At 36.2% G+C, this 57,671-nt stretch carries 59 protein-coding genes (2 of these 59 running past the window's edge); 36 read left to right on the top strand and 23 right to left on the bottom strand.

The features are described from left to right. Positions 1 to 265, bottom strand: the 5' portion of a protein-coding gene (gatC, locus tag EW15_RS01470; RefSeq protein ID WP_038651086.1) for an Asp-tRNA(Asn)/Glu-tRNA(Gln) amidotransferase subunit GatC. Its footprint begins 23 nt before the window's first position; only the first 265 of its 288 coding nucleotides appear in the window; it begins with the start codon at positions 263 to 265; the stop codon falls past the left edge of the window. A 254-nt stretch (positions 266 to 519) separates the two neighbouring features. Between gatC and EW15_RS01465 the strand changes: the two genes are divergently transcribed. After that, entirely contained in the window at positions 520 to 1,089 is a 570-nt protein-coding gene (locus EW15_RS01465; protein ID WP_038651083.1) for a DNA-3-methyladenine glycosylase, read from the top strand. Beyond that, positions 1,086 to 2,105 (top strand): aspartate carbamoyltransferase catalytic subunit, encoded by a 1,020-nt coding sequence (locus EW15_RS01460; RefSeq protein ID WP_038651081.1) that lies wholly within the window; start codon positions 1,086 to 1,088, stop codon positions 2,103 to 2,105. The genes EW15_RS01465 and EW15_RS01460 overlap by 4 nt, the downstream gene beginning before the upstream one ends. Before the next feature lie 6 nt (positions 2,106 to 2,111). Here the strand turns inward: EW15_RS01460 and EW15_RS01455 are convergent, their stop codons facing one another. Next, the gene (locus EW15_RS01455) at positions 2,112 to 2,441 is read right to left on the bottom strand and encodes a DUF565 domain-containing protein (RefSeq protein ID WP_369793866.1); all 330 of its coding nucleotides are present in this window, start codon (positions 2,439 to 2,441) and stop codon (positions 2,112 to 2,114) included. 221 nt (positions 2,442 to 2,662) lie between these two features. Here EW15_RS01455 and coaBC point away from each other — a divergent pair, with 221 nt between their 5' ends. From coaBC to EW15_RS01430, 5 genes are all read left to right on the top strand, one after another. After that, positions 2,663 to 3,919 carry a bifunctional phosphopantothenoylcysteine decarboxylase/phosphopantothenate--cysteine ligase CoaBC gene (gene coaBC, locus EW15_RS01450; RefSeq protein WP_038651075.1) on the top strand — a complete coding sequence of 419 codons (1,257 nt, stop codon included), beginning with the start codon at positions 2,663 to 2,665 and terminating at the stop codon, positions 3,917 to 3,919. 229 nt (positions 3,920 to 4,148) lie between these two features. Beyond that, positions 4,149 to 4,952: a photosystem II manganese-stabilizing polypeptide gene (locus EW15_RS01445; protein WP_038651072.1), complete on the top strand. Its 804-nt coding sequence runs from the start codon at positions 4,149 to 4,151 to the stop codon at positions 4,950 to 4,952. A 129-nt stretch (positions 4,953 to 5,081) separates the two neighbouring features. After that, positions 5,082 to 6,254: a sulfate adenylyltransferase gene (gene sat / locus EW15_RS01440; RefSeq protein ID WP_038651069.1), complete on the top strand. Its 1,173-nt coding sequence runs from the start codon at positions 5,082 to 5,084 to the stop codon at positions 6,252 to 6,254. A 43-nt stretch (positions 6,255 to 6,297) separates the two neighbouring features. Beyond that, positions 6,298 to 8,148: an ATP-dependent zinc metalloprotease FtsH gene (gene ftsH, locus EW15_RS01435; protein ID WP_038651066.1), complete on the top strand. Its 1,851-nt coding sequence runs from the start codon at positions 6,298 to 6,300 to the stop codon at positions 8,146 to 8,148. 16 nt (positions 8,149 to 8,164) lie between these two features. Then, on the top strand, positions 8,165 to 8,800 hold the full coding sequence (locus tag EW15_RS01430; protein ID WP_038651063.1) for a bifunctional 4-hydroxy-2-oxoglutarate aldolase/2-dehydro-3-deoxy-phosphogluconate aldolase: 636 nt from the start codon (positions 8,165 to 8,167) through the stop codon (positions 8,798 to 8,800). 38 nt (positions 8,801 to 8,838) lie between these two features. On the opposite strand, the gene aroC is transcribed toward EW15_RS01430, so the two are convergent. Together aroC and psbA are read right to left on the bottom strand one after the other, a co-directional pair. Next, on the bottom strand, positions 8,839 to 9,924 hold the full coding sequence (aroC, locus tag EW15_RS01425; protein ID WP_038651060.1) for a chorismate synthase: 1,086 nt from the start codon (positions 9,922 to 9,924) through the stop codon (positions 8,839 to 8,841). Positions 9,925 to 10,049: 125 nt separating this feature from the next. Continuing rightward, complete coding sequence (gene psbA, locus EW15_RS01420; RefSeq protein ID WP_011294225.1) at positions 10,050 to 11,132, bottom strand: photosystem II q(b) protein; 1,083 nt, start codon at positions 11,130 to 11,132, stop codon at positions 10,050 to 10,052. Positions 11,133 to 11,330: 198 nt separating this feature from the next. Between psbA and EW15_RS11520 the strand changes: the two genes are divergently transcribed. Continuing rightward, entirely contained in the window at positions 11,331 to 11,465 is a 135-nt protein-coding gene (locus EW15_RS11520; RefSeq protein ID WP_011823078.1) for a hypothetical protein, read from the top strand. Here the strand turns inward: EW15_RS11520 and EW15_RS01415 are convergent. Then, positions 11,456 to 12,373, bottom strand: coding sequence for an aspartoacylase (locus tag EW15_RS01415; RefSeq protein WP_038651056.1), 918 nt, complete (start codon positions 12,371 to 12,373; stop codon positions 11,456 to 11,458). The two genes, EW15_RS11520 and EW15_RS01415, sit on opposite strands and share 10 nt — an antisense overlap. 43 nt (positions 12,374 to 12,416) lie before the next feature. Here EW15_RS01415 and EW15_RS01410 point away from each other — a divergent pair, with 43 nt between their 5' ends. The 3 genes from EW15_RS01410 (at position 12,417) to EW15_RS01400 (ending at position 14,450) form a co-directional block, all read left to right on the top strand. Then, entirely contained in the window at positions 12,417 to 13,391 is a 975-nt protein-coding gene (locus EW15_RS01410; RefSeq protein WP_038651054.1) for a glutathione S-transferase family protein, read from the top strand. Between the two features lie 9 nt (positions 13,392 to 13,400). Further along, the gene (locus tag EW15_RS01405; RefSeq protein ID WP_038651050.1) at positions 13,401 to 14,063 is read left to right on the top strand and encodes a DUF2301 domain-containing membrane protein; all 663 of its coding nucleotides are present in this window, start codon (positions 13,401 to 13,403) and stop codon (positions 14,061 to 14,063) included. A 168-nt stretch (positions 14,064 to 14,231) separates the two neighbouring features. Next, positions 14,232 to 14,450 (top strand): CP12 domain-containing protein, encoded by a 219-nt coding sequence (locus EW15_RS01400; RefSeq protein ID WP_011294221.1) that lies wholly within the window; start codon positions 14,232 to 14,234, stop codon positions 14,448 to 14,450. A 69-nt stretch (positions 14,451 to 14,519) separates the two neighbouring features. Here the strand turns inward: EW15_RS01400 and EW15_RS01395 are convergent, their stop codons facing one another. The 6 genes from EW15_RS01395 to EW15_RS01370 all read right to left on the bottom strand — a co-directional run bounded on the left by EW15_RS01395 (position 14,520) and on the right by EW15_RS01370 (position 20,721). Continuing rightward, entirely contained in the window at positions 14,520 to 14,702 is a 183-nt protein-coding gene (locus EW15_RS01395) for a hypothetical protein (protein ID WP_011294220.1), read from the bottom strand. Positions 14,703 to 14,779: 77 nt separating this feature from the next. Next, positions 14,780 to 15,769 carry an Obg family GTPase CgtA gene (cgtA, locus tag EW15_RS01390; RefSeq protein ID WP_038651046.1) on the bottom strand — a complete coding sequence of 330 codons (990 nt, stop codon included), beginning with the start codon at positions 15,767 to 15,769 and terminating at the stop codon, positions 14,780 to 14,782. A gap of 99 nt (positions 15,770 to 15,868) precedes the next feature. Beyond that, complete coding sequence (locus EW15_RS01385; protein WP_038651043.1) at positions 15,869 to 18,283, bottom strand: endonuclease MutS2; 2,415 nt, start codon at positions 18,281 to 18,283, stop codon at positions 15,869 to 15,871. A 15-nt stretch (positions 18,284 to 18,298) separates the two neighbouring features. Next, a complete protein-coding gene (locus EW15_RS01380; RefSeq protein WP_038651040.1) occupies positions 18,299 to 18,703 on the bottom strand; it encodes a VOC family protein in 405 nt (134 codons plus the stop codon). Between the two features lie 49 nt (positions 18,704 to 18,752). Then, on the bottom strand, positions 18,753 to 19,751 hold the full coding sequence (gene hemB / locus EW15_RS01375; RefSeq protein WP_038651037.1) for a porphobilinogen synthase: 999 nt from the start codon (positions 19,749 to 19,751) through the stop codon (positions 18,753 to 18,755). A 34-nt stretch (positions 19,752 to 19,785) separates the two neighbouring features. After that, positions 19,786 to 20,721 carry a DnaJ C-terminal domain-containing protein gene (locus EW15_RS01370; protein WP_038651035.1) on the bottom strand — a complete coding sequence of 312 codons (936 nt, stop codon included), beginning with the start codon at positions 20,719 to 20,721 and terminating at the stop codon, positions 19,786 to 19,788. A gap of 142 nt (positions 20,722 to 20,863) precedes the next feature. Between EW15_RS01370 and EW15_RS01365 the strand changes: the two genes are divergently transcribed. Genes EW15_RS01365 through EW15_RS01355 form a run of 3 tightly spaced genes read left to right on the top strand, consistent with a single transcriptional unit; the run spans position 20,864 to position 23,863 of the window. Further along, positions 20,864 to 22,531: a SulP family inorganic anion transporter gene (locus tag EW15_RS01365; protein WP_038651032.1), complete on the top strand. Its 1,668-nt coding sequence runs from the start codon at positions 20,864 to 20,866 to the stop codon at positions 22,529 to 22,531. A gap of 46 nt (positions 22,532 to 22,577) precedes the next feature. Further along, entirely contained in the window at positions 22,578 to 23,570 is a 993-nt protein-coding gene (locus EW15_RS01360; protein WP_038651029.1) for a sodium-dependent bicarbonate transport family permease, read from the top strand. A gap of 11 nt (positions 23,571 to 23,581) precedes the next feature. Beyond that, positions 23,582 to 23,863 (top strand): P-II family nitrogen regulator, encoded by a 282-nt coding sequence (locus EW15_RS01355; protein WP_038651026.1) that lies wholly within the window; start codon positions 23,582 to 23,584, stop codon positions 23,861 to 23,863. Positions 23,864 to 23,886: 23 nt separating this feature from the next. Here EW15_RS01355 and EW15_RS01350 read toward each other — a convergent pair whose 3' ends face one another. Further along, positions 23,887 to 24,843: an NAD(P)/FAD-dependent oxidoreductase gene (locus tag EW15_RS01350; RefSeq protein WP_038651023.1), complete on the bottom strand. Its 957-nt coding sequence runs from the start codon at positions 24,841 to 24,843 to the stop codon at positions 23,887 to 23,889. Positions 24,844 to 25,110: 267 nt separating this feature from the next. On the opposite strand from EW15_RS01350, the gene EW15_RS01345 reads away from it, so the two are divergent. Then, complete coding sequence (locus EW15_RS01345; protein WP_038651021.1) at positions 25,111 to 25,422, top strand: hypothetical protein; 312 nt, start codon at positions 25,111 to 25,113, stop codon at positions 25,420 to 25,422. Then, a complete protein-coding gene (locus tag EW15_RS01340; RefSeq protein ID WP_038651018.1) occupies positions 25,419 to 27,098 on the top strand; it encodes an AarF/ABC1/UbiB kinase family protein in 1,680 nt (559 codons plus the stop codon). Before EW15_RS01345 ends, EW15_RS01340 begins: the two co-directional genes overlap by 4 nt. 18 nt (positions 27,099 to 27,116) lie before the next feature. Here the strand turns inward: EW15_RS01340 and eno are convergent, their stop codons facing one another. Further along, positions 27,117 to 28,418: a phosphopyruvate hydratase gene (gene eno / locus EW15_RS01335; RefSeq protein WP_038651015.1), complete on the bottom strand. Its 1,302-nt coding sequence runs from the start codon at positions 28,416 to 28,418 to the stop codon at positions 27,117 to 27,119. Between the two features lie 157 nt (positions 28,419 to 28,575). Between eno and EW15_RS01330 the strand changes: the two genes are divergently transcribed. The 10 genes from EW15_RS01330 (at position 28,576) to EW15_RS01285 (ending at position 37,751) form a co-directional block, all read left to right on the top strand. Beyond that, positions 28,576 to 31,371: an ATP-dependent Clp protease ATP-binding subunit gene (locus EW15_RS01330; RefSeq protein WP_038651012.1), complete on the top strand. Its 2,796-nt coding sequence runs from the start codon at positions 28,576 to 28,578 to the stop codon at positions 31,369 to 31,371. Between the two features lie 72 nt (positions 31,372 to 31,443). Beyond that, positions 31,444 to 31,686 carry a preprotein translocase subunit SecE gene (gene secE, locus EW15_RS01325; protein ID WP_011294206.1) on the top strand — a complete coding sequence of 81 codons (243 nt, stop codon included), beginning with the start codon at positions 31,444 to 31,446 and terminating at the stop codon, positions 31,684 to 31,686. Positions 31,687 to 31,788: 102 nt separating this feature from the next. Beyond that, positions 31,789 to 32,397 carry a transcription termination/antitermination protein NusG gene (nusG, locus tag EW15_RS01320; RefSeq protein WP_225866610.1) on the top strand — a complete coding sequence of 203 codons (609 nt, stop codon included), beginning with the start codon at positions 31,789 to 31,791 and terminating at the stop codon, positions 32,395 to 32,397. Positions 32,398 to 32,500: 103 nt separating this feature from the next. Then, a complete protein-coding gene (gene rplK, locus EW15_RS01315) occupies positions 32,501 to 32,926 on the top strand; it encodes a 50S ribosomal protein L11 (RefSeq protein WP_038651005.1) in 426 nt (141 codons plus the stop codon). Positions 32,927 to 32,996: 70 nt separating this feature from the next. Then, positions 32,997 to 33,704: a 50S ribosomal protein L1 gene (gene rplA / locus EW15_RS01310; RefSeq protein ID WP_038651002.1), complete on the top strand. Its 708-nt coding sequence runs from the start codon at positions 32,997 to 32,999 to the stop codon at positions 33,702 to 33,704. A 222-nt stretch (positions 33,705 to 33,926) separates the two neighbouring features. Next, on the top strand, positions 33,927 to 34,454 hold the full coding sequence (gene rplJ, locus EW15_RS01305; protein ID WP_038650999.1) for a 50S ribosomal protein L10: 528 nt from the start codon (positions 33,927 to 33,929) through the stop codon (positions 34,452 to 34,454). A gap of 52 nt (positions 34,455 to 34,506) precedes the next feature. Beyond that, positions 34,507 to 34,902, top strand: coding sequence for a 50S ribosomal protein L7/L12 (gene rplL, locus EW15_RS01300; protein WP_011823058.1), 396 nt, complete (start codon positions 34,507 to 34,509; stop codon positions 34,900 to 34,902). A 67-nt stretch (positions 34,903 to 34,969) separates the two neighbouring features. Further along, positions 34,970 to 35,455: a ribonuclease HI gene (gene rnhA / locus EW15_RS01295; protein ID WP_038650996.1), complete on the top strand. Its 486-nt coding sequence runs from the start codon at positions 34,970 to 34,972 to the stop codon at positions 35,453 to 35,455. Further along, on the top strand, positions 35,442 to 36,599 hold the full coding sequence (locus tag EW15_RS01290) for a quinone-dependent dihydroorotate dehydrogenase (protein WP_038650993.1): 1,158 nt from the start codon (positions 35,442 to 35,444) through the stop codon (positions 36,597 to 36,599). Before rnhA ends, EW15_RS01290 begins: the two co-directional genes overlap by 14 nt. Before the next feature lie 69 nt (positions 36,600 to 36,668). Then, positions 36,669 to 37,751, top strand: coding sequence for a histidinol-phosphate transaminase (locus EW15_RS01285; protein ID WP_038650990.1), 1,083 nt, complete (start codon positions 36,669 to 36,671; stop codon positions 37,749 to 37,751). On the opposite strand, the gene EW15_RS01280 is transcribed toward EW15_RS01285, so the two are convergent. Next, positions 37,744 to 38,802: a glycosyltransferase gene (locus EW15_RS01280; protein WP_038650987.1), complete on the bottom strand. Its 1,059-nt coding sequence runs from the start codon at positions 38,800 to 38,802 to the stop codon at positions 37,744 to 37,746. The two genes, EW15_RS01285 and EW15_RS01280, sit on opposite strands and share 8 nt — an antisense overlap. Before the next feature lie 295 nt (positions 38,803 to 39,097). On the opposite strand from EW15_RS01280, the gene EW15_RS01275 reads away from it, so the two are divergent. Further along, positions 39,098 to 39,577: a hypothetical protein gene (locus EW15_RS01275; RefSeq protein WP_225866580.1), complete on the top strand. Its 480-nt coding sequence runs from the start codon at positions 39,098 to 39,100 to the stop codon at positions 39,575 to 39,577. A 35-nt stretch (positions 39,578 to 39,612) separates the two neighbouring features. Here the strand turns inward: EW15_RS01275 and pgk are convergent, their stop codons facing one another. Then, entirely contained in the window at positions 39,613 to 40,821 is a 1,209-nt protein-coding gene (gene pgk, locus EW15_RS01270; protein ID WP_038650981.1) for a phosphoglycerate kinase, read from the bottom strand. A 480-nt stretch (positions 40,822 to 41,301) separates the two neighbouring features. Between pgk and ylqF the strand changes: the two genes are divergently transcribed. Together ylqF and EW15_RS01260 are read left to right on the top strand one after the other, a co-directional pair. After that, complete coding sequence (gene ylqF, locus EW15_RS01265; protein ID WP_038650978.1) at positions 41,302 to 42,165, top strand: ribosome biogenesis GTPase YlqF; 864 nt, start codon at positions 41,302 to 41,304, stop codon at positions 42,163 to 42,165. Then, positions 42,165 to 43,145, top strand: coding sequence for an RluA family pseudouridine synthase (locus EW15_RS01260; protein WP_038650975.1), 981 nt, complete (start codon positions 42,165 to 42,167; stop codon positions 43,143 to 43,145). Before ylqF ends, EW15_RS01260 begins: the two co-directional genes overlap by 1 nt. Here EW15_RS01260 and EW15_RS01255 read toward each other — a convergent pair. After that, a complete protein-coding gene (locus EW15_RS01255) occupies positions 43,129 to 44,733 on the bottom strand; it encodes an ABC transporter ATP-binding protein (RefSeq protein WP_038650973.1) in 1,605 nt (534 codons plus the stop codon). The genes EW15_RS01260 and EW15_RS01255 overlap by 17 nt on opposite strands. Before the next feature lie 55 nt (positions 44,734 to 44,788). Here EW15_RS01255 and EW15_RS01250 point away from each other — a divergent pair, with 55 nt between their 5' ends. Continuing rightward, positions 44,789 to 47,116 carry a bifunctional (p)ppGpp synthetase/guanosine-3',5'-bis(diphosphate) 3'-pyrophosphohydrolase gene (locus tag EW15_RS01250; RefSeq protein WP_038650970.1) on the top strand — a complete coding sequence of 776 codons (2,328 nt, stop codon included), beginning with the start codon at positions 44,789 to 44,791 and terminating at the stop codon, positions 47,114 to 47,116. 57 nt (positions 47,117 to 47,173) lie between these two features. Here EW15_RS01250 and EW15_RS01245 read toward each other — a convergent pair whose 3' ends face one another. Then, on the bottom strand, positions 47,174 to 47,629 hold the full coding sequence (locus EW15_RS01245) for a DUF2062 domain-containing protein (protein ID WP_038654967.1): 456 nt from the start codon (positions 47,627 to 47,629) through the stop codon (positions 47,174 to 47,176). 70 nt (positions 47,630 to 47,699) lie between these two features. Here EW15_RS01245 and mnmE point away from each other — a divergent pair, with 70 nt between their 5' ends. The 4 genes from mnmE (at position 47,700) to EW15_RS01225 (ending at position 53,268) form a co-directional block, all read left to right on the top strand. Further along, a complete protein-coding gene (gene mnmE, locus EW15_RS01240; RefSeq protein ID WP_038650967.1) occupies positions 47,700 to 49,094 on the top strand; it encodes a tRNA uridine-5-carboxymethylaminomethyl(34) synthesis GTPase MnmE in 1,395 nt (464 codons plus the stop codon). 304 nt (positions 49,095 to 49,398) lie between these two features. Continuing rightward, positions 49,399 to 50,262 carry a carboxylating nicotinate-nucleotide diphosphorylase gene (gene nadC, locus EW15_RS01235; RefSeq protein ID WP_038650964.1) on the top strand — a complete coding sequence of 288 codons (864 nt, stop codon included), beginning with the start codon at positions 49,399 to 49,401 and terminating at the stop codon, positions 50,260 to 50,262. Between the two features lie 67 nt (positions 50,263 to 50,329). Next, positions 50,330 to 52,153 carry an arginine--tRNA ligase gene (gene argS, locus EW15_RS01230; RefSeq protein ID WP_038650962.1) on the top strand — a complete coding sequence of 608 codons (1,824 nt, stop codon included), beginning with the start codon at positions 50,330 to 50,332 and terminating at the stop codon, positions 52,151 to 52,153. After that, positions 52,153 to 53,268 carry a histidinol-phosphate transaminase gene (locus EW15_RS01225; RefSeq protein ID WP_038650959.1) on the top strand — a complete coding sequence of 372 codons (1,116 nt, stop codon included), beginning with the start codon at positions 52,153 to 52,155 and terminating at the stop codon, positions 53,266 to 53,268. The genes argS and EW15_RS01225 overlap by 1 nt, the downstream gene beginning before the upstream one ends. 39 nt (positions 53,269 to 53,307) lie before the next feature. Here the strand turns inward: EW15_RS01225 and EW15_RS01220 are convergent, their stop codons facing one another. The 5 genes from EW15_RS01220 to prfB form a co-directional block, all read right to left on the bottom strand. Next, positions 53,308 to 53,904, bottom strand: a complete 597-nt coding sequence (locus EW15_RS01220; RefSeq protein ID WP_011823042.1) for an aminodeoxychorismate/anthranilate synthase component II — start codon at positions 53,902 to 53,904, stop codon at positions 53,308 to 53,310. Between the two features lie 13 nt (positions 53,905 to 53,917). Next, on the bottom strand, positions 53,918 to 54,376 hold the full coding sequence (locus EW15_RS01215) for a diacylglycerol kinase family protein (RefSeq protein ID WP_038650956.1): 459 nt from the start codon (positions 54,374 to 54,376) through the stop codon (positions 53,918 to 53,920). Between the two features lie 25 nt (positions 54,377 to 54,401). Continuing rightward, positions 54,402 to 54,956 carry an rRNA maturation RNase YbeY gene (ybeY, locus tag EW15_RS01210; RefSeq protein WP_038650953.1) on the bottom strand — a complete coding sequence of 185 codons (555 nt, stop codon included), beginning with the start codon at positions 54,954 to 54,956 and terminating at the stop codon, positions 54,402 to 54,404. A gap of 4 nt (positions 54,957 to 54,960) precedes the next feature. Next, entirely contained in the window at positions 54,961 to 55,152 is a 192-nt protein-coding gene (locus EW15_RS01205; RefSeq protein ID WP_011294182.1) for a DUF3285 domain-containing protein, read from the bottom strand. Positions 55,153 to 55,163: 11 nt separating this feature from the next. Further along, positions 55,164 to 56,313, bottom strand: a protein-coding gene (gene prfB, locus EW15_RS01200) for a peptide chain release factor 2 (protein WP_156095783.1) whose coding sequence is annotated in 2 segments (ribosomal slippage) — positions 55,164 to 56,198 and positions 56,200 to 56,313 — 1,149 coding nt in all. Because the reading frame shifts where the segments join, the coding sequence is not laid out codon by codon here. Between the two features lie 19 nt (positions 56,314 to 56,332). On the opposite strand from prfB, the gene grxC reads away from it, so the two are divergent. Both grxC and gshB read left to right on the top strand, forming a co-directional pair. Beyond that, entirely contained in the window at positions 56,333 to 56,623 is a 291-nt protein-coding gene (gene grxC / locus EW15_RS01195; RefSeq protein ID WP_011294180.1) for a glutaredoxin 3, read from the top strand. 3 nt (positions 56,624 to 56,626) lie between these two features. Continuing rightward, entirely contained in the window at positions 56,627 to 57,556 is a 930-nt protein-coding gene (gene gshB / locus EW15_RS01190) for a glutathione synthase (protein ID WP_038650947.1), read from the top strand. On the opposite strand, the gene EW15_RS01185 is transcribed toward gshB, so the two are convergent. Beyond that, on the bottom strand, positions 57,534 to 57,671 hold the 3' portion of the coding sequence (locus tag EW15_RS01185) for an isochorismate synthase MenF (RefSeq protein ID WP_038650944.1). 1,263 nt of this gene lie beyond the right edge of the window; 138 of the gene's 1,401 nt are visible here — the last part of the coding sequence; its start codon lies off the right edge, out of view — the gene reads right to left on this strand; its stop codon occupies positions 57,534 to 57,536. The two genes, gshB and EW15_RS01185, sit on opposite strands and share 23 nt — an antisense overlap.

Here is a 57,671-nt window from a genome sequence, read left to right as displayed (position 1 = left end):
AAAAATCACCTTCCCTATGAGGTGCTTGATTAAGAAGATCTTCTCTTGAGCAATTAACTTCAACTAAATCATCCCTCATTGCATTAACTACCTCTACAGCTCTAGTAGTTGGAGCAATATTTTCAGTATCTATTTCTTGCAGTTGATCAACATAAGAAAGTATTTCTTCGAGTTGCTCTGTATAGGTATCTATTTGATCTTCTGGAAGTTCTAAACGAGCCAACTTTGCAACCTTACGAACATCAGATGAAGAAATTTTAGTCATGGCTATGTTAGAAAATTTTTAAGGTCTTTAGATAATGAGATGGCTACCTGATTAAAAAAAGATCCTAGTGCTTTCGTTTAGACAAATATGTTCATGTACCATTTTGCCATTTGAATGCCTTTTAAAAATTTTAAGTGTTGGTAGATTAATCAGCAAGATAAAAAAATCTGTTATTTAATAAGTAATATTGATTAGAAAGAAATAATAAGCAAATCTCACTTCTTACAAAAGAATTCTTTTCAAGGCCATCTCATTTGGTCGCACCGAACTTAATTGGCTGTTTTTTAATTAGGCGCTTATCAAAAAACAGCCTCCTTACTGGCGTAATTGTTGAAACGGAGGCTTATTCTCAAGAAGAAGCTTCATGCCATGGATTCTCAGGGAGAACTCAAAGAAACGAAACCCTTTTTGGTGAACCGGGTAACTTTTATATATACCTTTCTTATGGAATTAATAGTTGTGTAAATATCGTTACTGGGAAGAAAAACTGGGCAAATGGTGTACTTCTTCGATCAATAGCAATAAAAGGAGAAAATGAGAGAATTGCCTCTGGGCCAGGGTTATTGGCAAAAAGATTTGGATTAAATAGGAATTTTAACAATTTACCCTTGTCACCTGCAAATGATTATTGGTTAACAGAGGGAGAAAATCTAACAAGAATGGGAAGTATTGTTCAGACCACAAGAATTGGCATTTCGCAAGCTAAAGATATACCTTGGCGTTGGTACCTTAAAAGTAGTAGAAGTGTTAGCAAAAGGGTTAGAGGTGATCGAATTCCACCTAAAAACAAGTGTTGGCTACCATCCACATTTGAGGGAATATGAATAATTGGAAACATAATCACGTTCTTGATCTATCTACGTTTTCTTTGGAGGATTACAACACAGTTTTAGAACTAACAACAAGATTTAAAGATGTCCATAAATCAAGTGCTAAAAAACTTCCCGCGCTTCAAGGAAGATTAATCGCCAACTTATTTTTCGAGCCAAGTACAAGAACAAGAACTAGCTTCGAACTTGCAGCAAAAAGACTATCTGCTGATGTTCAGAATTTTTCTCTATCTGCAAGTTCTCTAAGCAAAGGAGAGACTCCTTTGGACACTATGCTCACATACATCTCAATGGGGGCCGATATATTAGTAATTAGGCATGAGTCAACAAATGTGCCCGCAGAGTTAGCTAATTATGTAGACATAAATAACATCAATACATCAATTCTCAATGCAGGTGATGGATTTCATAGTCATCCAAGTCAAGGTCTTTTGGATCTATTTACACTTGCTACTTTCTTTAATCCAAACAAACCATCAACTCATAGTCTCTTAAATAAAAAAATCACAATAGTTGGAGATATTCTTCATTCTAGAGTTGCCAGATCAAACCTTTGGGCTCTAACTGCATGTGGAGCAGAGGTAACACTATGTGGACCTCCAAGCCTTCTTCCAGAGGAATTCATTGATTTTGTTACCAATCCTCCGCCTGGGCAAAAATTTGATCCCATTAAGAAGAGAGGTTCTGTTTTCATAAAAAGATCGATAAAAGATGCATTAAAAAATAGTGATGCAGTTATGACACTTCGATTGCAGAAAGAGAGAATGAAACAAGATATGATTACAGATCTTGATAGTTATTATGCACAATATGGCATAACACATGAAATTTTAAAATGGTGTAAAAAAAAGGTTCCTGTTCTTCATCCTGGACCAGTTAATAGAGGAATAGAAATAAGCAGTCGATTAGTTGAAGATAATTCAATAAATCTTATAAGTAAACAAGTAGAAAATGGTATTCCAACAAGAATGGCTTTATTGTATTTACTAGGGTTAAATAAAAATAATTAATTATATTTATAATAGTTTTAAACCTTCCGAAAAAAGTCCATACGCTAACCCTATTCTGAACATATCAAAAACCCTAACGAGTATTATTGGTTTATTAGACTTTAAAAATACAAATCTAGCTTGAATTAGTAACTCCAAAAATATTAATGCAATAAATGCTCCAACAGGATCCATCAAAGCCAGTACACCATTAATCATACCTAGAGAGCTACCTACTAAAAAGCCTATTAAAAAAATTATTGCTAACAATGAATACCTTCTCCAAGGATTTGCAGCCCAATTTGCTAGCCTTTGAATAGTTTTTGTAGATGATTTATATAAAAATGTTTTCTGCATTATTGGAGCCATTAGAGAAAAGATAAAAAAATTACCTTAGATTTTTTTTCATTACTTAACTCTTTAACATAAATATAATAAATGAAAGATCTAATAAAGCAAAAAAAAATTATTTTTATCCAAGAGATAAAAATAATAATTTCCTTTAACATGAAAAATTCAGCTTATTTAAAATTCGAAAAATATCTTTCAAGGTCTATTTGATATAAAATCAAAATATCATGATTAATTCGACTTCTTTATCTGAAAAAAAAATATTAGTTGCTGTTACAGGGAGTATCGCAGCTGTTAAAGCACCTATTTTAGTTAGCCGCCTAATTAAAGCTGGTGCAGAAGTCAAATGCGTAATAACTCAAAGCGCCGCTAATTTAGTTAGTCCTTTATCTTTATCTACTCTAAGTAGAAATAAATGTTACCAAGATAAAGATCAATGGGCTGACTCTCAAGCCAAGCCGTTGCACATTGCTTTAGCTGAATGGGCAGAACTAATTATTGTGGCGCCCATGAGCGCCACATCCTTATCCAGATTTACTAGTGGAAGTGCTGACGGACTTTTAGCAAGCATTCTTTTAGCTAGTCAATCTCAAATAATTATGGCTGCTGCTATGAACACTTCAATGTGGGAACATCAATCAGTAAAAAAGAACTGGAATTACGTTAAAAATATTGACCAAGTTATTACCCTCGAACCCAGTGAAGGAGTTTTAGCTTGCGACAGAGTAGGTGATGGGAAAATGGTCAATTTAGATATTATTGAATTGGCATCTGAAAGTGCATTTATTTTCCACTCAGAAAATAAATTACTCACTAAAGATTTAAAAGACATAAGGTTTCTCATATCAGCCGGACCCACCGTCGAAGCTCTAGATGCAGCAAGACAATTGACGAATCGAAGCAGTGGAAAGATGGGAGTTTTCATAGCTCAAGCCGCAAAGTTAAGAGGTGCAGAGGTTGATTTAGTTCATGGCCCAGTAAGCGTTCAAAAAGATCTTCTTGAGGGACTGAATACTTATCCAGTTAAGAGCGCAAATGAAATGGGAGAAAAAATCGATGATTTACAACCATCTGCTCAGGTCATTGTTATGGCTGCAGCAGTATCAGATTTCAAAAAAAATAGTCCCAGTGAACAAAAAATCTCTAAAGAATCTTTTTTAAAGTCCATTTTTGATGATTTAGAAATGACATCAGACCTAATCAAAAGTCAAACGAGAAAAAAATTAGAAAATCAAATTTTCCTAGGTTTTGCAGCTGAGACAGGAAGTGATAATGAAATTATTGAAAAGGGAGAAAATAAGAGGGTTTTAAAAGGTTGTGACCTGCTCATGGCCAATCCCATTGACAGAGCTGGGCAAGGATTTGATGAAAACTTTAACAGTGGTTTTTTGTTGGGTCCCAAAAAAATGGTCAAAAACTTATCATTCTCGACAAAACTTGCAATATCTCATCAACTTTTAGATGAAATTAGAAATTTAAAATAGAAAATTTACTGATATTGTTCGAATTTGTTTTTTTTCTAAAATCAGAGTCTGAACGCCAAAAAAGATTGCTATAAAAGGGTTTTGGATGAAATTGGGGTAGTAAAATGATCAAACCAAAAGCTACGGGTTGTATAGAGCTGTCAAATGCTTGTGAAAAGAAGTATTTGACACCTGTAATATCCCAACTGAATTAATTGGGCGGTTTCGACCGCAGTCATCTAGCCCTCTCATGCGATTTCGTCCTCTGCTGGCTTTGATGCTGGCTTTTTGTCTCACCTTTACAACTCTCCCATCAAGCGCATCTGCAGCTTTAAAAGGGCGCGAGCAAGGTAATGCTCGTTTTGGCAACGTTGTTAATACTGGCCAAGCTGATGCTTGCACTGTTTTACCAGCGGGTTCATCGGGTTCTATAAATGCTGATGGTCAATTTAAAAGTTTATGCCTTCAGCCAACAGAAGTTTCAGTAAAACTTCCAGGTAACAAGCGAAATAAATCTGATTTTGCAATAGCAAAAATCATCAGTCCTCGCTTCAATACAAGTCTTGATGAAGTTTATGGAGATCTTTCTGGAGGGAAATTCACTGAAAAAGGTGGTATTGACTTCTCTCTAATCACTGTTCTAGCTCCAAATGGAGAAGAATTTCCTTTTGCTTTCTCTGTTAAAGAGATGGTTGCTGAATCCAAAAAAGGAAAATCAATTGAACCAGGAGCTGAATTTTCAGGTCCAACAACAACTCCAAGTTATAGATCTGCAGACTTTCTTGATCCAAAGAGTCGTGCTAAATCAACCGGCGTTGAATATGCTCAAGCTCTCATTGCTCGTGGTGGTGATGATGAAGATCTTGCAAGAGAAAATGTTAAAGATGATCTTGGCGGTAAAGGTGAAATAACACTTACTGTCGATAGTGTCGATGCAGACACTGATGAATTTGGTGGCCAATTTGTTGCTATCCAACCTTCAGACAATGACCTTGGATCCAAAGATCCTGTTGATATCAAAATCAAGGGTATCTTTTATGGTCGCAAAGCCTAAAAAATAATCATCTTAATCAATAAAAAAGGGGGTTAAAACCCTCTTTTTTTTTGGCCTGACTTTAATGAAAACAATTTCTTAAATATGGGCCCTTGATCTGGGAGAATTTTCCGGTTACTTCAAGAGAAAATGACTAGCAAGCAAAGTTCTAATAAAAATCTTGCAGGTTTAATCAAACCGTATGGTGGAGAACTTATAAACCTGATGGCATCTGATGACGAAAAAAAAGAGTTAAACAAAAATTCTTATAAAAATTTAAATTGTTCTGATAGAAATGCTTGTGATATTGAACTTCTTTTAATAGGTGCTTTTTCTCCTTTGAATGGGTTCATGAGTGAGAAAAATTACAACTCAGTTGTTAAAAAAAATCGACTCGAATCAGGTTTGCTTTTTGGTTTGCCAATTGTGATGGATACAGATAGAGAAGATATAAATCCAGGAGATTCAGTTTTACTCAATTACAAAGATCAAGAACTGGCAGTTTTAGAAGTACAAGAAAAATGGACTCCTGACAGAGTTATTGAAGCCCAATTTTGCTACGGAACAACTTCTTTGGAGCATCCAGCAGTAAGAATGATATCTATGGAGAGGAAAAAATATTATTTAGGGGGCTCAATAAAAGGTCTAGAATTACCTAAAAGAGTTTTTACTTGCCAAACTCCTGCTCAAGTAAGAGAGAACCTCCCCCCTGGAGAAGATGTAGTCGCATTCCAGTGCAGAAATCCAATTCATAGAGCCCATTATGAGCTTTTCACAAGAGCCTTAGAAGCAAATAATGTCAGTAAAAAAGGTGTTGTTCTTGTTCACCCAACTTGTGGACCAACTCAAGAAGATGACATCCCTGGATCAGTAAGATTTCAAACCTATGAAAAACTTGCCTCTGAAGTTAATAATCCAAAAATTAGGTGGTCATATCTTCCTTATTCGATGCACATGGCTGGTCCAAGAGAGGCTTTGCAGCACATGATTATCAGAAGGAATTATGGATGTACACATTTTATTATTGGGAGGGATATGGCTGGATGTAAGTCATCTCTCAATGGTGAAGATTTTTATGGTCCATATGATGCTCAAAATTTTGCAAACGAGTGCTGCGAAGAATTAGAAATGCAAACAGTTCCATCTCTAAATCTTGTATTTACAGAGGAGGAAGGCTATGTAACCGCCGATTATGCTAAAGAAAAAGGATTACATATAAAAAAATTGAGCGGCACTCAATTCAGGAAAATGCTCAGAAGTGGAGAAGAAATTCCTGAATGGTTTGCATTTAAAAGCGTAGTTGATGTACTAAGAGCCGCATAGTTGGACCTATTCCTATTAAACTCAAGATAGATATGAAAGAACATTGAACAAACGCTGGAGAAACATTGGTCTTTATGTACTAATTGTTGTAGTTGTTATTTTTGTTGGAAGTGCTTTTTTCGATAAGCCAAGCCCTACAAAAGCATCTAGAACACTTAGATATAGTGACTTCATAGAAGCTGTTCAAGATAAGCAAATAAGTAGAGTTCTTATTTCTCCTGATAAAGGAACTGCTCAAATTGTTGAAAGTGATGGAAACAGAGCTTTTGTTAATTTGGCTCCTGATCAACAATTACTTCAATTATTAACTGATAATGACGTCGATATTGCTGTACAACCAACTACTCAAGCCAATCCCTTACAGCAAGCAGCTACTAGCTTAATTTTCCCAATTCTTTTATTAGGAGGTCTATTTTTTCTATTCAGAAGAGCAGGCAGTGGTGGTGGTGGTGGAAATCCAGCAATGAATTTTGGAAAGAGTAAAGCAAGACTTCAAATGGAGCCTGAGACAAAAGTCACTTTTGGAGATGTCGCAGGAATTGAGGGTGCAAAGCTTGAACTTACTGAAGTAGTTGATTTCTTAAAAAATCCTGATCGTTTCACAGCTGTGGGGGCGAAAATTCCTAAGGGTGTTTTATTAGTTGGACCTCCTGGAACAGGCAAAACTTTGCTTGCAAAGGCAGTTGCAGGTGAGGCTTCAGTTCCCTTCTTTTCCATATCTGGATCTGAGTTTGTAGAGATGTTTGTGGGAGTTGGTGCTAGTAGAGTAAGAGACCTTTTTGAACAAGCTAAGAAAAATGCTCCTTGTATAGTTTTTATTGATGAAATAGATGCTGTTGGTCGTCAGCGTGGAGCTGGACTTGGAGGAGGTAATGACGAAAGAGAGCAGACGCTAAACCAACTATTAACCGAAATGGATGGATTCGAGGGAAATTCAGGAATAATTATTGTTGCAGCTACAAATAGACCTGATGTGCTCGACTCAGCACTTATGAGACCAGGAAGATTTGACAGGCAAGTAACTGTAGATAGACCTGATTACTCAGGGAGATTACAAATACTGAACGTTCATGCAAAAAGTAAAACACTTTCAAAGGCAGTTGACCTTGATCAAGTAGCTAGAAGGACCCCTGGTTTTACTGGGGCAGATTTAGCAAATCTATTAAATGAAGCTGCAATATTGGCTGCTAGAAGAGAATTAACAGAAGTCAGCAACGATGAAGTTAGTGATGCAATCGAGAGAATAATGGTAGGTCCTGAGAAGAAAGACTCCGTCATTAGTGAAAAGCGTAAAAAGTTAGTTGCTTATCATGAAGCTGGCCATGCTGTAGTTGGTGCTGTAATGCCTGATTATGACCCTGTGCAAAAGATCTCAATCATTCCAAGAGGAGGCGCTGGTGGATTAACTTTTTTCACACCAAGTGAAGAAAGAATGGAATCTGGGCTTTATTCAAGGTCTTACCTACAAAATCAAATGGCTGTTGCTCTTGGAGGAAGAGTTGCAGAAGAAATCATCTATGGAGAAGATGAAGTAACCACAGGAGCATCAAATGATCTAAAGCAAGTGGCGTCAGTTGCGAGGCAAATGATTACCAAATTTGGCATGAGTGACAAGTTAGGGCCTGTAGCCTTAGGACGATCTCAAGGTGGGATGTTCCTTGGTAGAGACATCTCTGCAGAAAGAGATTTTTCTGAAGATACAGCAGCAACCATTGATTCAGAAGTTTCAGTTCTTGTTGAAATTGCATATGAAAGAGCTAAAAAGGCTTTAAATGAAAATCGCCAAGTGCTTGAAGAGTTAACAGCAATGCTTATGGAAACTGAAACTGTTGATTCTTTAGAATTCCAGGATTTATTAATTCGACATGAAGTTAAAGTTGCTGAGTATGCTTAGTAAAAAAATATAATTCTTGGAAGTTAAGCAAAATAATTTAATAAAATCTCTGAGTGCCCAGCCCCTTATAGTTGTAATTAGACTCGAACATAATTTTTTCAATCTCTCGCAAAAAAAAGAAGATTTATTTTTTAAAATTGAGAAACTCTCTAATTTCGGTATAAAAAATATTGAAATAGGGTGGGATTCCAATCCAGAATGGGTAAATTTAATACTAGAAATAAAAAATAAATTCAAATCAATTAATTTAGGTGTTGCATCAATTTCTTCCAAGCAATCTTTAGAATCAATTCTCGCATTAGATCTTAATTATTCGATGAGTCCATTCTTTAATAAAGAAATTCATCTCAAAGCCATTAAATATAAGCAATTAGTTATTCCAGGGATATCCAATATTGAAAATTTCAAAGAATCAATCAACCTAGGATATAAAATAATAAAAATCTTTCCTGCCTCAAAATTAGGAACTAACTTTTTAAATCAATTAAAATACTTAAAAGAAAAGGATACTTTTTTTATTGGTGCAGGTGGAATTAAAAGTAAAAGTTTAAAAAAATTACTACGAAGTGGATATGACGCATTAGTTATCGGTAGAGAATTAAGAAATCAATTACCTGATAAAGATCTTGAGATATGGCTAAAAGATTATTGATAATTTATTCTAAAAACCAATAATTAATTATTTAAACATTAAGCAAAACATTGACCTTTTTGCCTAAGTAGATGATCAGCTAAAACTAGCGCAACCATTGCTTCAACCATTGGAACTGCCCTTGGCAATACACAAGGATCATGTCTTCCTGTCGCCTTGAGAGTTATTGCATTACCATCCTCGTCAATTGTTTTTTGACTTTTCCTAATAGTTGCTGTTGGTTTAAAGCCAACTCTCAGGACTATATCCTCACCATTACTGATTCCTCCTTGAATTCCTCCTGAATTGTTAGTGGCAGTCTTCAATTGAGCAGAATCGGATGGCAAAAAAGGATCATTATGTTCGCTGCCTTTCAAATAAGTACCTCCGAAACCTGATCCCACTTCAAAACCTTTAGTGGCAGGCAAAGACATTAATGCCTTTGCTAAATCAGCTTCTAACTTATCAAAAACAGGCATACCAAGACCTACTGGCGGATTTCGAACAATACATTCTATTACTCCTCCACAGGAGTCGCCTTCTTTACCAAAAGCCTCCACTCTTTGAATCATTAAATCTGCAACTGATTGATTTGGACATCGAACAATATTTTTCTCAATCTGATCAAAAGTAACTTCACTAGGAAGAATCTCAGCCTCAATATCATGAATTCTCTTAACCCAAGCAATTATTTCCGTATTAGCAGACTTAGAGAGAAGCTGTTTTGCAACAGAACCCGCGGCAACTCTACCTATCGTTTCTCTTGCTGATGCTCGCCCGCCGCCACTTGAAGCCTGAATTCCATATTTTTTCTGATATGTAGCATCAGCGTGAGATGGTCTAAAAGTTTTTTTAATTTCAGAATAGTCCTTAGGACGATGATCTTTATTTCTTACAACCATGGCAATTGGTGTTCCTAAGGTTTTATTACCTAAAAGACCACTAAGAATTTCAACTTCATCACTTTCGTTTCTTGGAGTAGTTATTTTGCTTTGTCCTGGCCTCCTTCTATTGAGATCATTTTGTATTTCGTTAATATCAAGCTCTAACTTTGGAGGACATCCATCAATAATTACACCAACACCTCCTCCGTGAGATTCGCCAAAGGTGCTAATAGTAAAAAGTTTTCCGAAACTACTTCCCATAAATAAACCTATCTACAAAATATTAATCAATACTTGCTGAAAAATAAACCATTGAAGTAATGCATAAAAAAAAGGCAAAAAAAAAAGCCCTCTAAAAGAGGGCTTTAAAAAATCAAGTTAAAGACTTAACCGATTGCAGGTGCAACAAGAGCTACAGAAGTAGACTCAGCAGCTGCTAGGTCAAGTGGGAAGTTGTGAGCATTACGCTCGTGCATTACTTCCATACCAAGGTTTGCACGGTTAAGTACGTCACCCCAGGTTGGTACAACCTTGCCTGAAGTATCAACTACAGACTGGTTGAAGTTGAAACCGTTCAAGTTGAACGCCATGGTGCAGATGCCCATAGATGTCAACCAAACACAAATCACTGGCCATGAAGCCAAGAAGAAGTGAAGGCTACGGCTGTTGTTGAAGCTTGCATATTGGAAGATCAAACGACCGAAGTAGCCATGAGCTGCAACGATGTTGTATGTCTCTTCTTCTTGTCCAAACTTGTAACCGTAGTTCTGTGAATCAAGTCCTGTGGTCTCACGGATAAGTGATGAAGTAACCAAAGAACCGTGCATTGCAGAGAACAAAGCACCACCGAACATACCTGCTACACCAGCCATATGGAATGGGTGCATCAAGATGTTGTGCTCAGCCTGGAAAACGAACATGAAGTTGAATGTTCCAGAGATTCCTAGAGGCATACCATCAGAGAATGAACCCTGACCGAATGGGTAAACAAGGAATACAGCGAAAGCTGCTGATACAGGTGCTGAGTAAGCAACACAGATCCATGGGCGCATACCTAAACGGTATGAAAGCTCCCACTGACGTCCCATGTATGCAGAGATACCAATAAGGAAGTGGAAGATTACAAGCTGGTAAGGGCCGCCGTTATATAGCCACTCATCAAGAGTTGCTGCTTCCCAGATTGGGTAGAAGTGAAGGCCGATAGCGTTACTTGAAGGAACAACAGCACCAGAAATGATGTTGTTTCCATACATGAATGAACCAGCTACTGGCTCACGGATACCGTCGATATCAACTGGAGGAGCAGCGATAAATGCAACGATGAAACAAGTTGTTGCCGCAAGAAGGCAAGGGATCATCAATACACCGAACCAACCGACATAGATACGGTTGTTGGTGGAAGTAACCCACTCGCAGAATTGTGGCCAACCTTTGAGCAACGAAGAACGCTGCTGCTGAATGGTGGTCATGAGGACGAATGTGTATGTCCCTAAAGGGACGAATAAATAAGAGCAGCTAATTAGACTGCCAGACGTGATAATAAAGGAGAATGCCCCCTTTCGTGACTAAAATGTAGGACAATTTATGAAGAGAATCAGTAGCTTGAGCTCTTGAGGCACTTATGACGTCTTAAGATTCTCTTCATATTTAGGGTTTGAGGTCACAAATTGGTTCTAATCAAGTGGCTGATTAATGGGCATAGGCTTGAAGAAAGAGTTCCTCTGAGTGATGCTCGCCACAGAAAATATGAATTAGAGGCTCAAGGGGCAATTATCTATTGGAGCGAGAGAACTTACTTTTGATGTATTAAATCAATCAGTGATTGTTTCCATTCTTTTTTGAAATTCCATAATTCTCTTTTGGTAAAGCTCATAGCGATATTTTTTTCCGCATAAGCTGCTTCATTTATAAATACAGGAATATAAGGTTGATCTTCTTCAAACCTAATTATTTCTCCATTTAACTTACAAAACAATTCATCATTTTTCTTCAATTCTTGCCAATCCTTAGATTGCCTTAGAGAATGCACATATCCATCAATATTATCCTCTTCATCTCTAGGAAAATCGATACTTTTAATATGCCTGTGAATTATCAACTTATCAGGAAAGAATAGATTTAAGTTCTTAACCTGATGAATTTGTTCCATAAAAGTCTCGAGAATCAATTTTGTTTGCGAAATAATTCCCGAATTCAGAAGGCCCTGAGCAACGGGACCAATCTCTACGACAAGTCCACAAGGCCAAGATTCAACTAAAAAACCTGTTTGTTTTTGATCAGATTCGTGGATATATATTGGTAAACCTAATTGATTCTGAATCAAAGAAGCCAAGGCCAAATCCGCATCTCTTCTCCCATAAACAACTAAGCAACTCCCCATAGAGGAAGTCGTTGTATGAAAATCTAATGCTATTTGACATGGGTTTTTTCCTGCCTCTCCATAAAGATTCACTAACTCACTTGCTCTAGTTCTCTCACAATTTGAAGAGTTGATTGAGATGTTTGGTTCTTCTTGAAAACTCCGATTCAAATCATTGTGTATATATCTTTTCCCAGCCTTTTTCGCCTCAGGGTTGCCAATTACCTTAAAAGTTTTTATCCCGTGTGTATTTATTAAAAAGGATGATTTATTCCATTCATCAAAAAGCCAAATACCATTTATTTCATTACCATGCGTACCAGCCACTAGCAGTACTTGTAGCTGCTTCATTAATCAACAAACCCATAGATAAAAATAATCTTAAAAGAAATTCATGGCCATACCACCAATATTTGTAAAAGCGGCGAGAGACATATGGAGTTTTGAATGGAAAATATTAATGAATGGTCTTGCCCCATCAGATTCTCATGGAACTTACAAGAGGCCAATAAATGTTCAAAAACAAATTCAAATCCCTACCAAGGAAGATTTAAAAAGTAGAGATTCAAATCAATTACCAGGTTTAATTATTGGCAAAAGCTGCCCTTGGGCTCATAGAGCATGGATGGTTTACGAGGTCAAAGGATTAAAGAAATCAATCAATCTTCACATTGCTCAAGTAGACAACGGAGGAGGGAGGTGGATATTAGACCCTCCAATAAAAGGTTGTGGAACTCTTCAAGAGCTTTATCGAAAATGTGGGAATTATCAATCAAGAAGAGCAACAGTACCAATGCTTTTCGATCCTGGTAAGGAACCGGAATCAAAATTAAGACTTATAAACAATGAAAGCGCTGAGCTTGTCAAGATATTAAACAACTGGCCTATGTACAATCAAGACATAGACCTTAACCCAAGCAAATATCAAAAAAAAATAATTAACTGGCAGAATCTAATTCAAGAAAATATTAATAATGGAGTTTATAAATGTGGATTTGCTCGAAATCAAAAAGCTTATGAAAAAGCTTCAAAAGATTTATTCTCAGCTCTAAATATTGTAGAAGAATATCTTCAATCAAATGGTCCTTGGCTCTGTGGAAAAAATCTTTCAATTGCTGATATAAGACTTTTCCCTACCCTTATCAGATGGGAAGCAATTTATTACCCACTATTCAAATGTAGCAATAAACCAATAAAATCATTTCCGCATATAATCAAATGGAGGAGAAAGATTTTTAATATGTACAATATAAAGAAAACATGTGATGTTGATACTTGGAGAAAAGATTATTTTGGAGCTTTATTCCCTTTAAATCCAAGTAGTATTATTCCTAAAGGAGAAGATATTACAACAACTATCAACAATTAATTATCAACTATGAAAGAAGAAAATTCTTATTTTTCATCCTCAAATCCTATTAAAGGAGTCTATGGAGACTTCATAGTTACTTCTAATGATAAAAAAGAAGTTTTATTTTACCGATTGTCAATTCTTTTCTGCGGATTATTCTTTTCAATAGGAATAGCTCAATGGTTTTTCAATGGATCTAATCAAATATGGATTTGGCTATTATGCATGGCAATAAGTATAGGTTTAAGTCTTAAGTGGATACATATATATTTAAGACCTTTACATCAAACACTAACAATTTTCTGGGTACTTGGTTGTATTGGATTGTTGATACTTTTATATCATTTTGGAGTAACAAATTTAATATATGGTCTCAGAGAAAATCCAAAATCGATATTACTTGTCGGTCCACTTTTTGCTTCTTTAACTGGGATCGGTTTCAAAGAGTTTTTTTGTTTCAGAAGAATTGAAGCAATAGGGATAACGATTTTTATTCCAATAGCTTTAATTGGATATTTAACTGAATTAGCCGATGAAAGTTTTACTTTTGCAACACTAGTTGTGTCGTCATTGCTATTGCTATCAATGGGAATAAGGAAATTCAACCTTCCAGCAGAAGCTGATATAGGAGATAAAAGCGTTTTTGATTATTTAGAAAGCCAAAGAAAGCTAAAAGTATCAGATACTTGAATAAATCAACCAATTGTCAATTCAAAGAGAAAACCCACACAAAGATAATTTTTGTAGGTCTTAAGTCAGGGAATGGTGAGGAAATCCAACCAAATTTACAATCCACGTGCAATATTCCTCCGTCATAATTAATGTATTAGTCAAACGATCCTGCTCCTAAAAGACGCTATGAAAACTATTGACGAGCATATTAAAAAGGATGAATCCGAGATCCAAGAAGCAAAAGCTCAGGGGAATGATTCCAAGCTCCATCATTTAGAAGATGAACTTAATTCTCTCAAGGAATATAAAGAGCATCATCCTGAAGACAAGCATGACCCAAATGCGCTGGAACTCTTCTGCGACGCCAACCCTGACGAACCTGAGTGCTTGGTATACGACGATTAATATTCAAAAACAATTAATAGACCAAAAAAGGAAGGCTATAGCCTCCCTTTTTTGGTCTATTAGATCCTATTAATAATCCATATTAAAATCTGAAGGACTTCCAGTTAAAGAGCAGACAACTGCCTCCTCATTTTTCATGTGACGTACTTCAGCGATTGGTCTACCCATTTTCTTCAGAACATTAATATCTTGATCTGTCTGGCAGCGAGCAATAATTTCTCCTTGTCCATCAAAACAACTGTAAAAATCCATAATTTTAATAACTCTCTTTAGTTATGACCAAGAAACAACTGTAAGACAAGTAGGTATGATTCACTCATAACAATTAATTAATATCCAAGTTCGTTCCAAATAGAACTCAACAAATCATCCAGACCAAATTTCGTTACTGCAGAAATTATATGTACCTTTTTCATAGTCAGTTTCTCAATTTTATTTAGAAGTTTTTTAATTTCATTCTCATTTAATAGTTCTTTTTTATTCAGAACAAAAATTCTAGGCCTAGAAATCAAACCATGACCGTAAGACGTTAATTCCTCATTAATGGTTTTGAAATCATTTATCGGGTCCGTTGATGCTGAGTCAATTAAATGAAGCAAAACCTTTGTTCGTTCAATATGCCGAAGAAAATCATGCCCTAATCCAATACCTTTTGAGGCTCCAGAAATCAAACCAGGAATATCCGCAAAAACTGTTCCATCTCCTGAGGGTCTTCTTACTACTCCGAGATTTGGAATTAAAGTTGTAAATGGATAATCAGCAATCTTTGGTCTTGCAGAGGAGAGTACAGAAATCAAAGTACTTTTACCTGCATTGGGCAAACCAATAATTCCTACTTCTGCTAGAAGTTTTAATTCCAATTGCAATGACCATTCTTCACCTACTTTCCCTTCAGTAAATTTTTCTGGAGCTCTATTGCTATTTGATAAATAGCGAGCGTTCCCGAAACCTCCTTTTCCACCAAACGCGACAATAAGTTGTTGGCCTTTATTAGTTAAATCACCAAGAATAATATTTGTAGAGAGATGCCTTACCTCTGTTCCGCATGGAACTTTAAGTACAGTGTCTTTTCCTGATGCTCCAGTGCATTTATTGGGACCACCGCGTTGGCCATTCTCAGCAGAAATTAATTTCTGAAATTTGAAATCCAACAGAGTTTGCAAATTATCATCAGCCTCTAAAACAACATTTCCTCCTTGTCCTCCATCTCCACCCGCAGGGCCACCTGCGGGAACATACTTTTCTCTTCTAAAAGCAGAGATCCCATCACCACCCGAACCTGCTTTGACATCAATAATAGCCTGATCAATAAATTGCATTTAGAAATATCTTTAATCAATTAACTAAATAATAATTCTTACATTCATCCTTGCTAAATTAAAGAACTTAAAACACTGTTTATAACTTTCACCTCAATTTCAATCAACCATCCACACAACGCTACATCCAGGGCCGCCATCATGAGGTTCAGCATCGGCTACTTTTTCAATATATGGAAGTGAAGCAAACCATTTCCTCAAACCTTTTTTCAGTTTTCCAGAACCAATTCCATGAATAACCCATAAAGCTCCGGAACAATTTCTCAATTTTTCTTCAATTACCCCCTCGGCTTCATGAACGCGTAACCCTCTTACATCTAAGGTATTTTTTTTAGTTCTTACTAAAGATACATTCTTTCTTACCTGCGAAGTTTTTACTTGCACACTTTGGTTTATTTCGACCTTTTGACCATCAAGACTTTCAACTTCGGTTAAATTGACTTTGCTTCGAAATACGCCGCATAGCACTGTTAATTGCATTCCATCATCTGAAAAAGAAATTATTTCACCTGCTTTACCAATAGAAGACAATCTAACTTTTTCCCCAATCTTTGGGGTCCAACTCTGTGTGCGGTTAATTCGCTTGTCGTTTCGATATCCCTTTTCTATTTGCCGTAATCGTTGACCGGCAATTCTTGCTGTCTCACCACTAGCGTTTTGATCGCGCAAGCGTTTAATTAAATGTCTAACTTCTTTTTGACCTTCACGAATTGATGACTCCAATTTGAACCTTCCTTGTTCATTAAACTCTTCCGATTGTTGGCGTTGTTTCTGCCAACTATTAAGTAATTCCTCATGTAGTAATTCGGTTTTAGCCAATAATGCAGCAGCATCTTCAGCTGCTGATTGCTGACGCTCGCGTTGTTTTTCTAAGCCTTGAATAACTTGATTAACATTATCAACCCTTTCAGGGTTGATAAATTTTTGAGCACTTATAATTACTTGCTCATCGAGACCAAGTCTCTTTGAAATTTCAATTGCATTACTTTGACCAGGAATTCCCCATTGCAAATGAAAAGTTGGTTGTATAGTTTCACTATCAAAAGAAACTGAAGCATTTTCAAATCTTGAATCACTATATTTGAGCGCTTTTAATTGTCCAAAATGAGTAGTCGCGATAGTTAATCTTGCTCTATCAGCCATTACCTGTAGGAGTGCCATGGCCAATGCTGTGCCTTCAGTTGGATCAGTTCCAGCTCCAACTTCATCTAAAAGAACGAGAGTCGTACCAGGGAATACATCTATAGCGTCGAGTATTCGACTTATACGAAGAATATGTCCACTAAATGTAGACAAATTTTGCTGTAAAGATTGCTCATCACCAATATCAGCGAAAACATTTTTACACCATGGTAATCTTGGTGAGCCTGTACATGGCAAAAGCAACCCCGCTTTTGCCATTAAAACTGCTAAACCAATACTTTTCAAAGCAACTGTTTTCCCTCCAGTATTAGGGCCTGTAATCGCAACAACTTTTAAATCAGGGGCGACATCAAAACTAGTTGGAACTACTGTATTCTTTTTCTCATGGAAGTCATTCCATACTAATAAAGGATGACGAAAATCTTTGATCTCAAAGAGTGAATGTTCTTCTTGATCAAGAATTGCAGGGACCCCATTAAGCCATTTAGAATAACGTGCTCGAGACAATGCAAACTCAATTTGCAAAAGGATCTCTACTAAATGAGCTATTACAATTGCATTAAGACCAACCTCTTTACTCCAATCAGCTAAAAGTCTCCTCTCTTCATCTGAGATTTCAGAATCTATCTTAGCTAAACGATTTCCTATTGATATGACAACTTGGGGCTCGACATATATCGTGTTCCCAGAGGCCGAACTATCATGAACCATTCCTTTGATTTGATCAGAAGTCCCAGCCTTAAACGCTAAAACAGGTCGTCCATACCTCTCTGAAATAATATTATCTTGAAGTAATCCACCATATTTCCGGATGATATCTTGAAGAATATCTTTTCTTTGAAGACGTACGGAATTTCTATAACGTCGTAATTCAGAAAGCTTTGGGCTAGCACGATCTGCAATTCGCCCTCCTTCATCAAGCCCGAATTCGAGGAGTTTTTGTAAATCTGGCAAAGTTGCAACATCTTTGAGTAATTCAGAAAGTCGTGGACGTATCACTTGATCAAATATTAGTTTTCGTAATTTTCTAGCAGCTCTTAAAGTATCAGCTACTTTTAATAAATCCTCACCAATAGCAATACCTCCTTTGGAGCATATCAAAAGTATATTTTCCAAATCATGAACACCATCAAAAGATATTCCTGCATTAAGAGAACTATCTAATGACCCAATTTCTAATGTTTGGGACAATAGCTCTTGGCTTAAAGATAGATTTCGTGGCAAATCAAAGCTTTCACATTTTTTACGACCTTGTTGAGTAAGAGCGAATGTAGACAAATGGCTACAAACAGTTGGCCATTCAAGCAAATCCAAAGACTCTGATATTATTTGTGTCTTTTTAGAATCATCATGATTTTTTGTTAATCCCATTCGTCTAGCTAAAGTCTATTGATTTGTTGGTATTCCTGTTGATGGGTGATAAAGCATTTCTAACCAATTACCTTCTGTATCTTTTAAATAAAAAGAAGAAGTCCCATCTCGATGATCATGCAAAGCACCAACCTTGATCCCTCGTTTTTTTAGAGAGTCATGAATTCTTTTGATCTCATCTTTATTAGTGAAATGAAATGCGAAATGAGGACCAGCAGCTTTATAGCTAGGGCCAAGTAAAGCTAAACCATCTTTACTATCCCCCGCCTCTAAGTAACACCAATCAGTATCATCCCATATGAGCTTCATTCCCAAGGTCATATAAAAGCTTTTAGCTCTGTTGACATCCTCAACTCTTATAGCAACATGACCGAGTCGATGAACACTTTCAATATTTAATTCAGACTGTTTTTTTTGCATTACTTTTGATTGAAGGTTCAAATTTTAGTAATTTTCTTAATCAACTTTATTATTCTTTTAACCATCCTGCGGCATCACATGCGTGATATGTAAGGATCAAATTTGCTCCTGCTCTTTTAAAACTCAATAAAGTTTCCAAAACAATTTCTCTTTCATCTATCCAGCCTCTTTGAGCAGCAGCTTTGACCATCGAGTACTCCCCACTTACGTTATACGCAGCGATAGGTAGTTCTGATTCTTCTCTTAAACGGTAAATAATATCTAAGTAAGCCAAACCTGGTTTAACCATGAGGATGTCTGATCCTTCTTGTTCGTCAAGCTGAGCTTCAGTTATTGCTTCCCTAGCATTAGCTGGATCCATCTGATAGGTGTTTTTATTTTTCGGAATAGGCTTATTAGATATTGATCTAGGAGCAGAATCTAAAGCTTCTCTAAACGGTCCATAATATGCAGATGAATATTTTGCCGTATAACTAATTATTCCTACATGTTCAAAACCTTCATCATCTAAGGCTTCTCTTATTGCTCCAACTCTTCCATCCATCATGTCACTTGGGCCAATTAAATCTGCTCCAGCTCGTGCCTGAACAACAGCTTGTTTACACAAATAATTAACAGTTGCATCATTCAAAATTATCCCGTCATCACTAACTATTCCATCATGACCATCACAAGAATAAGGATCTAAAGCAACATCAGTCATAACACACATTTCCGGTATCTCTTTTTTCAATCTTTCAATAGTCCTTGGTATTAAACCTTTTTCATTAAAGCATTCAGCTCCATCTTCTGTTTTTTGCCCGTCAGGAACTTTTGGGAAAATAACGACACATCTAATACCTAGATTCCAAGCACGCTTAACTTCATCAATCAATCCATCTATGGGCCAGCGACTTGTACCTGGCATCGCGGCTATTTCTTGAGTATCTGAACCTTCATGAACAAAAAGAGGGTAGATGAAGTCAGAAGCAGAGACAGAGTTCTCTCGAACCATTTCTCTTAAAGAGTTTGTTCTGCGAAGACGACGGGGCCGATAAGTAAGATCCATATGGACCAATCAAGATAACGACATTTTACTTCCTTTAAGTCCTAGCCTTCTCGAACCAACTTGATCGAGGTTCATCTATTCGCACAGATCTAAGCTTTTCAAGAAGTCTCAACTCATCAGCTGACCAATTTTCAGGTAGCTTTAATTCAAGAGTAAAAAACAAATCTCCTTGGGTATCCAAGTTATGTAATCCTTTGCCTTCTAATCTCAATTTTTGCCCGGGTAAACTTCCTGAAGGTATTAATAAATATGCATCGCCTTGAGGAGAGGCAACCGTAATATTTGCTCCCAAAGCAAATTCATCTAAAGAAAGAGGTAAATCTGCATAAACATCTAAACCTTTAACTTTCCAAATCGGATGAGATTTAATACTAACTTCAATCAATAGATCTCCTCTTTTCCCTTTTCCAGAATGAATGTTCCCCTTATTTTTAATTCGTATTTTTGATCCTGTTTCAATTCCTTGTGGGATTTTTACCTCGATACGTTCATCATTCACCAAAAGATTCTTTTTTGCCCCATTCAAAGCTTCTACAAAACTAATCTGCAAATTAAATTCTGCATCAAGATTTAGTGATCGAGTATTCTTATCTAAAGATATATTTGAGTAAATATTTTGACCAACCTCGCTAAATCTTCCAATTAAATCACTCATAAAATCTTCAAAGTTTAGATATTCACCAAATTGATTAACATTATCTTCTGTATAAAAATCTCTAGAATTTCTATCTCTATTTTTGAAGCTATAACTTAGATATTGTTCATAAGACTTTTTTTTAGCCTCATCCGAAAGAATCTCGTAAGCTTCATTGATTTCTTTGAATTCTGACTCAGCCTTCTCATCATGTGGATGTAAATCAGGATGAAATTGTCTAGCAAGTTTTCTGAATGCACTTTTAATTTCTTTTTCGGTAGCATTTCTACTAATGCCAAGAATTTTGAAATAATCCTTAAAACCGTTTAATTCCATAAAAATAAAGCTTTTTCAAGTGCTAAGAGTCAATCTTTTACTGATTTTATCTAAATCTAGTATGTAAAAATTGAGAATGCCGAGCGTAATTGAACCTTGAAGAGATAGGCTTATTCAAGTCAAATCAAGTAAGGAGAGTCGATTGGCGTTCATTAATGGCTTTCACCTAAAAAATATTAGAGGTGATGTTTTAGGTGGCTTAACAGCTGCAGTTGTGGCATTACCACTAGCTTTAGCGTTTGGCAATGCTGCTCTTGGTCCTGGAGGCGCTATTTATGGTCTTTACGGGGCAGTTGTAGTTGGCTTCCTCGCCGCTTTATTTGGAGGCACACCTTCTCAGGTTAGTGGTCCGACTGGGCCTATGAGCGTCACTGTGGCTGGAGTAGTGGCGAGCTTAGCGGCTGTAGGAGTACCTAGAGATTTATCTGCTGGAGAAATTCTTCCCTTAGTAATGGCTGCCGTAGTTATTGGAGGATTATTTCAGATTTTATTTGGCTTACTAAGGCTTGGTAAATACATAACGCTTGTTCCATACTCAGTAGTTTCAGGCTTTATGTCTGGAATTGGAGTAATCATAATTACTCTTCAAATAGGTCCCTTACTTGGGATATCAACTCGAGGAGGAGTATTAGAATCTCTTTCAACTTTAATTAATAATTTCGAACCAAATGGAGCTGCAATAGCAGTAGCAGCAATGACACTTGTGATAGTGTTTTTGACCCCCCGGAAAATAAGTCAATGGGTCCCCTCACCTCTTTTAGCATTACTAATAGTTACTCCTTTATCAATAATTCTTTTTGGCGATAGTTCAATAGACCGAATAGGCGCGATACCAGAGGGTGGACTTTCTTTAAGTCTTCCAGATCCAAGCTTTGGCAATTTCTTCCCAATAATTCTTAAAGCTGGCCTAGTCCTTGCTGTTCTTGGGGCTATTGACTCTCTTCTTACATCTCTTGTAGCAGATAATATTTCTCAAACTAGGCACAATTCTGATAGAGAGCTAATTGGACAAGGTATTGGAAATGCAGTAGCTGGAATTTTCACAGGTTTGCCTGGTGCTGGGGCAACTATGAGAACAGTAATTAATGTCAAATCTGGAGGTTCCACCCCAATCTCAGGGATGGTTCATTCAGTTGTATTGCTATTTGTTCTTGTTGGTGCTGGTCCTCTAGCCGCTCAGATTCCTACATCTCTTCTTGCAGGAATTTTAATCAAAGTTGGCTTAGATATTATTGATTGGGGATTTCTATTAAGAGCCCACAAACTTTCGCTGAAAACGGCAAGTGTGATGTATGGAGTCCTCTTGATGACAGTTTTTTGGGACTTGATATGGGCTGTACTAGTTGGAGTATTCATAGCAAATATGCTCACGATCGATTCAATTACAGAGACACAATTGGAAGGAATGGAAGCTGACAATCCATTCGATTCATCATCAAATAACAATGCAGCAAATGCACAACTCCCTTCAGATGAGAAAGCACTTCTAGATCGTTGTGCGGGAGAAGTAATGTTATTCAGATTAAAAGGACCACTTAGCTTTGGAGCAGCAAAAGGAATTACTGAAAGAATGATGCTTGTAAGAAACTATAAGGTTCTAATTCTTGACATAACAGATGTTCCTAGACTTGGAGTTACGGCGACTCTCGCAATAGAAGATATGGTTCAGGAAGCGCTAAACAACTCAAGGGAAGCATATGTTGCTGGTGCAACAGGAAGAGTAAAGGACAGGCTTGCTAAATTTGGAGTTGATGTAATTGGTACCAGAAAAGAAGCGCTCACAGCTGCAATTGATAGCTTGAATAGTTGATAATTAATACTTTTATCTGATTGCTTGCTTTAAGAACTAACAAGAAATGGGACAAAACCTTTTCATCCAAAATGCTTTAAGTCCGCCCATACTTTTTTTCTTTTTGGGTGCAATTGCATACGCATTAAAGTCTGACTTTGAGATTCCAGCTCCCCTACCAAAATTATTTTCTTTATATCTTTTACTTGCAATAGGCTTCAAAGGAGGGATTGAACTTCAGAAAAGTGGCTTCAGTTATCCAGTTCTTCCAACTGTGGTTGCTGCAATATTTATGTCTCTTTTAATCCCTCTAATTTGCTTTGTAATACTAAGATTTAAATTTGATGTTTTTAATGCAGCCGCAATATCTGCAGCATATGGATCAATAAGTGCCGTTACATTTATAACTGCTGAAAGCTTTTTAGAAAGTCAAAATATACCCTTTGATGGTTTTATGGTTGCAGCTTTAGCACTTATGGAGTCTCCAGCAATAATAATTGGTCTTCTATTAGTTAAGTTTGGAGCAACCAAAGATAGGCCTATCAAAAGAAAAATGAAATGGGGCTCAATTCTTCATGAGTCAATGCTTAATGGTTCAGTTTATTTATTACTTGGAAGCCTTTTAATAGGTTTTTTAACATCAGCTGTTGATCCCTCTGACATAAAAAAAATGGAACCATTTACTGGAGAACTTTTTTATGGGGCTGAATGTTTCTTTTTACTAGATATGGGAATTGTGGCAGCTCAAAGGCTCGCTCGTTTAAATAAAACCGGTGCTTTTCTTATTATATTTTCGATATTGATGCCAATAGTTAATGCAATATTAGGTTCAGTCGTGGCAAGATTACTAAATTTAGATCCTGGAAACGCACTCTTATTTGTTGTTCTATGTGCAAGTGCTTCATATCTTGCGGTGCCAACAGCAATGAGAATGACAGTGCCTGAAGCTAGACCTAGTTATTACATTTCAACCACTCTAGGCTTAACCTTTCCTTTTAACATAATATTTGGAATACCTGTTTATATGAGCTTAGTAAACACAATGATTCCTCAAATTTAATATTCAAAAACATGAAAAGACTAGACTTGATTTTTAGTGAAAGAGAACTAGATGATGTTCTATCAGCATTAGAAAAGGCTGAAGTTCCTGGCTATACAGTTATGAAACATGCAACTGGAAGAGGCCCAGAAAGAATTATCACAGAAGATATGGAATTTACAGGATTTGGATCAAATGCACATGTAATTATTTTTTGTGAGCAAGAGATAATTGATAAAATACGAGAGAATATAAAATCTGTTTTGAGTTACTACGGAGGTGTTGCATATGTTTCAGAAGCAACTCCTCTTTGAAAAATACTTCTCAATTATTTTTGTCACGCATGAACCCAATCGACACGAATTGATTTTCGACTATTTAAATATCTATCTATTGCCATAGCGGCTATACATCCATCCGATGCGGCTACAACAGCTTGCTTAAAAGGGGTATTTCTAATGTCGCCAATTGCCCAAACCCCTTCTACTGTTGTTGACATAAAATCATCCACCAAAACCCCGCCATCTTCCTTAAAAGCAACCTGTTCACCAAGAAAGTCTGTAATTGGCTTTGATCCGCTCATGTAAACAAAAACTCCTTCAAGAGCTAAATCTTGATGAGTATCAATTGAACGATTTTTGACCTTAATGCCTGTTACACCAGCATCATTACCTTCGATCTGCATTAACCTAGTCTTACTCCAATGGTTTACATTTGGTTTTGATAAGAGGTCTTGCGCATGATGGTCATCTGATTTTGGATCATTAGATGTTATCCAATGAACTTTAGAAGCAAATTTTGTAAGAACATTTGCTTCTTCGATTGCTTCTTTATTGATACCAACAACGGCAACCTCACGATCTCTGTAAAAAGCTCCATCACAAGTCGCGCAATAGCTAACTCCTCTACCAAGAAATTCAGCCTCACCTTTGAATGATGCTGGCCTTCCCATTGCACCACTTGCAACAACAAGTGCTTTTGCTTTAAAAGTTCCTTCTGGGGTGTAGATAGTTTTCCAGTCACCACTAGAATCTACTCCAAAAACTTGAGCTCTTCGATAATCAGCCCCATATTGGGTAGCCTGATCTCTCATCAATTTCAACAAGGCCTCTCCACTCATTTCGCTTGAAACTCCTGGATAATTAGCAATTTGATGGGTTATTGCTAGCGCACCTACATCAGGATTCTTATCAAGGATTACTGTTCTTAAATCTGCTCGGGAGGTGTAAAGCGCACAACTGCAACCAGCAGGCCCACCACCAACTATGACAACATCAGTTTCAATGGTTTCCAATGGAAATTCTCTTAGTAGGTTTTGCTCTCTTTCAAGAAGAGAAAGTAATGTGTTGAGATCACTTGGGTTAATAGATTAAACTTTTTCCCCAAATCAAATCAAATGTTTGCTTGTCCAACTCTAATGAAAATTTTCTAAGATGAACAATAACAAACAATCTTCTAAATAGATTTAATTGATTAAGAGCAAATCTGCCCATACCTAGTTTCAATCCGAAGACACAAAGAAACCTAAATCTTCTACAGTGTAAGTTGATTATTTAGATTCTTGAGCGACTCAGAGATACTGCTTAAAGCAGCTATAAACCGAATATCAGCTCGCATAACAGAGAAATTGATAAATTCTGCTCAAGAATTTACTGAAATTGCTGAAGAGTTACCCCAAAAACTCCAAAATGAATGGGATAGCTTTAAAGAAGAGGTTATTGAAGAATCCGTACGTCTAGAAAAAAAGACTAATGAATCAAAAGAAAATACTTCTGAGGAACAATTAAGCAAAGAAGATTCAATTCAAATTCAAATAGATAATCTCAGATCAAAAGTTATCGATATTAATAAAGATATTGAGGGAAAAAATTGATATTTATAGCTAGTCAACTTCAAAAATTTTTTAGAGCCTTTAGGATTTGGATAATATTATTAGGTTTACTTTTCTATTTATGGTTTGATTCTAAAAAATGGAGTTATCTAAAAGGATATACCACTAAAAAGAGAGAAAAAAGAACTACTTCAAGAGCAAAATGGATTACAAAAGAATTCATTAATTTAGGATCAGCATTTATAAAATTAGGCCAACTTTTATCTGCTAGGGCTGATGTTATTCCATCCGTATGGGTAAATGAGCTTACCACTTTACAAGACAGAGTTCCACCTTTTGCATTTGAAAAAGTCGATGAAATTTTAACAACACAACTTGGTAGTTCATATAAAAAAATCATAAGTATTGATAAAAATCCAATTGGCTCAGCATCACTTGCTCAAGTTCATAAAGCTAGACTAATTAATGGTAAAAATGTCATTTTTAAAGTCCAAAGACCAGATATAGAAAAGTTTTTCAGGCTTGACTTAGATGTGATGAATCAAGTTGCCAAAGTAGTACAAAGAATAAAGTCTTTAAGTCGAGGTAATGACTGGATAGGTATTGCAAAGGAGTCTAGGAGAGTATTACTCAGAGAGCTAGATTTTCGAATTGAAGCTCAATATGCTGCAAGATTTAAACAACAATTTATAGATGACTCAGATATTTTAATCCCAAGTGTATTTTGGGATTTAAGCACCAGTAAAGTTTTATGCCTGGAGTATTTACCAGGAATTAAGATCAATGACATTAAATCTCTAAAAAGTAATGATATTGATACTTCTTCAATAGCAAAGATTGGAGCTACAAGTTATTTGAAGCAATTAGTTAATTACGGTTTTTTTCATGCTGACCCTCATCCTGGTAATTTAGCTGTTTCTAAGAGTGGTTCTCTCATTTACTATGATTTTGGAATGATGGGTTTTGTCTCTGAGCGTATTAGAGGCAGGCTCAATTCAATGATAAAAGCCGCAGCGCTGAGAGACGTTAGTGGACTAGTCAAAGAACTTCAAATTGCTGGATTAATAGAGGAAAATATTGAAATAGGTCCAGTCAGAAGATTAATAAGAATAATGCTAAATGAAGCACTCACTCCTCCTTTTGATTCTCAAATAATAGAAAAGCTCTCTGGGGATATATCTGAGCTGGCTTATGGGAAACCCTTTAGAATTCCAATTGAGTTGATTTTTGTTTTTAGAGCATTATCTACTTTTGAAGGAGTTGGAAGATATTTAGACCCAGAATTCAACTTAATAGCAATAGCAAAACCCTTCCTTCTCCCTCTCATGACTTCAAAGAAACCAGACTCTAATGATCTATTTAATGAATTAGGAAGACAAGTTACTGAAATAGGCAGTAAAGCTGTTGGGTTACCAAAACGCTTAGATGAAAATCTAGAAAGACTTGAACAAGGCGACTTGCAACTTCAAGTACGAATGGGTGAATCAGACAGACAACTGAGAAGAATGATTAACGCTCAACAAACACTAGGGAATTCTGTTCTCCTTGGCTCACTTGCAATATCGTCAGCTTTATTAGCCTCAAATAGCAAACCATATTTATTTTTCATACCATTAATTCCAGGGTTTCCAATAGCTCTAAATTGGATCACATTACAATTCAAAATGAGAAACGAAAATCGACTTGATAATTTCCAAGGAAGAGGTGGCTCCCGCTAGTTTATTAGTTTATTGAAATTACCCTTTCAAGCTTCCTCTTGGTCCCAATCCAACGAGTCCAGCATATATTGCTTGACTCCCTAACTCATCCTCAATACGAAGTAATTGATTATATTTCGCGACTCTTTCACTCCGACTCAAAGAACCTGTTTTGATTTGACCAGATTTAGTTGCCACTGATAAATCAGCAATAGTTGTATCTTCAGTTTCTCCACTTCTATGACTAATAACAGTTGTATAACTTGATCTTGAGGCAAGCTCTATAGCTTCAAGGGTTTCAGTCAGAGAACCTATTTGATTCACCTTAATTAATATTGAGTTTGCAATATTTTCATCAATCCCTCGTTGCAAACGAAGTGTGTTGGTAACAAATAAATCATCTCCAACTAATTGCACACTTTTGCCAAGCTTTTTCGTAAGCAAGCTCCAACCATCCCAATCATCTTCAGCTAATCCATCTTCAATAGAAACAATTGGAAATGAATTCACTAATCCAGCCAATTCCTCAACCATTTGCTCGCTGGAGTAAGAATTTCCACCATAAGAATATTGCCCCTCCTCATAAAACTCCGTACTCGCAACATCTAAAGCTAGAGAGATTTGCTCTCCTGGTTTAAATCCCGCCTGTTCAATTGCTTGCATTAATAGCTCACCTGCTGCTTTATTACTCTCAAGATTTGGAGCGAATCCCCCTTCATCTCCAACAGCAGTTGATAAACCTTTCTGACTCAATAAATTTTTAAGCGTATGAAAGACTTCAGCGCCCATTCTCAATGCTTCTCTGAAGCTCTCAGCGCCATGAGGAACCAACATAAATTCTTGAAAATCTAAATTATTTGCTGCATGTTCTCCTCCATTAATGACATTCATCAATGGAACTGGTAATAATGATGACATTGGTCCTCCTAAATACCTATAAAGAGGTAATCCCAATCCATTTGCTGCGGCTCTTGCAGTAGCCATACTGACAGCAAGAATTGAATTAGCTCCAAGATTTGATTTGTTGTCAGTATCATCAAGTTGTTTCATTACTGAATCAACTGTGGCTTGATCTAAAGAGGACAGACCGCATAGAGCGGGAGCAATATTTTCTTCTATGTGATTCACAGCCTTGAGGACTCCTTTCCCCAGATAACGCGTACCACCATCTCTTAATTCATGAGCTTCATGAGCTCCAGTGCTTGCGCCACTTGGGACAATTGAACGTCCTATGGCACCACCTTCTAAAAGAACTTCAGCCTCAACTGTTGGATTACCACGTGAGTCCAACACTTCTCGGGCCATAATGGTATCAATTACAAGTTCTAGAGAGTCAGCCACGAATTTAAGATGATTTTTAGATCTTATGAACTACATTATTCCTATATGTTCCTTAATTGCCAATCTAGCTTGCTTTCCAAGACCTAATCAATCAAATTTGTCTTAAAAGAAAATACAGATATAGATAGAAAGGTCTCAACCAAAATTCAGTAGGCAAATGACCACTTTGAATCAAAAGTCATCAAAAATGAATGGAAGTCTAACTACAGAACCAGATTCTTTTAGCGATGAAGCTTGGAGTCTTTTATTAATAGCTGAACAATCAGCCAGAAGATGGAGACATAAAAACTTAGATGTTGAGCATCTTATTGAAGTGCTTTTTAGAAATAAAAAATATCAAAAATATACAAATTCCTTACCCGTAAACCATAAAGATTTAAATGAAATTTTAGAAAACTTTATTGCTGAACTACCAATAAACAACCAACCAGATTTATTTATTGGAGAAGACTTAGAAATTCTTCTTGAAGTCGCTCATGATTTTCGCTCTCGATGGGGATCTAATCAAATAGAAATATCTCATATTCTCATGGCAATTGGCAGAGATAATCGCTTAGGAGAAGATCTTTTTTATCAAGCAGGTCTACCGAGTGAAATTCTCGAAGCGGAATTGAGTCGACTACCAGCACCCAAATCATTTAAACAATCAAAAAGGAATAAAGACAAACCAATAACAAATCGACCACAGAAAGATTCACAGTCTTTTATCCCTACCGAAACTACTTCAAAAGATCCAATAACCAAGCCACTTACTCCTCGCTCTAACGAAGAGATCACATCAAAGCAAGAACCTTTAAACCTTAATGAGGCACCAAGTGCCTTAGATTTATACTGTAAAGATCTTACAACTGAAGCTGAAAATGGAACTTTAGACCCTGTGATTGGCAGAGAGTCTGAAATAAAAGCAATTACAAAAGTATTATCTAGAAGAGGTAAAAACAATCCAGTACTGATTGGTGCTCCTGGTGTTGGAAAAACAGCAATTGCAGAATTATTAGCTCAAAAAATTGTAGACAACGAACTTCCTGAATCTCTTCAAGGTTTAAGGTTGATTTCACTTGATATCGGTGCATTAATTGCTGGAGCCAAATTTCGAGGACAATTTGAAGAGCGCTTTAGATCATTATTAAGTGAAATCAACAATAGTGAAAAAGGAGTAATCCTATTCATAGATGAATTACACACAATTGTAAGCAAAGACAGATCAAATATTGATGCTGGTAGTCTATTAAAACCATTATTAGCAAGTGGAGACTTAAGATGCATTGGGGCAACTACTCCGGAAAATTATAGACGTACAATCGAAAAAGACCTTGCTCTTAATAGACGATTTCAGCAAGTATCAATCAAAGAACCCAACTTAGATTTAAGCTTAGAAATTTTAAAAGGACTTAAAGAAAATTACGAGGTTCATCACGGAGTAATTATCACAGATGAAGCACTAATTACAGCGAATCGTTTGGCCCATAGATATATAAGTGATAGATGCCTACCAGATAAAGCTATTGACTTAATCGACGAGGCTTCAGCTCAAGTAAGAATAGAATCTGCATCAAAACCAAAAATTATAGAAGAGAAAGAATCTCAGGTTAATGATTTAGAGTCATCAATTCTAAATGCAAATAAAGAGACAACATTAGAGACTATAAATAATTTTCAAGAAGAGAAAGAATTTCTGCTCTTTGAGTTAGCTGAGATTAAACAAAAATGGCAAAATCAGATTGATAAATCAGCTGAATTACAAGAACTAAAAATAAGCCTCAAAGAATTAAAAAACTTAATAAGAGAAGTCGAAAGCTCTGGTGAAATAGAAGAAGTAGAAAGACTTAAATATGAACAACTTTATCAATTACAAGAAAGAATAAAAGAAATAGAAATTTCTATTCAAGAAGACAATGAGTATGGTAATTCCTTACTAACAGACAAAGTCAACCCAGAAGACATAGCTGATGTTGTCTCAAGATGGACAGGGATTCCTGTTAGAAAGGTTTTATCAGGTGAAAGACAGAAACTTTTAAATTTAGAACAAGACTTAGAAAAAAAAGTTATTGGCCAACTAAATGCTGTTCAAGCAATCTCAGCCGCAATACGTAGAGCAAGAGCTGGGATGCAGGACACAAGAAGGCCCATTGGATCCTTTCTTTTTCTGGGCCCTACAGGTGTTGGAAAAACTGAACTTGCTAAATCATTAGCAAGTTCTTTATTTGATGAAGAGGACGCTTTGTTGAGACTTGATATGAGTGAATATATGGAGAGGAATGCTGTTTCAAGACTCTTAGGTGCACCGCCCGGATACGTGGGTTACGAAGAAGGTGGTCAATTAACAGAGGCAATTAGAAAAAGACCTTATGCAGTTTTGCTTCTTGATGAGATTGAGAAAGCTCATCAAGAAGTTTTCAACATCCTTTTACAGGTATTAGATGATGGAAGACTGACCGATTCTCAAGGTCGAACAGTAGATTTTAGAAATACAGTTATTGTTATGACAAGCAATCTTGCTAGCAAAGCAATCTTAAATAATTCACTTCAACTTCAAAGCGAAAATTCAAATAAAAATATTCTTTTACAAGAATTAGATCAAAAAATCAACGAAGCTCTAACAAAACATTTTCGACCTGAATTTTTGAACCGCATTGATGAAGTAATAAGATTTAGTCCACTTAAACCTGACAGCCTAGAGCAAATAGTTCGACTTCAACTTGATGAATTAAAAAAGCTTCTAAAGCAACAAGGTTTAGACCTTTTTGTTGACGAAAACACTATTAAAATTCTTGCTGAAGAAGGCTATGAACCTGAATACGGGGCTAGACCGCTAAGAAGAGTGATTAGAAGAAGATTAGAAAACCCGCTGGCCACACAAATTTTAGAAGAGGCTTTTGAAGATGCAAGATCAATAAGGGTTGAAACTAAAGATGATGATTCAAAAAAACTTCTTTTTTTAATAGATAACTAATCTATCAAACATAAGTTAGTGTAGGTTCATAGCCATTCTTTTTAAAAGTACACTCCTTTTAGTCTTCCCAAAGTGACAAGTCCAACCTCTAAAGAGGATCAAGAAAAGGTAATTCCTACAAAAAAGGAAAAGACTGCCTTAAAAAAGAGTTTTTTATCCTCTACAATTGATGAAATGAAACTTGTTGTATGGCCTTCACGCCAACAACTTTTTAGCGAATCTGTTGCAGTGATTTTAATGGTCACTTTATCAGCAGTATCAATCGCTGCTGTAAGCCGTTTTTATGGATGGGCCTCTACTCAGATTTTTCGCTGAGTTGACTCACCTAAATTTTTAAACCACTCACAATTTTTTCCAGTGTCAGAGATTGAAACCACCCCAGCTAAAGATTCAAAAATAATTGATAGATCAGAAGCAATTGAGAATGATCAATCACTTTTTGCAAATCAAGCAATCAAGACAAATATTGCCCGTTGGTACGCTATTCAGGTTGCCTCAAGTTGCGAAAAGAAGGTAAAAGCGACGCTTGAGCAAAGAGCAATCACTCTTGGTGTTAGTGACAGAATCATAGAGATAGAAATCCCTCAAACACCAGCAGTTAAGCTAAAAAAAGATGGTAGCAGGCAAACCACAGAAGAAAAAGTTTTCCCTGGATATGTGCTGGTTCGTATGGTGTTAGATGAAGACACAATGATGGCTGTAAGAAGTACTCCGAATGTAATTAATTTTGTTGGTGCAGAGGACCGAAGAGCTACTGGTAAAGCACGCGGACACATAAAACCTCGCCCTCTCAGCCGGCAAGAAGTTAATAGAATTTTCAAACGAGCAGCTGAAAAGAAAACTGTTGTCAAGCTAGATGTAGAGGAAGGCGATCAGATTGTTGTAACTGCTGGTCCTTTCAAAGACTTCCAAGGAGAGGTTATTGAAGTTTCAGGAGAAAGAAACAAACTCAAGGCTCTTTTATCAATTTTCGGGAGAGAAACTCCAGTTGAACTCGAATTTTCTCAAATAACTAAACAAAATTGATTTTTAATTTCCTTTTGCTGTCTGGTCAGTCTAGGAGTTAAGTTTAATAGATAATTTAATCTGATTAACTTCAGGTTTTCCGCATTAGTTCAATTTTCAGCCGATGGCAAAGAAAGTAGTAGCCCTGATCAAGTTGGCCTTACAGGCTGGCAAAGCCAACCCTGCTCCTCCCGTTGGGCCTGCGCTTGGTCAACATGGCGTAAACATAATGGCGTTTTGCAAAGAATACAATTCGCGAACACAAGACAAAGCTGGCTTTGTAATTCCTGTAGAAATATCAGTTTTCGAAGATAGAAGTTTTACTTTCATAACAAAAACACCTCCTGCTTCTGTTTTGATAACTAAAGCAGCAGGAATTGCGAAAGGTTCAGGAGAGTCAGCCAAAGGATCTGCTGGCTCGATTAGTACTAGTCAACTTGAGGAAATTGCTAAAACAAAACTTCCTGATCTCAATTGCAGCAGCATCGAATCAGCGATGAAAGTTATTGAAGGAACTGCCAAAAATATGGGTGTTTCCATAAAGGACTAATTAAATCGTAAAATCACCAAACGTTCTCTTACAAGGGGGAGACTAAAAGTCGAATGCACCCCAATTTATTATGAAAAATTTTTCTAAAAGAATGACAACGTTACTTTCCAAAGTGGAAGAGCGTTCATATTCTCCAATTGAAGCTATAAAGCTAGTTAAGGAGAATGCCAATGCAAAATTCGATGAGACTATTGAAGCTCATATAAGACTCGGGATTGACCCAAAATATACTGATCAGCAACTCAGAACAACAGTTGCCTTGCCAAGTGGGACCGGTCAGAGAATACGAATCGCGGTTATTACACGCGGCGAGAAAGTGAATGAAGCAACTAAAGCAGGAGCTGATCTAGCTGGAGAGGAAGATTTAGTTGATTCAATCAACAAAGGAGAAATGAACTTTGACCTTCTAATTTCAACTCCAGATATGATGCCGAAGGTAGCCAAACTGGGGCGAGTGCTTGGTCCTAGAGGGCTTATGCCTAATCCAAAAGCAGGAACAGTTACGACCGATCTAGAAGGAGCTATTAAAGAATTTAAAGCAGGAAAACTTGAATTCAGAGCAGACAAAGCAGGAATTGTTCATGTTCGATTTGGAAAAGCAAGTTTTTCAGAAGATGCACTCCTTGAAAATCTGAAGACTCTGCAAGCAACAATAGAAAAAAATAAACCAAGCGGTGCAAAAGGTAAATTTTGGAGAAGCTTCTTTATCACATCTACAATGGGACCATCCATAGAAGTAGATATAAACGAATTACAAGACTTGCAGAAAGAAAAGTGACCCTTATTGTTGTAAATTAGCTAAGTGGCATAGCCACAAGGGCATGCGCCCAGCCAAAGACAGCAGGTCTGATGTCTATTAAATCTTCATTTAATAGAATCTTTAAACCCCGCCGAGGAATACGCAAGATTTATCTTTTTGGATTGAATCGTTAGCGGCCTCGATTCCCATAAGGGAATATGGCCGCATGTCCAGTTCTTCCCCCGATTCGATCCAATTATTATGGGCCGCACGCTGGAAAGCAAAAAGCAGATCGTCAAAAAAATAGAGGATCTATTAGACAACTCCGAAATGGCATTAGTTCTTGATTACAAGGGCTTATCCACAAAAGAAATGTCTGACTTGCGCTCAAGATTGCAACAAAGCGATGGTGTATGCAAGGTCACTAAAAATACCTTGATGCGTCAAGCCATAAAAGGAAGAGATTCTTGGACTGGTTTGGATTCATTGCTTACTGGTACCAACGCCTTTGTTTTAATCAAAGGGGATGTTGGTAGTGCTGTTAAAGCTGTACAAGCATTTCAAAAGGAAACTCAAAAGTCTGAGACAAAAGGAGGTCTTTTCGAAGGCAAACTCTTATCTCAAGATGAAATCAAAGCGATTGCAAAACTTCCTAGCAAGGAAGCACTTATGGGACAAATTGCTGGTGCATTGAATTCCATAACAAGCAAAATCGCTATTGGTATCAACGAGGTTCCTTCTGGGCTTGCAAGATCTCTTAAACAACATTCTGAGAGCGGCGAGAGCTGAGCCTCCTTTTTTAACAATTTGTTTTCTACTTACTTAGTTGCTGATTTAAACCATGTCTGCAAAAACCGATGAAATCTTAGATTCATTAAAAAGTCTCTCTTTACTTGAAGCCTCAGAGCTTGTTAAGCAAATAGAAGAAGCTTTTGGTGTATCTGCTGCCGCATCTGCCGGCGTTGTCATGGCCGCTCCAGGAGCTGCTGCTGGTGGCGATGGTGCTGATGCTGCTGAAGAAAAAACTGAATTTGAGGTTGTTTTAGAAAGCTTTGATGCTTCATCTAAAATCAAAGTCCTCAAAGAAGTTCGCAATGCCACAGGTTTAGGCCTTGGCGAAGCAAAAGCCTTAGTTGAAGCTGCTCCAAAAACAATAAAAGAAGGAGCAACAAAAGAAGATGCTGAGGCTTTAAAGAAAGCAATCGAGGCTGTTGGCGGAAAAGTAACTTTAAAATAAATATCGTTACTGGAAAAACACCTATTTTCTGCTTATATAAAACCGGTCTATTCAGACCGGTTTTTTTATGTCTAAAGAAGAAAAATTTGCAATTGCTGCAGCAACAGATGGTGCATGTAGTGGTAATCCTGGTCCAGGTGGCTGGGGAGCATTAATCAGATTCCAGGATGGAAGCGAGATTGAATTCGGTGGGAACTCGCCCGAGACAACAAATAATCGCATGGAATTACAGGCTGCATTATTTGTTCTAGAAAAATTAAAAAATATAAAATTCGACCCTTCGCTAACTATTAAAACTGATAGCAAATATTTAATTGATGGAATGGAAAAATGGATGCCAAATTGGAAAAAGAAAGGCTGGAAAACTGCATCTGGCAAACCAGTTCTCAATCAAGATTTATGGAAAGCTCTTGACCATCCTAAGTTACCAAAAATCAAACTTCAATATGTTAAAGGTCATAGCGGAGAAAAGGATAATGACAGAGTCGATGCAATTGCGGTAGCTTTTTCTAAAGGTAGAAAAATACAACTAAAAGATTTTGCCAACAACTAAAAAAAACGACTTATACAACATTCTCCTTGGTCAGCTTCTCTCTCAAGACGAGGGTATTGATGCAGAAATACTTACTAATTCAGCCCTTAATGCAATTAAATTCGCATCATTAAATAGAAACTTTCCATTAATTTCTAATATCCTTTTAAAAGCATCAAGTGATTTTCAAAGAAACAATTCAAGCTTAAATCAAATTGTTTTTGGCTCTCACTTTAAAAATCCTTTGGGACTTGCTGCTGGATTTGACAAGAATGGAGTAGGAGCAGGTCTTTGGAATTATTTTGGATTTGGTTTCGCCGAATTAGGAACTATTACTTGGCATGCCCAAGAAGGCAATCCAAAACCTAGACTTTTTAGAATTGCAAAAGAGAAAGCTGCGCTGAATCGAATGGGATTCAATAACGAAGGAGCCGAAAAATTTTTGAAAACAATAGAAAAACAGAAAATCCCTGCACCAGGTGATAGACCTTGTATCTTGGGAATAAATTTAGGAAAGTCAAAAATCACACCACTCGATGAAGCCCATAAAGACTATTCCCTATCTCTAAGACTATTGGCTCCTTTAGCAGACTATGCAGTAATTAATGTTAGTTCACCTAATACTCCAGGCCTTCGTTCATTACAAGGAACAAAACAAATAAAAAAATTAATAAGAACGCTTAAAGATTTATCCAATTGTCCTCCTTTGCTTGTCAAAATTGCCCCAGATCTTTCCAATGAAGCAATTGATAAAATTGCGAGAGTTGCAATGGAAAATGGCATCGATGGAATCATTGCAATCAATACCAGCTTAAATCGATTTGATTTAAAAAATCTAAAAATCAAAACTGGCAATACTCTAGAACAAGAAAATGGAGGATTAAGTGGTCTACCCTTACAAAAAAGAGGACTGGAAGTTATTAGGAGACTAAGAAGAAGTACTGATAATGATTTACCTCTAATTGGTGTGGGTGGAATTAATTCAGCAAGAGCGACATGGGAAAGAATTACAGCTGGTGCATCACTGGTTCAGATTTATACTGGATGGATATTTGAGGGACCAAATTTAGTTCCCGGGATACTAGATGGATTAATCCTGCAAATGGAAAAACATGGATTCCGAAATATTAAAGAGGCAATTGGTTCTGAAGAACCATGGAAGTAAAATACAAAAGGAATTAAATAAATTTTTATGATTATATTTTAAACTAAGAATAAGATTGTCTCAAATATAATGAAAATAAACTTTGAAAGTCATGGAGGTAATATTGAAAAAGAAGCAAGAAAATTAGGAGTGTCTACAGAAAATATAATCGATGCAAGTGCATCAATAGTTCCTTTTAAATTACCTAAAAAATTAAATAATTATCTTATTAATAGTATAAAAAATGGGTCTATAAGATCTTATCCCGATAGAAGTTATTTTGAAGTGAAAAATGCTATTTCAAAATGGCATAATATTGAGCCATCAATGATTTTACCTGGCAATGGAGCCTCTGAATTATTTACGTGGGCAGCAAGAGATGCAAGTTTAAATGGAATAAGTTCTTTACCCTCTCCTGGTTTTGGAGATTATCAAAGAGCTTTAAAATGCTGGAATGCTCCTTATGTTCACAACCCTTTACCCTTATCTTGGACAAATAACAATCCTCAATCATTTCCAATTGAACCAAAAGCAAATGTCTTGTGGATTACCAATCCACATAATCCAACTGGACAATTATGGAGTCGTTCTTCAATAGAAAATTTATTAGCAAATTACAAACTTGTAATTTGCGATGAAGCATTTATTTCTCTTGTCCCTGGAGGTGAAAAACAATCAATTATAGATTTAACAATTAGATATAAGAACCTAATAGTAATAAGAAGTTTAACTAAATTCCTTGGTATTGCTGGATTAAGGATTGGATATGCCGTAACAAACTCAGATAGATTATTAAAATGGAAAGAGATAAGAGATCCATGGCCTGTAAATACGCTAGCTATCAATGCAACTAAGATGATCATGAAAGATTCTAAAATGCATAAAAAAAGATTAAATAAGATCCACAGATGGGTAGAAAAAGAAGGGCAATGGCTATATCAAAGTTTGTCAGGTTTCTCTACCATTAAGCCTCTACCATCAACTACGAGCTTTCAATTAATAAAAAGTGAGAGCTCTATATTAAATCTTCTTGATAATTTAAAAAAAAGAGGAATTTTATTACGAGAATGTAGATCATTTATAAACTTAGATGAAAATTGGTTCAGAATCAGTCTTCTAAAAAGAGAACAAAATATTCAAATTATTAATACACTAAAAGATTACATTAACTAATAGAATTTATTATTTCGAATATCTTTTTTTCAGGATATGAATAATCATGATTATTCATATTTAATTTCATTTCACTAAGAGAATTAGAATCCAATAAATTCGATACAATATTCTTCAATATGTTTTTTTCCGGGTCATGTTGATTAACTATTATAGCCCCTCCAAATCTTGCCATATAAGCAGCATTAAGCTCTTGATGTTGATCGGTAGAGCTTGGAAAAGGTATTAAAATTGAAGGGGTCTTGGTTACCATTAATTCACAAATTGCACCAGCTCCTGACCTACTAATTGCAAGATCAGCATTTCGAAGCAAGGCAGGTATTTCATCACTGAAGTCTCTTACAACCAAATTAGGTTGACTTTTATCTTTATCTCGATTTCTATAAAAGCAATCGTTTTTACCAGTCAAGTGAACAACTCTACAACCCTTCCCAATCAAGAAAGGTAAAATCTTCCTTACCATCTCATTCATCTTTACTGCTCCTTGACTACCTCCCATTACCACAATCAATAAGCCCTCTCCCAGGGGGACCCAACTTGGCAGAGACTTATCTAATAAAAATTCTGACCTTACAGGTGTTCCTGTAAAACTTGTTCTACATTTTTGCAAATACTCAGATGCTGATGGGATCCCTAAAGCTACATGATCACAAAATCTACCCATCAGCCTAGTTACCTTACCAGGAATAGCATTGGATTCATGCAGTACAATAGGAATACCTGCGATTTTTGCGCCAATAATACATGGAGCAGATATGTAGCCACCTGTGGTAAAAATAACGCTAATTTCTTTTTGACGTAATAAGACAGATACTTGAATAGAAGCGAAGAGTAATTTACATAAATCAAACATTTTTCTAAAAATGTTTCCTTGTAATCCTCCAACTTTTAACTTGTTTAAATTGTATTTTTTTGGAACTAGTTCAACATCGAGCCTATTTGATACCCCTAACCACTCTATTTCCCAAAAATTTGAAAGTGAATCGGCGAAAGATAATGCAGGATAAATGTGCCCACCGGTTCCGCTTGCAGCAATTAAAAGGCGAGGCATAAATTAAATAACCTTACCTATTGAGGGTAAGTTATATTGAGTAAAAAAGGTAGGCGTGAGAAATTCACTGACAACCAAATTAATAGGTTTTTTATTCCTACATCCACTATTGATCAATTGTGCTTTAAGCCAAAATATAAATAATCAGTTATTAAGCAATAAATTAGAGGAAATCCTTAACGAGCGAAAGGATAATTTACTGAAAGACCTATTTTCAAAACAATCATACTATAAATTTAATAAACACTCTTTAGCTTTTAGAAACAAATACAAAGATTCAAAATGGTCAATCAAAATGATTAGAAATGATTCAACAAATTCACTTCTAGATGTAAAAATTAAATCTACTAGAACAATTGGAGATAAAATCTATAATCTATATACTAAACAAACTGTTGAAATTAAAACTTACAAAAATAAAATAGAAAATTATAAGGTTATCGATGAAGAATCAATTCTTAGTAGTAAGGAATCTCCACTAATTGTAAAAATAATTTCTCCAGATAAAGTTCTTACTGGCGAAAGATATGAAATAAATTTAATTATTGAAAAACCGTTAGATAATTCACTAACAGCTGGTGGAATGATTATACTTAAAAATAATCAGAAAATGAATCTATCGAATGATCTGTTTAGTATTATGCCTAATCAATCAGGTGGTCTATTTAAATATATTCAAGCACCATTAGAACCTGGTTCTCAAATTATTTCAGCAATAATTACTCATCCAGAAGGGATTTATTCCTTTACAAAAAAAATAAAAGTAGGTTCATAAAACCTACTTTTATCAATTAGCAAATTAAATTTAAATTATTTAGCATCATCTAGAGCAGCAACTCCAGGAAGCACTTTCCCTTCCAAAAGTTCAAGGCTTGCGCCACCCCCAGTTGAGATATGAGACATGTTTTTCGCTAAACCTGCCTTCTCAACTGCTGCCACTGAATCTCCACCTCCAATAATTGTGCAACATCCTTGAGCACTTAATTCAGCCAAAGTATTTGCGATTGCATTTGTTCCTTTTGCAAATTTCTCAAATTCAAAGACACCCATCGGTCCATTCCAAATAACCGTTTTGCAATCTTTCAAAGCATTCTGAAAAAGTTCAACTGATTCTGAACCAATATCCAATCCCATCCAACCTTCACTAATAGCATCTACTTTTGAAAGTTTACTATTTGCATCAGGAGAAAAATTATCAGCCAACACAACATCACTTGGCAAAAGAAACTCAACACCTTTATCTTTTGCTTTCTTCTCCAAAGCACTAGCTAATTCAAGCTTATCTTCTTCTACAAGACTATTACCAACCGATAATCCTCTAGCCTTATAAAAAGTAAATATCATCCCTCCACCAACGATTATCTTGTCGCATTTATCAATTAAAGATTCTAAGACACCTATCTTACTACTAACTTTTGAACCTCCAACTATTGCTGCTAAGGGACTTTTAGGTTGATCGATAGCTCCTTGAAGGTACTTCAGTTCTTTTTCCATTAAATAGCCAGCCACGCAAGGATTTAAGAACTTTGTAACTCCTTCAGTTGAAGCATGTGCACGATGGGCAGCTCCAAAAGCATCATTTACATAGACTTCTGCCAAAGAAGCTAATTCTTTTGCAAATTCAGTATCGTTTTTTTCTTCACCAGAAATAAATCGAACATTTTCCAAAAGGACAACATCACCGTTAGACATAGCATCAACTTTTGACTTAGCTTCTACTCCTATACAACTGTCAGTTTTAATAACTGTTTTTCCAAGCAATTCACTAAGTCTTTGAGCAACAGCAGTCAAACGCATTGTTTCATTAACCTCTCCCTTTGGTCTCCCAAAATGAGCGGAAAGAATTACTCTTGCACTCTTCTCTAAGAGGTCATTAATAGTTGGTAAAGCAGCACGAATTCTTGTGTCGTCAGTTATTTGCCCCTCATCTCCTAATGGGACATTAAAATCAACTCTCACTAAAACACGTTTGCCGCATAAGTCTTCAGCGCCGAGACTTGACAGGGAACGCTTAGACATAATGTATGGGATTCAGAAAGTAAACTGAGTGACCATAGCTCTTTAAAGGCACCAATTGGGTAATTACTAAGACATAGAAAAAATCTGCATAACCCCTTGAAAACCGAAAAACGGGTTTCCAAATATTAAAAATCCATACTGAAAAAAATTAATCACTCTTCAAACTACCTGCTGTTACTGATAAAATAAACTTGCAATGTAAAGCTAGATATCTATTTTGTTTTAATCTGGCAAAATGAGAAAGTTTTTTCTATTGGCAGGTTATTAAATATTGTAATTCTATCAATTTAGATTGATCAATAAAATTTAAGTCTCTTCAGGATATTATGAATCATTCCATTATTATTATCAACTTATTTAATCTTTTCAGATGATAAGTTGAACTTAGGATTTTGAAAACTACACTTCCAAAATAAATCATAAATCAACTTTTACAATTTTTAGATTAATCAATTTCAACCAAATTATTTTTTAAATTCCGTGAACAAGCAAATCATACAATGGTATCCAGGGCATATTGCTAAAGCAGAAAAACAATTAAAAGCGCATCTAAATAAAGTTGATCTAGTTTTCGAAGTGCGAGACGCAAGAATACCACTTGCCACTTCTCACCCATATCTCCAAAAATGGTTAAAAGGAAAGAAGCAAATATTAATTCTTAATAGAAAAGACATGATCAATGTTGATGCCTATCATGCATGGGATAAAAAACTAAGATCAGAGGGCAAAGTCCCATGGTGGTGTGATGCAAAAGCTGGTACAGGCGTTCTCCAAATAAAACAGGCCGCTATTCGTGCTGGGCAAGAGTTAAATCAAAGGCGTCTTGACCGAGGGATGAAAAACCGTGCAATTAGAGTTCTAACTCTTGGTTTCCCAAATGTAGGAAAATCTGCTCTCATTAACAGACTAGTTAAAAAAAAAGTTGTATCTAGCTCAAGAAAACCTGGGGTCACCAGAAGTTTGCGATGGGTAAGATTGGGACAAGATCTAGATCTATTGGATGCTCCTGGAGTTCTTCCGCCTAGATTCGAAGATCAAAATGCCGCATTAAAACTGGCTATTTGTGATGATATTGGTCAGGCCGCATACGATACTGAACAGGTCGCCATTAGCCTTATGAAACTTCTTGAGAGATTAGAAAACATTCAAGAAGCGGGAATCAAGTCAAGGTGTCTTCAAAACAGATATGGAATACTTGTCAATGAAACAATTAAAGACGAATATTCATGGCTACTTTCAGCAGCAGAACGTCACACTTCCGGAGATACTCTAAGAATGTCTCAAAGATTACTTGATGATTTTCGCAAAAATTTATTGGGGAATATCTCTCTTGAACTCCCCTAATGGATAAAGAAATCAAGCATGAATTTGGGCAGGGCCCAGGTGAATTATTTGAAGGTGAATATAAGAAACCTTTGCCTATGAGGCTTGATAGATGGCTAGTAAGTCAACGGGCCGAACAAAGTAGAGCTCATATTCAGAAATTCATTGAAGCGGGGTTCGCAAGAGTTAATGGTAAGACTGGAAAAGCAAAAACTCCCATTAGGCCAGGTGACATAATTCAACTTTGGGTTCCACCACCCGAGCCTCTTCCTTATTTAAAGCCAGAAGAAATTGATTTAGATATTTTGTATGAAGATGATCATCTAATAGTCATTAATAAAACAGCAGGAATAGCAGTTCATCCTGCACCAGGAAATAAATCAGGAACTTTAGTCAATGGATTAATCCATCATTGCCCAAACTTACCTGGCATTGGAGGTAAATTAAGACCTGGAATAGTTCATCGTTTAGATAAAGACACAACTGGATGCATTGTCGTAGCAAAGACGCAAGAAGCCTTAGTTAAGCTGCAAATTCAAATACAAAAAAGAGTAGCCTCAAGAAATTATATTGCTGTTGTTCATGGAGCTATTAAAGATAATGAAGGCATGATTGTCGGCTGTATTGGCCGACATCCAAAAGATAGAAAAAAATATGCTGTTGTTGATGAGGAATCTGGTAGATATGCTTGTACACATTGGAAATTAATTAAAAATATAGGAAATTTTTCTCTTCTTAAATTCAAACTGGATACAGGTAGAACACATCAAATTCGTGTTCATAGTGCACACATTGGTCATCCTATTATTGGAGACAAAACTTATAGTAGATGTAAAAAATTACCCATTAAACTTGGTGGCCAAGCATTACATGCAATTGAATTGGGTTTAATACACCCAATGACATTAGAGAAAATGAAATTCACAGCTCCATTGCCTAAAGATTTTGAAAGACTTATAAAAGTATTACAACCTAAACATAATACTACTTTGGAATTCTAGGACAGGCTTCTACCATTTTTTTTGTTAGATATTTTTGAGGATAATTTAACAAATTGTTACCAAAATTCTCTTCAATAATTTGTCCCTTATCCAACACTAATACTCTGTGACAAAAGCCTGCCGCAACTGATAAATCATGAGTTATGAATAACATAGATAGTTTTAGATTTTCTTGCAAAGAGCGTAGTAACTCCAAAACTTCTGCTTGAATTTCTGCATCTAACATACTCACACTTTCATCACAAATAAGTATTTTAGGATTAAGTGCAAGTGCTCTTGCAATAGCTACTCTTTGCTGTTGTCCGCCTGAAAGTTGAAAAGGTAAACGTTGTTCATACATTACTGTAGGCATTAAACCAACAAGTTCTAAAAGATCACGAGCTTTTTCTCTGGCTTGAGATGGACTTAACAATTTATGGATAAGAATTGGATCCATAATTGCATCCATTACTGTCATCTTAGGATTCAAAGAAGCAGAAGGATCTTGAAAAATAATTTGAATATATTTACGTAATTGTTTTAAAGATTTCCTATTGATTGTTGAAATCTTCTTACCAAGGAAAAAAACACTTCCACCTCTTATAGGCAATAAACCGGTCAAAGCTCTACATAGAGTACTCTTACCACAACCCGATGGGCCTACGATACCAAGAGTTTCTCCTTCATACAGAGAAAAGGTAACTTCATTAACCGCTTTCAACCAAAAAGAATTGAAGGGCCAAAAGCCTGAATTATGCCAGCACCTTAATCTATTGACTCTCAATAATGAACTTCTTTTAGTCAATATTTCTCTCTCAGATCCCTCTAAAATTCTTCCTGAATTAACTAATCTCTGAGCAATATCAGTTTTTGGATTACCAACTATCTCTTTAATATTTCCAGATTCTACTATTTGCCCATAATCAAGTATTGCGATTTTATTACACCATTTATATGCCATCGCTAAATCATGAGTTATCAATAGCAAAGCAGACCCAATTTCATCACAAAGTAAACTCAATTCACTCATGATTTGATCAGCAATTATTGTATCCAAACTAGTCGTAGGTTCATCAGCAATTATCAAAGGAGGTCTTAAACAAATTGCCAAAGCAATTGCAATACGTTGTCGCATTCCTCCACTAAATTCATGTGGAAAAGAGTTAAATCTTATAGGATCTATTCCAACTTTTTCTAATAAGCTTTTAGCTTTTTTTACTAAGTTATAAATTGGTTCAGAGTTATCATGAGCGCTAAAAGTATCCACCAAATGATCACCAACAGTCATTAAAGGATTTAAACGTGACATTGGATCCTGAAATATCAATCCAACCTCTTGCCCCCGAATAGTTTGCAAAGAATCCTCTTCTAGTTTTAATACATTTTTTCCATTTAAAAAAATCTCACCATCACAAACACATCCATTCGGAAGAAGCTGAATTATAGCCCTAGCAACAGTACTTTTTCCACAGCCAGAACTACCAACTAATGCAAGACTCTCGCCACGTTTCATCTTCAGATCTAATCCGTTTAATACGTAAGTAGTATTATTTGGATAAATAGCATTAAGTTTATTTATCTTTAAAACTTCTTTTGAGCAATTTTTCATAAAAAGGTAGCAGGAAATGTTGAGTTTGAATAAAATAAATTAAGCGTCGGTGCTTATGCCAAAAGTCACCTCTGCACAAAATTCAAACCAGACAAATTCGGTCTGTGATGAATTTTTTGATGGCCAGCCACAACTTAGAACTCATCAGATTAAAGAAATTGATGATTATGAAATTATTTTGCCAGAATGGTTAAAAAATTGCATTAAAAATATACCACCGGGAATAGGCGCAAGTTGCCCAAGAGATTCTGAAGCGCTTTTAGTTGCTGCTTTTGATCTTGCATATCAATTACACAAAGGACAATTCAGAAAAAGTGGTGAGCCCTACATAACCCATCCAGTTGCAGTAGCTGACTTATTAAGAGAAATTGGTGCAAGTGCTAGCGTAATAGCAGCAGGTTTTTTGCATGACGTCGTCGAAGATACAGACATCACACCAGAACAACTCGAGGGTTATTTTGGTAGTGAAGTTAGATATTTAGTTGAAGGTGTGACTAAATTAGGCGGAATCCATTTTAACAATCGGACAGAAGCTCAAGCCGAAAACCTACGTAAAATGTTTCTAGCGATGGCTAGCGATATTCGAGTTGTACTAGTCAAGCTTGCAGATAGACTTCACAATATGCGTACTATTAGTTACCTAGCAGAAGAAAAGCAAACTCGAATAGCTAAAGAAACAAGAGAGATTTATGCTCCACTTGCGAACCGCCTAGGGATAGGACGTTTAAAATGGGAATTAGAAGACTTAGCATTTAAACTTTTAGAACCGGATCCCTTCCGCGAAATTCAACAACAGATAGCTAGTAAGCGTAGTGAAAGAGAGGAGAGATTGAATACAACTGTTCAATTACTGAAAGATCGTTTGAACTCCGCAGGACTTCATCAATGTGAAGTAAGTGGTAGACCAAAGCATTTATATGGAATTTGGAGCAAAATGCAAAGACAACAAAAAGAGTTTCATGAAATTTTTGATGTAGCTGCTCTAAGAATTATTGTCTCAGACGTCGAGACATGTTATCGAGCCCTTGCCGTTGTACATGATACATTCAGACCAATACCTGGACGCTTCAAGGATTACATAGGCCTTCCAAAACCAAATGGCTATCAATCCCTTCATACAGCTGTAATTGGCAGGCACAGACCTATCGAAGTACAAATTAGAACTCCAGAAATGCATAGAGTTTCAGAATTTGGAATTGCAGCTCACTGGAAATATAAGGAAGGAGGGTCTCCAGCAAATCCTGATTCAGAAAAATTTAATTGGTTGCGTCAATTAGTTGAATGGCAACAAGAAGATGGTGTTAATGATCATAATGACTACTTAGCATCAATTAAAGAAGATTTATTTGACGAGGAAGTATTTGTTTTCACTCCAAAAGGAGATGTCTTGGGATTAAGGAATGGTTCAACAGCAATCGATTTCGCTTATCGCATTCACTCTGAAGTAGGAAATCATTGCAATGGGGCTAGAATTAATGACCGTCTATGTGTGCTGTCAACACCTCTTGAAAATGGAGATTTTGTAGAAATTCTCACTCATAAGAGTTCTCATCCAAGCTTAGATTGGTTAAATTATGTTGCGACACCCACAGCTAGGAATCGCATTAGACAATGGTATAAAAAAAGTCATCGTCAAGAAACAATATCAAGAGGGAAGGAATTATTAGAACAAGAATTTGGTCGTAAAGGAATTGATAATTTACTTAAAGGCAATGCGATAACAAAAGTTGCGGAAAGATGTAATCTAAAGTCTGCGGATGATTTATTAGCTGCACTTGGGTTTGGGGCCTTAACCTTACATCAAGTAATGAATAGATTCAGAGAAGAAATAAAAATACTAAACCAAGTACCTGAGACCGAATTAAGTGATATCGAGCTAGCAAACCAAATTGGAGCACAAGCAAATTTAGCTTCAAATAAATCTAAATTATCTCAAACAAAATGTTCACCCATAGTTGGACTAGAGGGACTTGACTATCGACTAGGGGGGTGTTGTAGTCCTCTACCAGGAGAAGCAATACTTGGAACAATTGCGCTTGGCAATCACGGTATCACCATACATCGAACTAATTGTGTCAATCTAGAATCAATACCTAATAGCAGAAGACTATCAGTCCAGTGGAATGCAAATGCACGTATCAAAGAAGAAAAGTTTCCTATTCAATTAAGGATTGAAGTTATTGACCGAGTAGGTGTACTTAAAGACATATTAATGAGACTTTCTGATAGAGGTATTAATGTAATCGATGCAAGAGTTCAAACTTCACATGGAAAGCCTGCATGCATAGACCTGAAAGTTGAGCTGGAAAGTGTTAATCAATTAGAAATCACTATTAATCAAATTCGTTCAATGGTTGATGTTTTAGATATTGCTCGAACATGATTTAATTAACTTTTTAAATCAAAGACTTTAATAAAGTGATATCTAATATATTAAAATTTACATTTTATGAGAAAGTTTTTTGAGCAAGAAATATAGACCAAGTCCTCCAACGATTCCAGTAAAAAGGCCCATACATATCGAGCCCATTATCAGCCGAGAACTCAAGTACCAACCTTGAGACCACAACTCATTTGTAGTTATATGGCTAAAATCTACTATATTTTTATTTTTATTTAGTATTAAAGAGCCTAGTCTATAATTGAAAAAATAAAGAGGAACATAAGTCAATGGGTTGCTAATCCAGGTCCCAACAGCAGCCAAAATACTATTTCCCTTGAAAATTTTTGCTAAAAACACACCCATCAAGGTTTGCAAACCAAAGAATGGGAAACAACCACTAAATATCCCTACGCCCAACCCTAATGCTCTCTGAGAGGGAGAACCTTCCTGATTCCAGAGCCAAGAGATAAATTTACGAATTCTTTGTATTAGATTTAGAAAGATTTTTTTCATTTTTAAAAAATCTTGGTCCAAAAAAGAAAACTAAATTTGATCTTAGTGAAGATTGCGTGATTATTGATTAATGAATTCGTTTTCCCCTACTGAAGATACTATTGCTGCAATTGCAACTGCCGTTTCTCCCGGTCAAGGAAGTATAGCTGTCATTAGGATCTCTGGCGCATCAGCTATCGAGATAACTAAAACGATTGTTCATATTCCTGGAAAGCACGATTGGAGCAGTCACAAAGTGCTTTATGGACATGTAACCGAAGCAAATCAAACAATATATATAGATGAAGTATTAATTTTAATAATGAAAGGACCGCGAAGCTTCACAGGTGAAGATGTCGTAGAAATTCAATGCCATGGTGGAATCATTGCAGTCCAGAAGATCCTAGAAAGAATACTTACCATCCCAAAAGTTCGAAGAGCAGAACCAGGTGAGTTTAGTCAACGAGCAGTGCTTAATGGACGTCTTAGTCTTACTCAAGCTGAAGCAATTAGTGAGTTGGTGTCAGCAAGGAGTCGAAAAGCAGCAGAACTAGCGATTAATGGAATTGAAGGAAATATTCAAACTACGATTCAATTCATCAGGAAACGATTGATTGAGCAACTAACAGAAATTGAAGCAAGAATAGACTTTGAAGAAGATCTTCCAATTTTAGATGAAAAACATGTAAAGAATGAGATTATCGCAATCAAAAAAGATCTTAACGAACTAATTGATAATGCTAAAAGAGGATCTTGGGTTCATTCTGGCTTAACAGTTGCACTAACTGGAAAGCCTAATGTAGGAAAAAGCTCCTTACTTAACAGGCTTTGTAAACAAGAAAAAGCTATTGTAACTGACCTACCTGGAACTACTAGAGATCTATTGGAAAGTGAGATTATCTTAGAGGGAATACCAGTAACTTTGATTGATACAGCAGGTCTAAGAGAGACTAAAAATATTATAGAAAAAATTGGTATTTCAAGAACTAAAAAAACTTTAATTCAAGCTGATCTCATCATATTAATCTTTGATTATTCAAAAGGTTGGACTAGCGATGATGAATCGATACTAAAACAATTACCTATCAATATTCCATGCTTGATTGTTGGAAATAAATCTGACTTAAAGAATAATCAAAATTTTGAAAGAGTTCCAAAACATATATTAGAAAAAGAAAATCTAGTGATTATGAGTGCAAAAACCGGTATTGGAGAAGATACCCTAATTAATGACCTACTAAAAACATCTGGTGCATCTCAAACCCATGGATTGCTTATTGCTCTAAATGACAGACAACTTGATCTAGCAAAATCCACAATGAAATCTCTGGAAAACATTAATAAAGTTTTTGATGAAAAGCTTCCATGGGATTTCTGGACAATCGATTTAAGACAAGCGATTAATTATTTAGGCGAACTAACAGGAGAAGACTTAACAGAAAGCTTACTTGATAACATATTTTCAAAATTCTGTATTGGCAAGTAATAAAGCAATTTTTATATACTAGTGGTTGTCGATTGTAAAAATATAATATAAGTAATAGCAAACCCCTCCAATTAATAGCGCCACCATAATATTAACACTATGAACAATGTCCACTAGATCGAAACAATCGAAAGTAATTTAATTAAAGCATATAGTGCACATATCACAAAGAAAAAATATTAAAAATTTCTATTTTTTTTTTAATTTTTAAGATAAAGATAAGTAGATGAAATTTAAAAATAGAAAAAGATATTTTTTATAATGGTTTTAAGATTGGTATAGTAATAAATGTATTTGTTGTATTGTGGATCTTCGCTCACCCAAGCTACATAAAATATTAGACACATGGATTGAGGAAGATCTCGGCGACGGAGATCTCACAAGATTTGTCCTCAGCGACAGAAGTGCATCAGCGCATTGGGTTGCGAAAGAGGATGGGACTTTTTGTGGTGGAGATCTGGTCAAACTTATATTTAGAAAAATTGATCCTAAAGTTGATATTCAACTTCTCATAGAGGATGGTCAGAAATTTGGAAAGAATCAAAGACTACTAGAATTAAAAGGATCTTCCTCTTCCTTAGTAGCAGGAGAGCGAGTAAGTCTGAATGTGGCCATGCATCTTTCTGGTATTGCTACATCGACAGCTCTATTGGTAACTGAACTATCAGGATCCAAGGTGAAGTTAGCAGACACCCGTAAAACAACTCCAGGGATGAGAGTATTCGAAAAATATGCCTTTCATTGTGGTGGCGGCATTAATCATAGACTTGGATTAGATGATGCTGCCATGTTGAAAGAAAATCATATTGAATGGTCGCAGGGGATTAGCGAGAGTATCAAAATCTTAAAAAATACTATTCCATGGACAAAAAAAATAATAGTCGAAGCAGAAACACCCTCCCAAGCGAAAGAAGCTGTAGAAGCAGGGGCTGATGGAGTTTTACTTGACGAAATGCCTGTTCAAGCCATAGAGAAATTAGTTCCAGAATTACGTCAACTTTCAAAAAATAGTAAGTCCAAATACGTCTCCCAAAATATTGTTATTGAAGTTTCTGGAATCAATCCAAATAATGTATCAGACTATATTTTTACAGGTATTGATCTAATCTCAACTAGTGCGCCAATCACTAAAAGCAAATGGATAGATTTCAGTATGCGCTTTGACTAAAAAATGAATAAACAGTTTTCTAACAACCTCTAAAAATCCTAAAAGTAACTACCTAACCATAAACATCATGCTTGAAATATCCGCCAGATTAGAAGAAGCACTTAATAGAGCTTTCATCAAAGTATTCCCACAAGAGGATCGAAGTTCAAAAACTTCTTCAGTACTTACAGGTTCTAATTTAGTCCCCGCATCCAAGCCTGAATTTGGAGATTTTCAAATAAATTGTGCTTTATCACTAGCAAAAGAAATCAAACGACCTCCCCGTGATATTGCACAACAAATAGCGAATCAACTACAAAAAGATAATGATTTCATTAGAATATGTGATCCACCAGTAATTGCAGGTCCAGGTTTCATAAACCTATCCATAAATTCAAAAACACTTATATCTGAAATCCATTTTCGTTTAAATGATCAAAGATTGGGAGTGCCTCTAAAAAAATTCAGTACTGACAAAATAGAAGAGGGGAAAAGTAATAACCGCGTGATTATTGATTTTTCCAGTCCAAATATTGCTAAAGAAATGCATGTTGGGCACTTACGATCAACAATTATTGGAGACTCCCTCGCACGGGTTCTTGAATTCTGCGGTTATGAAGTCTTACGACTCAATCATGTAGGGGATTGGGGTACACAATTTGGCATGCTTATTACTCATCTAAAAGAGGTTGTACCAGAGGTACTCCATACAAAAGATGTAGTAGAAATAAGCGATCTCGTGAATTTCTATCGTCAAGCAAAGAAAAGATTTGATGAAGATCTAATCTTTCAAAATAAATCTAGAAGTGAAGTTGTTAATTTACAAGCAGGTGACAAAGAAAGTCTGATTGCTTGGCAATTACTCTGCAATCAATCCAGAAAAGAGTTTCAAAAGATCTATGATCGACTTGATATCAAGCTGACTGAAAGAGGGGAATCCTTTTATAACAAATTTTTAGTAGATGTTATTAATGATTTAAAAAATAAAAAATTACTAATAAATGATCAAGGAGCTCAATGTATTTTCCTTGATGGCTTAGTCGGAAAAGATGGTAAACCTCAACCAATAATTATTCAAAAAAGTGACGGAGGTTTTAATTATGCAACCACTGATTTGGCAGCGATTAAATACAGATTAACTATCCCTCCGCATGGAGATGGAGCATGCCGTTTAATTTATGTCACAGATGCCGGGCAAGCATCACATTTCTCTGGAGTTTTTCAAATTGCAAAGCTTGCAAATTGGATTCCTACAGATTGTCAAATCGAGCATGTTCCCTTTGGTCTCGTTCAAGGAGAAGATGGTAAGAAGTTAAAAACTCGTTCTGGTGAGACAATTAGACTAGTAGATCTTCTTGATGAAGCAATTCAACGAGCAAGAGACGATCTTAAAAATCGTCTCAATACTGAAAGCAGATCCGAAAATGAAAATTTTATAGATAAAGTTTCTACTACTGTCGGGATTGCATCAATCAAGTATGCGGATCTAAGCCAAAATAGAATTTCTAATTACCAATTTAGTTTTGACAAGATGCTTTCTTTGCAGGGTAATACAGCACCATATTTACTTTATGCATTGGTACGAATTGCCGGAATATCTCGCAAAGGTGGTGATTTAAATGTATCAAGTCAGAATATTCAGTTTAATGAATCACAAGAATGGGACTTAATTCGCAAGCTATTGCAACTTGATTCTATTATCGCTGAAGTAGAAAAAGAACTGCTTCCTAATCGTCTATGCGGGTATTTATTTGAATTAAGTCAGACCTTTAACAGATTCTATGATCAAGTTCCTATTTTAAAAGCAAGTGAACCTTCAAGAGCCAGTAGACTTGTTTTATGCTCTATCACTGCAGATACACTTAAACTGGGGATGAGTTTGCTAGGCATCCCCACTCTGGAGAGAATGTAATGGAAAACATAGAAAATTCATTTGTTGATCTACCAAACCCCAGGAAAGATATCGAGGATTTACAGCCATATTCAGCACCACTGGAAGGAAGACGAAATTTACTAAGACTAGACTTTAATGAAAACACTATTGGACCAAGCCCACTAGTACTTAAATCTCTCAGAGAAATAAGCAGAGATGAAATCTCTGTTTATCCTGAATACTCAGGTTTAAAAGAAAAAGTAGTAGAGAGTCTCATCAAAAAAAATTCAAATGTGAATATCAACTCATCTGAAGTTGGTATTTTTAATGGAGTAGATGCAGCAATAAATGCTATTTTTCACGCATATGGCAACTTTGATGATCTAATGCTAACAACATCGCCTACTTTTGGATATTATACTCCTTGCGCACAAATGCGAGGAATGCAAATCAAAGCAATACCTTATGAGGGAGGGGGATTTCAATATCCATTTGAGAGTATTTGCGAATTCCTCACGCAAAATAATCCGAAAATTTTACTCATCTGCAACCCCAATAACCCCACTGGAACAAGATTAAGCCCAGAAAGAATTATAGAAATCAGCAAACTTTCATCTAAAACACTCGTTGTTGTGGATGAACTTTACGAGGCGTTTACAGGTGATAGTGTTCTGCCATTTGTAAATTTCCAAACAACACCTAATCTTGTTGTATTAAGATCGCTTTCTAAAACTGCTGGTTTAGCAAGTTTAAGAATTGGATTTGCTATTGGTCATTCTAAAGTAATTAATATAGTTAATAGAGTTACTGGTCCTTATGACGTCAACAGCTTTGCCGTGATCGCTGCTTTTGCAGCACTTAAAGATCAATCTTATATTGACTCATATGTACAGAAGGTGCTTGAGGCTCGTAATTGGATCAAGGATCAATTCGAGAAGCACCACGTCAAGCATCATATTGACGGAGGAAACTATTTTCTACTTTGGCCAAAATCAAAACCACAACAAGTTGAGCAAAAGCTAAAATCATCTGGAATTCTAATTAGAAATATGGATAAGAAAAAAAATTTAAAAGGCTCTATCAGAGTAAGCATAGGAACCATTGACCAAATGAAAAGATTCTGGTCAGCTTTCAGAATTGTCGACGAAGTATAGCTCAAATAATTTGATAACGTCTACAAAGCATAAGACAATCTAGGTAGCTTTTGCTATATCTAGGAAATTAGAAAGTAGCTTATGACCAGCTTCAGTTAATACACTCTCAGGATGAAACTGTACGCCGTATATGTGCGGATAATCTTTATGAGATATTCCCATGATTGTTTCATCCTCTAACCAAGCTATAACCTCTAAGCATTCTGGAAAACTCTCTCTCTCGGCAATTAAGCTATGGTATCTAGTTGCTACTAAGGGATTAGGCAAGTCTTTAAATATTCCAGTACCTCTATGCAAAACATTAGATGTCTTGCCATGCATTAATTCTTTGGCTCTGATTATTTTCCCTCCGAACGCTTGTGTAATAGCTTGATGACCAAGACAGACACCAAGGGTGGGTATTTCAATTGATAACTCAGATAAAATATCCAGACAAACTCCAGATTGATTGGGATCTCCTGGACCAGGAGATAACAAAATCGCATCAGGGTTTAAATCTTTAATCTCACTAATCGTGAGAGCATCATTACGTTCGACTCTTACTTCTGATGCAATAGGATGCTGAGAAGATAATTCGCCCAAATATTGAACGAGGTTATAAGTGAAACTGTCATAATTGTCAATCACCAAAAACATAATTTTTAAGCCATTAAACTCCTAACTGTTTAAGTAATGGAGGAAATAATAATAAAACAGCAATCAGCACCGAACTGATTGAGGCTACTAAAACTGCCCCAGCTGAACAATCTTTAGCGATTTGCGCGAGAGGATGAAATCGTTTCCCAATGGCCAAATCAACAGCAGATTCAATCGCTGTATTAAGCAATTCAACTACTAATACACTAGTGGCTGTAAGGGCCATTATTGCCAAATCACTCTTATTAAGGCCTAAAAAAAAGCTTAAGCCAAATGCACCCAATGCAAAACCAACATGAATCCGAAAATTTCTCTGGGTCGAGAAAGCATATTTTAAGCCTTTAGCTGCATATAAAAAGCTTGTTGGTAGATCTTTAGCTATCTTCCAAGATGACCTTTTATTGGCTCTTTGAAGAGTTTTAGACATGTCCCTAACTTCTCTCTTAGAGTCATTCGATATCTCAGGAACCATATTTTTGACTCTTCAACTCTTTATTTTAAAGAATACCTCTAATATCAAGAAGTTGCTCTTGAATCAAAAGCATTTTATTAAGGCTCTCTTCGTCGCTATGGTCCCAACCCAAAAGGTGTAAAAGACCATGAGTGGCAAGCCATCTTAGTTCTCTAAATAAATCAGCATTATTATCTTTGGCTTGCCTGATTGCTGTCGGGACCGAGATAACTATGTCACCCAATTCGATACATTCATTACTTACACCAAAGAATGTCTCATCAATTATGGGAAATGAAAGCACATCTGTAGTTTTTGATTGACCAAGCCAAGCATGATTCAAATCAAGAATTTTCTTATCATTAGTTAATTCCAACCCCAAGCTAAATTGAGACGAATTTAGGACTATTTCCGGACACTTCAATGCTGAATTTACTTGTATAAATCTAATCCAGCTCCCTATCTCCTCAATCCATTTACTTGGATTTTTCATCAACTCTAAAGTGTCACTGTTCACAAAGACATCCAGATCTTGAACTGGGAAGGGTGTAAAACAAAGATCTACATCTAATTTATCAGAACTTGTCGAGGAATTTCCCATAAAGTTATTGAGGGATATGAGGTTTACCAAGCACAGCAACTAAAAGAATAAATCCAAGGAAACCCAAAGCTGTTAACCCAAAATGAGAAAGGCTTTGACTACCTTTCCGAACCATATTTTTCATCGCAAGTTTGACAAAACTTGGAGGTGGGGTTGCTTTCTTGGTGACGTCATCAGAAATAATTTTATTATTCATATTTAGTTGATTTATGATTCTTCAATATTTTGCCTTAAAAGAGACTGAATAAAAATATCGATTTCTCCATTCATTACTGAATCTACATCAGTTGTCTCTTGTTCAGTGCGTAAATCTTTTACCATTTGGTACGGGTGAAAAACATAATTTCTAATTTGATTGCCCCACGCAGCTTCAACAATATCCCCCCGAATATCAGCAATCTCTGCAGCCCTTTGCTCTAATGCTATGACCATCAATTTGGATTTTAATAGTGCCATTGCCTTGTCTTTATTTTGAAGCTGAGATCTTTCTTGTGTGCATCTAACGGCAATACCCGTAGGCACATGAAGAATTCGAACCGCAGTCTCAACTTTATTTACATTTTGTCCACCTGCACCACCTGAGCGACTTGTTGTAATTTCTAAATCCTTTTCAGGGATCTCAAGTTCAACCTCTTCATCAAGTTTAGGCATAACTTCAACTCCAGCGAAACTAGTTTGTCGCTTTCCATTTGCATTGAAAGGGGAAATCCTGACTAAACGATGAGTTCCTTTTTCATTTTGTAAAAAACCATATGCGTAAACACCTTCAATTTCGATAGTGACACTTTTTATTCCAGCTTCCTCTCCCTCAGAAAGTTCATTAATGATCACTTTCATACCATTATTTTCAGCCCAACGGGTATACATCCTTAGTAGCATTTGAGCCCAATCTTGGGCATCAGTTCCGCCAGCACCAGCATTAATGGATAGAACTGCACCCTCCTTATCATAGATGCCACTTAAGAGGCGCTCCGTCTCCCAACGATCAAGTTCTTGTTTTAATTTCTCGAGCCCATTGTGAGCCTCAGAAAGGATTTCTTCATCCAGATCTAACTCATAAAGCTCTAACGAGAGATTTGCGTCCTCAATAGCCCCCCTCCATGTAATTAATTTTTCTAACTGTGCTTTAACCTCATCAAGTTGACGCATCTGTTTTTGCGCATTTTGAGGATCATTCCAAAACTCAGGTTGCGATGCAACTTGCTCTAAATCCTTTTGTCTAGCAAGTAATGCAGGTTCGTCAAAGACAATCCTGGGCTGTACCCAGGCGAGAAGTCAATAAAGAAAGGTCTCTTTTAAAATCAGTCAGGTCTTGCAAGCGAAGTAATAGAATCAATACATTAAAAGCTATCAGCATATCCACCCAAAAACTATAAATGAACAGATCAATTCCCGATTCAGGCATTACTACAGTGGAAATATACACCTGGAGATTTTGCCCGTTTTGCTTACGTGCCAAAGCACTACTTAATGAAAAAGGAGTCCAATTCACAGAATATTCTATTGATGGAGACGATGGTGCAAGAACAAAAATGTCTGAAAGAGCCGGAGGCCGCAGAACTGTTCCACAAATTTTTATCAATGGAAAAAGTATTGGAGGTTGCGACGAGCTCTACGAACTTGAGAGAAATAACGAATTAAATGAACTGATTGGAATTAGAAATTGATTCATGAAACAACTATTTGTTTTAGATCCAATTGAAAATATCAATCCTAAGAAGGATTCATCAGCAGCACTTATGCAAGCCGCATCAAGAGCCGACATAGATGTTTGGATCTGTACTCCCTCGGACCTGCAAGCCCGAGGAGACGATGCATGGGTCGTTTCTAACAAGGTCAATTGTGAACCATGGATCAATGTCCAGTCACCTCGAAGCCTTCCTTTAAGAGATTTCTCATGCATTTGGATGCGCAAAGATCCACCTGTTGACGAGGCTTTTTTATACGCCACTCATTTATTAGAAGTTGCAGAAAGAGATGGTGTCAATGTAATTAACAAGCCTGCATCACTTAGAGCTTGGAATGAAAAGTTAGGAGCTTTAAGATTTAGCGATTTAATGGCTCCCACTCTTGTCGCAAGTAGGGTGGAACAATTAATTACATTTGCAAAAGAGTATGGAGAAGTTGTCTTAAAACCACTTGGAGGGAAAGGTGGGCAAGGAGTCATACGAATTGCAAAGGATGCTCCAGGCTTAGAGGCATTACTCGAACTGGTTACTTCACAAGAACATTTGCCAGTGATGATGCAACAATTCCTACCAGAAGTAATCAATGGCGATAAAAGAATCCTTTTAGTTAATGGAGAGCCATTAGGTGCAATTAATAGACGTCCAAAGGAAGGAGACTTCAGAAGCAACTTGGCTTTAGGTGGAAAAGCTGAGACAACTAAATTAACTCCCAAAGAAATAGAGATATGTAATCAAATAAAGCCCGCTTTACAAGAGGAAGGTCTCTTTTTTGTTGGAATAGATGTGATCGGAGGAATGCTAAGTGAGATTAATGTGACGAGTCCAACTGGTATTAGAGAAGTAGAGAACCTAATGAATGTGCCATTAGCAGATCAAGTAATTGATTACCTTATAGATCATTTGAACAATTAACTCTATCTAAATTTAATTGATTTCTTAAAACTTCAAATTTCAAAGCTACTTCTTGCATTTCCCCCTTAACAGTTGAACCTTTTACTAAACCAGCGCCAGCAAATAATTTAAGTTC

It is taken from the genome of Prochlorococcus sp. MIT 0801 (genome assembly GCF_000757865.1).
Lineage (GTDB): Bacteria > Cyanobacteriota > Cyanobacteriia > PCC-6307 > Cyanobiaceae > Prochlorococcus_B.
The sequence above is the reverse complement of the archived record's forward strand: the minus strand, read 5'-3'. Positions and strand labels throughout refer to the sequence as shown.

What these genes read in the sequence shown, in the direction of transcription:
- coaBC (WP_038651075.1), top strand. Translation starts at nt 2,663, where the DNA reads ATGATTAATTCGACTTCTTTATCTGAAAAAAAAATATTAGTTGCTGTT.
- EW15_RS01415 (WP_038651056.1), bottom strand. Translation starts at nt 12,373, where the DNA reads ATGAAGCAGCTACAAGTACTGCTAGTGGCTGGTACGCATGGTAATGAA.
- EW15_RS01330 (WP_038651012.1), top strand. Translation starts at nt 28,576, where the DNA reads ATGACCACTTTGAATCAAAAGTCATCAAAAATGAATGGAAGTCTAACT.
- EW15_RS01405 (WP_038651050.1), top strand. Translation starts at nt 13,401, where the DNA reads ATGAAAGAAGAAAATTCTTATTTTTCATCCTCAAATCCTATTAAAGGA.
- rplJ (WP_038650999.1), top strand. Translation starts at nt 33,927, where the DNA reads ATGGGCCGCACGCTGGAAAGCAAAAAGCAGATCGTCAAAAAAATAGAG.
- grxC (WP_011294180.1), top strand. Translation starts at nt 56,333, where the DNA reads ATGAACAGATCAATTCCCGATTCAGGCATTACTACAGTGGAAATATAC.
- EW15_RS01410 (WP_038651054.1), top strand. Translation starts at nt 12,417, where the DNA reads ATGGCCATACCACCAATATTTGTAAAAGCGGCGAGAGACATATGGAGT.
- EW15_RS01205 (WP_011294182.1), bottom strand. Translation starts at nt 55,152, where the DNA reads ATGAATAATAAAATTATTTCTGATGACGTCACCAAGAAAGCAACCCCA.
- ybeY (WP_038650953.1), bottom strand. Translation starts at nt 54,956, where the DNA reads ATGGGAAATTCCTCGACAAGTTCTGATAAATTAGATGTAGATCTTTGT.
- EW15_RS01395 (WP_011294220.1), bottom strand. Translation starts at nt 14,702, where the DNA reads ATGGATTTTTACAGTTGTTTTGATGGACAAGGAGAAATTATTGCTCGC.
- EW15_RS01445 (WP_038651072.1), top strand. Translation starts at nt 4,149, where the DNA reads ATGCGATTTCGTCCTCTGCTGGCTTTGATGCTGGCTTTTTGTCTCACC.
- EW15_RS01460 (WP_038651081.1), top strand. Translation starts at nt 1,086, where the DNA reads ATGAATAATTGGAAACATAATCACGTTCTTGATCTATCTACGTTTTCT.
- EW15_RS01455 (WP_369793866.1), bottom strand. Translation starts at nt 2,441, where the DNA reads ATGCAGAAAACATTTTTATATAAATCATCTACAAAAACTATTCAAAGG.
- cgtA (WP_038651046.1), bottom strand. Translation starts at nt 15,769, where the DNA reads ATGCAATTTATTGATCAGGCTATTATTGATGTCAAAGCAGGTTCGGGT.
- EW15_RS01275 (WP_225866580.1), top strand. Translation starts at nt 39,098, where the DNA reads ATGATTAGAAATGATTCAACAAATTCACTTCTAGATGTAAAAATTAAA.
- psbA (WP_011294225.1), bottom strand. Translation starts at nt 11,132, where the DNA reads ATGACCACCATTCAGCAGCAGCGTTCTTCGTTGCTCAAAGGTTGGCCA.
- EW15_RS01245 (WP_038654967.1), bottom strand. Translation starts at nt 47,629, where the DNA reads ATGAAAAAAATCTTTCTAAATCTAATACAAAGAATTCGTAAATTTATC.
- EW15_RS01220 (WP_011823042.1), bottom strand. Translation starts at nt 53,904, where the DNA reads ATGTTTTTGGTGATTGACAATTATGACAGTTTCACTTATAACCTCGTT.
- rplA (WP_038651002.1), top strand. Translation starts at nt 32,997, where the DNA reads ATGAAAAATTTTTCTAAAAGAATGACAACGTTACTTTCCAAAGTGGAA.
- EW15_RS01370 (WP_038651035.1), bottom strand. Translation starts at nt 20,721, where the DNA reads ATGGAATTAAACGGTTTTAAGGATTATTTCAAAATTCTTGGCATTAGT.
- EW15_RS01260 (WP_038650975.1), top strand. Translation starts at nt 42,165, where the DNA reads ATGGATAAAGAAATCAAGCATGAATTTGGGCAGGGCCCAGGTGAATTA.
- pgk (WP_038650981.1), bottom strand. Translation starts at nt 40,821, where the DNA reads ATGTCTAAGCGTTCCCTGTCAAGTCTCGGCGCTGAAGACTTATGCGGC.
- EW15_RS01380 (WP_038651040.1), bottom strand. Translation starts at nt 18,703, where the DNA reads ATGCAAAAAAAACAGTCTGAATTAAATATTGAAAGTGTTCATCGACTC.
- mnmE (WP_038650967.1), top strand. Translation starts at nt 47,700, where the DNA reads ATGAATTCGTTTTCCCCTACTGAAGATACTATTGCTGCAATTGCAACT.
- EW15_RS01400 (WP_011294221.1), top strand. Translation starts at nt 14,232, where the DNA reads ATGAAAACTATTGACGAGCATATTAAAAAGGATGAATCCGAGATCCAA.
- argS (WP_038650962.1), top strand. Translation starts at nt 50,330, where the DNA reads ATGCTTGAAATATCCGCCAGATTAGAAGAAGCACTTAATAGAGCTTTC.
- hemB (WP_038651037.1), bottom strand. Translation starts at nt 19,751, where the DNA reads ATGGATCTTACTTATCGGCCCCGTCGTCTTCGCAGAACAAACTCTTTA.
- aroC (WP_038651060.1), bottom strand. Translation starts at nt 9,924, where the DNA reads ATGGGAAGTAGTTTCGGAAAACTTTTTACTATTAGCACCTTTGGCGAA.
- EW15_RS01355 (WP_038651026.1), top strand. Translation starts at nt 23,582, where the DNA reads ATGAAAAGACTAGACTTGATTTTTAGTGAAAGAGAACTAGATGATGTT.
- EW15_RS01285 (WP_038650990.1), top strand. Translation starts at nt 36,669, where the DNA reads ATGAAAATAAACTTTGAAAGTCATGGAGGTAATATTGAAAAAGAAGCA.
- gshB (WP_038650947.1), top strand. Translation starts at nt 56,627, where the DNA reads ATGAAACAACTATTTGTTTTAGATCCAATTGAAAATATCAATCCTAAG.
- EW15_RS01385 (WP_038651043.1), bottom strand. Translation starts at nt 18,283, where the DNA reads ATGGGATTAACAAAAAATCATGATGATTCTAAAAAGACACAAATAATA.
- rplK (WP_038651005.1), top strand. Translation starts at nt 32,501, where the DNA reads ATGGCAAAGAAAGTAGTAGCCCTGATCAAGTTGGCCTTACAGGCTGGC.
- rnhA (WP_038650996.1), top strand. Translation starts at nt 34,970, where the DNA reads ATGTCTAAAGAAGAAAAATTTGCAATTGCTGCAGCAACAGATGGTGCA.
- EW15_RS01280 (WP_038650987.1), bottom strand. Translation starts at nt 38,802, where the DNA reads ATGCCTCGCCTTTTAATTGCTGCAAGCGGAACCGGTGGGCACATTTAT.
- EW15_RS01255 (WP_038650973.1), bottom strand. Translation starts at nt 44,733, where the DNA reads ATGAAAAATTGCTCAAAAGAAGTTTTAAAGATAAATAAACTTAATGCT.
- EW15_RS01250 (WP_038650970.1), top strand. Translation starts at nt 44,789, where the DNA reads ATGCCAAAAGTCACCTCTGCACAAAATTCAAACCAGACAAATTCGGTC.
- rplL (WP_011823058.1), top strand. Translation starts at nt 34,507, where the DNA reads ATGTCTGCAAAAACCGATGAAATCTTAGATTCATTAAAAAGTCTCTCT.
- sat (WP_038651069.1), top strand. Translation starts at nt 5,082, where the DNA reads ATGACTAGCAAGCAAAGTTCTAATAAAAATCTTGCAGGTTTAATCAAA.
- EW15_RS01225 (WP_038650959.1), top strand. Translation starts at nt 52,153, where the DNA reads ATGGAAAACATAGAAAATTCATTTGTTGATCTACCAAACCCCAGGAAA.
- EW15_RS01215 (WP_038650956.1), bottom strand. Translation starts at nt 54,376, where the DNA reads ATGGTTCCTGAGATATCGAATGACTCTAAGAGAGAAGTTAGGGACATG.
- EW15_RS01360 (WP_038651029.1), top strand. Translation starts at nt 22,578, where the DNA reads ATGGGACAAAACCTTTTCATCCAAAATGCTTTAAGTCCGCCCATACTT.